At 72.4% G+C, this 56175-nt stretch carries 51 protein-coding genes and 1 pseudogene (1 of these 52 only partly in view); 18 read left to right on the top strand and 34 right to left on the bottom strand.

All coding sequences use genetic code 11. The features are described from left to right. On the bottom strand, positions 1 to 471 hold the beginning of the coding sequence (locus ACFYPH_RS06060; protein WP_387179490.1) for a pectinesterase family protein. It extends 510 nt beyond the left edge of the window; 471 of the gene's 981 nt are visible here — the first part of the coding sequence; its start codon is at positions 469 to 471; its stop codon lies beyond the left edge, outside the window. Positions 472 to 677: 206 nt separating this feature from the next. After that, on the bottom strand, positions 678 to 1925 hold the full coding sequence (locus tag ACFYPH_RS06055; protein WP_387179487.1) for an MFS transporter: 1248 nt from the start codon (positions 1923 to 1925) through the stop codon (positions 678 to 680). 123 nt (positions 1926 to 2048) lie between these two features. Between ACFYPH_RS06055 and ACFYPH_RS06050 the strand changes: the two genes are divergently transcribed. The 5 genes from ACFYPH_RS06050 to ACFYPH_RS06030 all read left to right on the top strand — a co-directional run bounded on the left by ACFYPH_RS06050 (position 2049) and on the right by ACFYPH_RS06030 (position 6228). Then, on the top strand, positions 2049 to 2294 hold the full coding sequence (locus tag ACFYPH_RS06050) for a LysR family transcriptional regulator (protein WP_355065117.1): 246 nt from the start codon (positions 2049 to 2051) through the stop codon (positions 2292 to 2294). A 191-nt stretch (positions 2295 to 2485) separates the two neighbouring features. Next, positions 2486 to 2872, top strand: a complete 387-nt coding sequence (locus tag ACFYPH_RS06045) for a YciI family protein (RefSeq protein WP_355065115.1) — start codon at positions 2486 to 2488, stop codon at positions 2870 to 2872. After that, complete coding sequence (locus tag ACFYPH_RS06040; protein WP_387179484.1) at positions 2872 to 4116, top strand: RNA polymerase sigma factor; 1245 nt, start codon at positions 2872 to 2874, stop codon at positions 4114 to 4116. Before ACFYPH_RS06045 ends, ACFYPH_RS06040 begins: the two co-directional genes overlap by 1 nt. A 192-nt stretch (positions 4117 to 4308) precedes the next feature. Continuing rightward, entirely contained in the window at positions 4309 to 5574 is a 1266-nt protein-coding gene (locus ACFYPH_RS06035; protein WP_387179481.1) for a cellulose binding domain-containing protein, read from the top strand. A gap of 120 nt (positions 5575 to 5694) precedes the next feature. Beyond that, on the top strand, positions 5695 to 6228 hold the full coding sequence (locus ACFYPH_RS06030) for a hypothetical protein (RefSeq protein ID WP_355065109.1): 534 nt from the start codon (positions 5695 to 5697) through the stop codon (positions 6226 to 6228). Positions 6229 to 6300: 72 nt separating this feature from the next. Here the strand turns inward: ACFYPH_RS06030 and ACFYPH_RS06025 are convergent, their stop codons facing one another. Continuing rightward, positions 6301 to 6783, bottom strand: a complete 483-nt coding sequence (locus tag ACFYPH_RS06025; protein WP_387179478.1) for a hypothetical protein — start codon at positions 6781 to 6783, stop codon at positions 6301 to 6303. Positions 6784 to 6903: 120 nt separating this feature from the next. On the opposite strand from ACFYPH_RS06025, the gene ACFYPH_RS06020 reads away from it, so the two are divergent. Continuing rightward, a complete protein-coding gene (locus ACFYPH_RS06020; protein WP_387179475.1) occupies positions 6904 to 7830 on the top strand; it encodes a maleylpyruvate isomerase N-terminal domain-containing protein in 927 nt (308 codons plus the stop codon). 24 nt (positions 7831 to 7854) lie between these two features. Here ACFYPH_RS06020 and ACFYPH_RS06015 read toward each other — a convergent pair whose 3' ends face one another. Next, a complete protein-coding gene (locus ACFYPH_RS06015) occupies positions 7855 to 8202 on the bottom strand; it encodes a hypothetical protein (protein ID WP_387179472.1) in 348 nt (115 codons plus the stop codon). 346 nt (positions 8203 to 8548) lie between these two features. On the opposite strand from ACFYPH_RS06015, the gene ACFYPH_RS06010 reads away from it, so the two are divergent. After that, complete coding sequence (locus ACFYPH_RS06010; RefSeq protein ID WP_387179467.1) at positions 8549 to 12013, top strand: ThuA domain-containing protein; 3465 nt, start codon at positions 8549 to 8551, stop codon at positions 12011 to 12013. A gap of 218 nt (positions 12014 to 12231) precedes the next feature. Next, the gene (locus ACFYPH_RS06005) at positions 12232 to 12732 is read left to right on the top strand and encodes a DUF6817 domain-containing protein (protein ID WP_355137520.1); all 501 of its coding nucleotides are present in this window, start codon (positions 12232 to 12234) and stop codon (positions 12730 to 12732) included. Positions 12733 to 12811: 79 nt separating this feature from the next. Here the strand turns inward: ACFYPH_RS06005 and ACFYPH_RS06000 are convergent, their stop codons facing one another. From ACFYPH_RS06000 to ACFYPH_RS05955, 10 genes are all read right to left on the bottom strand, one after another. Beyond that, on the bottom strand, positions 12812 to 13756 hold the full coding sequence (locus ACFYPH_RS06000) for an acyltransferase domain-containing protein (protein ID WP_387179463.1): 945 nt from the start codon (positions 13754 to 13756) through the stop codon (positions 12812 to 12814). 48 nt (positions 13757 to 13804) lie between these two features. Next, on the bottom strand, positions 13805 to 14995 hold the full coding sequence (locus ACFYPH_RS05995; RefSeq protein WP_387179460.1) for an amidohydrolase family protein: 1191 nt from the start codon (positions 14993 to 14995) through the stop codon (positions 13805 to 13807). Between the two features lie 220 nt (positions 14996 to 15215). Then, positions 15216 to 16373: a hypothetical protein gene (locus ACFYPH_RS05990; RefSeq protein WP_355065095.1), complete on the bottom strand. Its 1158-nt coding sequence runs from the start codon at positions 16371 to 16373 to the stop codon at positions 15216 to 15218. Beyond that, positions 16366 to 17169: a sugar phosphate isomerase/epimerase family protein gene (locus ACFYPH_RS05985; RefSeq protein WP_355065093.1), complete on the bottom strand. Its 804-nt coding sequence runs from the start codon at positions 17167 to 17169 to the stop codon at positions 16366 to 16368. Before ACFYPH_RS05985 ends, ACFYPH_RS05990 begins: the two co-directional genes overlap by 8 nt. After that, positions 17166 to 18320, bottom strand: coding sequence for a dihydrodipicolinate synthase family protein (locus ACFYPH_RS05980; protein WP_387179456.1), 1155 nt, complete (start codon positions 18318 to 18320; stop codon positions 17166 to 17168). Before ACFYPH_RS05980 ends, ACFYPH_RS05985 begins: the two co-directional genes overlap by 4 nt. Next, positions 18317 to 19468, bottom strand: coding sequence for a Gfo/Idh/MocA family protein (locus tag ACFYPH_RS05975; protein ID WP_387179453.1), 1152 nt, complete (start codon positions 19466 to 19468; stop codon positions 18317 to 18319). The genes ACFYPH_RS05980 and ACFYPH_RS05975 overlap by 4 nt, the downstream gene beginning before the upstream one ends. Positions 19469 to 19506: 38 nt before the next feature. Next, a complete protein-coding gene (locus ACFYPH_RS05970) occupies positions 19507 to 20262 on the bottom strand; it encodes an ABC transporter ATP-binding protein (protein WP_387180513.1) in 756 nt (251 codons plus the stop codon). 43 nt (positions 20263 to 20305) lie between these two features. After that, positions 20306 to 21310: an ABC transporter substrate-binding protein gene (locus ACFYPH_RS05965; RefSeq protein WP_355065085.1), complete on the bottom strand. Its 1005-nt coding sequence runs from the start codon at positions 21308 to 21310 to the stop codon at positions 20306 to 20308. Positions 21311 to 21333: 23 nt separating this feature from the next. Then, the gene (locus ACFYPH_RS05960; RefSeq protein ID WP_387179450.1) at positions 21334 to 22317 is read right to left on the bottom strand and encodes an ABC transporter permease; all 984 of its coding nucleotides are present in this window, start codon (positions 22315 to 22317) and stop codon (positions 21334 to 21336) included. Positions 22318 to 22572: 255 nt separating this feature from the next. Beyond that, positions 22573 to 23289, bottom strand: coding sequence for a cupin domain-containing protein (locus ACFYPH_RS05955; protein ID WP_387179448.1), 717 nt, complete (start codon positions 23287 to 23289; stop codon positions 22573 to 22575). 93 nt (positions 23290 to 23382) lie between these two features. Here ACFYPH_RS05955 and ACFYPH_RS05950 point away from each other — a divergent pair, with 93 nt between their 5' ends. After that, positions 23383 to 24456: a LacI family DNA-binding transcriptional regulator gene (locus ACFYPH_RS05950; RefSeq protein WP_355065080.1), complete on the top strand. Its 1074-nt coding sequence runs from the start codon at positions 23383 to 23385 to the stop codon at positions 24454 to 24456. A gap of 189 nt (positions 24457 to 24645) precedes the next feature. On the opposite strand, the gene ACFYPH_RS05945 is transcribed toward ACFYPH_RS05950, so the two are convergent. Then, positions 24646 to 25305, bottom strand: a complete 660-nt coding sequence (locus ACFYPH_RS05945) for a fasciclin domain-containing protein (RefSeq protein ID WP_355065078.1) — start codon at positions 25303 to 25305, stop codon at positions 24646 to 24648. A gap of 153 nt (positions 25306 to 25458) precedes the next feature. Between ACFYPH_RS05945 and ACFYPH_RS05940 the strand changes: the two genes are divergently transcribed. Next, positions 25459 to 25944, top strand: coding sequence for a GNAT family N-acetyltransferase (locus tag ACFYPH_RS05940; RefSeq protein WP_354856092.1), 486 nt, complete (start codon positions 25459 to 25461; stop codon positions 25942 to 25944). A 15-nt stretch (positions 25945 to 25959) separates the two neighbouring features. Here the strand turns inward: ACFYPH_RS05940 and ACFYPH_RS05935 are convergent, their stop codons facing one another. From ACFYPH_RS05935 to ACFYPH_RS05920, 4 genes are all read right to left on the bottom strand, one after another. After that, positions 25960 to 27234, bottom strand: a complete 1275-nt coding sequence (locus ACFYPH_RS05935) for an MFS transporter (RefSeq protein ID WP_387179444.1) — start codon at positions 27232 to 27234, stop codon at positions 25960 to 25962. A 184-nt stretch (positions 27235 to 27418) separates the two neighbouring features. Further along, the gene (locus ACFYPH_RS05930) at positions 27419 to 27751 is read right to left on the bottom strand and encodes a winged helix-turn-helix domain-containing protein (RefSeq protein ID WP_387179441.1); all 333 of its coding nucleotides are present in this window, start codon (positions 27749 to 27751) and stop codon (positions 27419 to 27421) included. After that, positions 27748 to 28482: a hypothetical protein gene (locus tag ACFYPH_RS05925; RefSeq protein ID WP_363938084.1), complete on the bottom strand. Its 735-nt coding sequence runs from the start codon at positions 28480 to 28482 to the stop codon at positions 27748 to 27750. The genes ACFYPH_RS05930 and ACFYPH_RS05925 overlap by 4 nt, the downstream gene beginning before the upstream one ends. A gap of 151 nt (positions 28483 to 28633) precedes the next feature. Continuing rightward, the gene (locus tag ACFYPH_RS05920; RefSeq protein WP_387179438.1) at positions 28634 to 30967 is read right to left on the bottom strand and encodes a beta-L-arabinofuranosidase domain-containing protein; all 2334 of its coding nucleotides are present in this window, start codon (positions 30965 to 30967) and stop codon (positions 28634 to 28636) included. Positions 30968 to 31288: 321 nt separating this feature from the next. Here ACFYPH_RS05920 and ACFYPH_RS05915 point away from each other — a divergent pair, with 321 nt between their 5' ends. Continuing rightward, the gene (locus ACFYPH_RS05915; protein WP_387179435.1) at positions 31289 to 32338 is read left to right on the top strand and encodes a S66 peptidase family protein; all 1050 of its coding nucleotides are present in this window, start codon (positions 31289 to 31291) and stop codon (positions 32336 to 32338) included. A 67-nt stretch (positions 32339 to 32405) separates the two neighbouring features. On the opposite strand, the gene ACFYPH_RS05910 is transcribed toward ACFYPH_RS05915, so the two are convergent. From ACFYPH_RS05910 to ACFYPH_RS05885, 6 genes are all read right to left on the bottom strand, one after another. Beyond that, complete coding sequence (locus ACFYPH_RS05910; protein ID WP_387180510.1) at positions 32406 to 34145, bottom strand: IucA/IucC family protein; 1740 nt, start codon at positions 34143 to 34145, stop codon at positions 32406 to 32408. A 101-nt stretch (positions 34146 to 34246) separates the two neighbouring features. Continuing rightward, positions 34247 to 34867: a GNAT family N-acetyltransferase gene (locus tag ACFYPH_RS05905; protein WP_387179432.1), complete on the bottom strand. Its 621-nt coding sequence runs from the start codon at positions 34865 to 34867 to the stop codon at positions 34247 to 34249. After that, positions 34864 to 36141, bottom strand: coding sequence for a lysine N(6)-hydroxylase/L-ornithine N(5)-oxygenase family protein (locus ACFYPH_RS05900; protein ID WP_387179429.1), 1278 nt, complete (start codon positions 36139 to 36141; stop codon positions 34864 to 34866). The genes ACFYPH_RS05905 and ACFYPH_RS05900 overlap by 4 nt, the downstream gene beginning before the upstream one ends. Positions 36142 to 36167: 26 nt before the next feature. Continuing rightward, entirely contained in the window at positions 36168 to 37745 is a 1578-nt protein-coding gene (locus tag ACFYPH_RS05895; RefSeq protein WP_387179427.1) for a pyridoxal phosphate-dependent decarboxylase family protein, read from the bottom strand. A 96-nt stretch (positions 37746 to 37841) separates the two neighbouring features. After that, positions 37842 to 38699 (bottom strand): siderophore-interacting protein, encoded by an 858-nt coding sequence (locus tag ACFYPH_RS05890; protein WP_387179424.1) that lies wholly within the window; start codon positions 38697 to 38699, stop codon positions 37842 to 37844. Between the two features lie 4 nt (positions 38700 to 38703). Then, the gene (locus ACFYPH_RS05885) at positions 38704 to 39738 is read right to left on the bottom strand and encodes an ABC transporter substrate-binding protein (protein ID WP_354856099.1); all 1035 of its coding nucleotides are present in this window, start codon (positions 39736 to 39738) and stop codon (positions 38704 to 38706) included. Positions 39739 to 39883: 145 nt separating this feature from the next. Here ACFYPH_RS05885 and ACFYPH_RS05880 point away from each other — a divergent pair, with 145 nt between their 5' ends. Genes ACFYPH_RS05880 through ACFYPH_RS05860 form a run of 5 tightly spaced genes read left to right on the top strand, consistent with a single transcriptional unit; the run spans position 39884 to position 45421 of the window. Continuing rightward, a complete protein-coding gene (locus tag ACFYPH_RS05880) occupies positions 39884 to 40918 on the top strand; it encodes an iron chelate uptake ABC transporter family permease subunit (protein ID WP_354856119.1) in 1035 nt (344 codons plus the stop codon). A 49-nt stretch (positions 40919 to 40967) separates the two neighbouring features. Beyond that, on the top strand, positions 40968 to 41996 hold the full coding sequence (locus ACFYPH_RS05875; RefSeq protein ID WP_387179421.1) for a FecCD family ABC transporter permease: 1029 nt from the start codon (positions 40968 to 40970) through the stop codon (positions 41994 to 41996). Between the two features lie 23 nt (positions 41997 to 42019). After that, positions 42020 to 42823 carry an ABC transporter ATP-binding protein gene (locus ACFYPH_RS05870; protein WP_387179418.1) on the top strand — a complete coding sequence of 268 codons (804 nt, stop codon included), beginning with the start codon at positions 42020 to 42022 and terminating at the stop codon, positions 42821 to 42823. After that, complete coding sequence (locus tag ACFYPH_RS05865; protein WP_387179415.1) at positions 42820 to 44874, top strand: penicillin acylase family protein; 2055 nt, start codon at positions 42820 to 42822, stop codon at positions 44872 to 44874. Before ACFYPH_RS05870 ends, ACFYPH_RS05865 begins: the two co-directional genes overlap by 4 nt. After that, positions 44864 to 45421: a GNAT family N-acetyltransferase gene (locus ACFYPH_RS05860; protein ID WP_387179412.1), complete on the top strand. Its 558-nt coding sequence runs from the start codon at positions 44864 to 44866 to the stop codon at positions 45419 to 45421. Before ACFYPH_RS05865 ends, ACFYPH_RS05860 begins: the two co-directional genes overlap by 11 nt. Before the next feature lie 52 nt (positions 45422 to 45473). On the opposite strand, the gene ACFYPH_RS05855 is transcribed toward ACFYPH_RS05860, so the two are convergent. From ACFYPH_RS05855 to ACFYPH_RS05840, 4 genes and pseudogenes are all read right to left on the bottom strand, one after another. Then, on the bottom strand, positions 45474 to 46082 hold the full coding sequence (locus ACFYPH_RS05855) for a bifunctional 4-hydroxy-2-oxoglutarate aldolase/2-dehydro-3-deoxy-phosphogluconate aldolase (RefSeq protein WP_387179409.1): 609 nt from the start codon (positions 46080 to 46082) through the stop codon (positions 45474 to 45476). Beyond that, positions 46079 to 46816: an IclR family transcriptional regulator gene (locus tag ACFYPH_RS05850; RefSeq protein WP_387179406.1), complete on the bottom strand. Its 738-nt coding sequence runs from the start codon at positions 46814 to 46816 to the stop codon at positions 46079 to 46081. Before ACFYPH_RS05850 ends, ACFYPH_RS05855 begins: the two co-directional genes overlap by 4 nt. A gap of 3 nt (positions 46817 to 46819) precedes the next feature. Next, positions 46820 to 47836: a sugar kinase gene (locus tag ACFYPH_RS05845; protein WP_387179403.1), complete on the bottom strand. Its 1017-nt coding sequence runs from the start codon at positions 47834 to 47836 to the stop codon at positions 46820 to 46822. A gap of 95 nt (positions 47837 to 47931) precedes the next feature. Next, positions 47932 to 48474 (bottom strand): annotated as a pseudogene (locus ACFYPH_RS05840) (S1 family peptidase); the annotation flags it as partial. Positions 48475 to 48527: 53 nt separating this feature from the next. On the opposite strand from ACFYPH_RS05840, the gene ACFYPH_RS05835 reads away from it, so the two are divergent. Next, positions 48528 to 49460 carry a low temperature requirement protein A gene (locus tag ACFYPH_RS05835; RefSeq protein ID WP_387179400.1) on the top strand — a complete coding sequence of 311 codons (933 nt, stop codon included), beginning with the start codon at positions 48528 to 48530 and terminating at the stop codon, positions 49458 to 49460. Between the two features lie 175 nt (positions 49461 to 49635). Here ACFYPH_RS05835 and ACFYPH_RS05830 read toward each other — a convergent pair whose 3' ends face one another. Further along, the gene (locus ACFYPH_RS05830; protein WP_387179397.1) at positions 49636 to 50208 is read right to left on the bottom strand and encodes a nucleosidase; all 573 of its coding nucleotides are present in this window, start codon (positions 50206 to 50208) and stop codon (positions 49636 to 49638) included. A 188-nt stretch (positions 50209 to 50396) separates the two neighbouring features. On the opposite strand from ACFYPH_RS05830, the gene ACFYPH_RS05825 reads away from it, so the two are divergent. After that, positions 50397 to 50828: a Rieske (2Fe-2S) protein gene (locus ACFYPH_RS05825; RefSeq protein WP_354856109.1), complete on the top strand. Its 432-nt coding sequence runs from the start codon at positions 50397 to 50399 to the stop codon at positions 50826 to 50828. An 18-nt stretch (positions 50829 to 50846) separates the two neighbouring features. Here the strand turns inward: ACFYPH_RS05825 and ACFYPH_RS05820 are convergent, their stop codons facing one another. The 4 genes from ACFYPH_RS05820 to ACFYPH_RS05805 all read right to left on the bottom strand — a co-directional run. Continuing rightward, complete coding sequence (locus ACFYPH_RS05820; protein ID WP_387179394.1) at positions 50847 to 53621, bottom strand: Hsp70 family protein; 2775 nt, start codon at positions 53619 to 53621, stop codon at positions 50847 to 50849. A 101-nt stretch (positions 53622 to 53722) separates the two neighbouring features. After that, complete coding sequence (locus tag ACFYPH_RS05815; RefSeq protein ID WP_387179391.1) at positions 53723 to 54964, bottom strand: DUF4147 domain-containing protein; 1242 nt, start codon at positions 54962 to 54964, stop codon at positions 53723 to 53725. 60 nt (positions 54965 to 55024) lie between these two features. Then, entirely contained in the window at positions 55025 to 55633 is a 609-nt protein-coding gene (locus ACFYPH_RS05810) for a dTMP kinase (protein WP_387179388.1), read from the bottom strand. Between the two features lie 13 nt (positions 55634 to 55646). After that, the coding region (locus ACFYPH_RS05805; protein ID WP_387179385.1) for an IS5 family transposase at positions 55647 to 56175 on the bottom strand (529 nt) is incomplete at its 5' end.

Here is a 56175-nt window from a genome sequence, read left to right as displayed (position 1 = left end):
TGCGTTGACCAGCAGGGTGTCCTGGTTGCCGAGGATGCGGACGTTGTCGAACTGCACCCGGTCGCCGGAGGTGTTGACGGCGACGGCCTGCTCGGCGTCGAGGGTGTTGGCGGCCTCGTTGAAGTCGTTCGACATGGTCAGATTGCTGATCGTGGTGTCGTTGGCGTTGACGAAGACCGAGGCACTGCCGGACGTGCCGTACGTGCCGCCACCGGGCTTGGTCTGGCCGGCCGCGTGCCCTTCGACGATCACCACCTGGGCGGCGGAGCTGCCGGCGCCGGCCAACGTGAGGTGGGGCTTGTTGGCGGGAATGGTGACCACGCCCCGGTAGGTGCCGGGTCTGATGGTGATGGTGACCGGAGCGCCGTTGTTCGCCGCGACACTGTCGATCGCCGCCTGCACGGTCGTGTAGTTGCCGCTGCCGTCGGCGGCCACGGTGATGGTCGCGGACGCGGACGCGGCAGAAGCCATCGAGACTGCGGCGGCGAGAGCGCACACCGTCACCACCGCCACCGAGCGCACGCGAAGAACCCTGCCGGACGTGGTCATAAGCGTTCTCCGATCCCACCGGGCCGCTGCCGAAGATGATGTCGACCGGCAGACGACGACGTTAAGTGAACGTTAACATCGATGACCGGGAATATAAAGGTGGCGGGCACGGGGGGTGAGCCACCCGTTCATCCGACCTGAACGTCTCTCCCGGATGCGGCGGGCTCGGTGGCCACCGACGGTGTCCGCCTGGGCAGCAGGAGCGGGGTGGCGAGCAGGAGAACGCCGGAGATGGTGATCGCCGCGAGAGGGCTGGTGAGGGTCGCGAGGACGCCCCAGATCACCACCAGGGCCGCCTGGACGAGTCTGCTGACGGCACTCCACGTGCTGAGGACGCGGGCGGTGTGGCCGAGCGGGGTGCGGTGCAGTCGTTCGGTCGCGTAGATCGGGTTGAAGACGCCCATGCAGGTGATCAGCAGGCCCTCGACGACGATCACGGTGACCAGTCCGGGGATGCCCGGCTGGACGAACGCGAGACCGAGTGGGAAGACCGAGCGCAGCCACCCGGACACGATCATGACGCGGTGCCGGCCGTGGCGGGCCACGAGGCGCGCGGACAGGCGGGCGCCCACCAGGCCGCCGAGCGCCGGGACGCCGAAGGCGAGGCCGTACTGCCAGGCCGGGAGGTGGTACTGGCCCAACAGGAGGACAGCCAGGAGCGGGGCGGTGGCCATGATGAGGCCGCCGACCAGGATGGAGTTGAGGAACAGCCCTCGCAGGGCACGGTCGTGCAGGATGAACCGCCAGCCGACCAGAAGATCGGCGCCGTGCAGCCGGCCGGCACGGTCCTGGGGCGACGCGACGTCGCCGCCGCGGATGCGCAGGACCGCGAGCGCCGACAGCAGGTAGCTGAGGGCGTCGGCCGCGACACTGACGACCGGGCCGAGCAGCCCGACGAGCGCGCCACCGAGGGGCGGGCCCACCGCCGTCGCCGCCCAGCTCGTGGCCTCGAACCGACCGTTCGCCACCAGCAGGTGATCGCCCTGGACGAGATACTTGAGGTACGCGCCGGACGCGGCGGCGAAGGCGATGCTCGCGGTCCCGGAGAGGACCGAGACGACCAGCAACTGGCCGTAGGACAGCAGACCGAAGGCGTACGCGAGCGGGACACTCGCCATGGCCACGAACCGGAGCAGGTCCATGGCGACCAGCACCGGACGCTTCGCCCGGTGCTCGACCCACGGCCCGAGCGAGAACGCCACGACCGCCGCGACGGCCGGTCCGGCCGCCGCCAGGATCGACACGGCGAACGCCGGCGAGTGCAGGACGCGAACCGCGATCAGCGGGAACGCGCCGAAGGCGATCCACGTGCCGTACGTGCTGACGGCGTACGCCGACCACAGCCAACCGAAACTGGACCCCAACCGCGCGCCCATCCGCCCCCCTCGTGACAACCGACGTTCGGGTCCGGGCAGCACACCAGCGCCGCCGACGTCGGCGCAAACAACCAACGTCCGGGCGTGTCACAACCAACGGTTGTACGGGTGGATGATGGTCCGGTGGATACCGAGGCAGTGCGATCGTTCGTCCGGGCGGCCGAGTTCGGGCAGTTGCAGCACGCGGCCGAGGAGCTGGGCGTGACGCAGCAGGCCGTGTCGAAGCGGATCGCGGCCCTTGAACGCGCCCTCGACGTCCGGCTGTTCACCCGTACTCCCCGAGGGGTCGAGCTGACGCTCGACGGCCAGGCATTCCTCCCGCACGCCCGGGGCATCGTGGCCGGGGTGGACCGCGCCCTCGGAAGCTGATGGCCGCGAGCCCGCAGCACCCCGCCGGCCGACCGCACTCGCCGCGGTCGCGCCCGAGCAGGATGAACGGATGTCGAGGGCGACCGGACTGCGACGAGGGTTTCTTTTGGGGGCCGCGTCGATCCACCGGCCGCTCGTTCGACGTGTGGGGTGAGGGCCGAGGGGCGGCCCCGCCGGACGAGGAGAACAAGTTGTCGAAGTACATGCTGATCATGCGAGGCACCGACGAGTCGAACGCCGCCATGATGGCCTCGATCGACGAGGCGATGGTCGCGACCCGCACGTTCATCGAGGAGATGGTCAAGGCCGGTGTCCTCCTCGCGGCCGAGGGGCTGGACGATCCGGCCCAGGGCGTCGTGGTCGACTTCGGCGGCGAGGCCCCGGTGGTCACGGACGGGCCGTACGGCGAGACCAAGGAACTGTTCGGTGGCTACTTCCTGCTCGATGTCGCCTCGAAGGAGGAGGCGGTGGAGTGGGCCAGGAGGTTCCCCGCGGTCCGCGGCTCCAAGATCGAGGTCCGGCGGGTGGCCGAGGCCGACGAGGTCCCGACGGACAGCGCGAGCAACGGCCACCTCTGATGGGTACGGCCGACGTCGAGGCCGTCTGGCGGATCGAGTCGGCGCGGATCGTCGCCGCGCTGACCCGGTTCACGGGCGATTTCGAGCTGGCCGAGGACGCCGCCCAGGAGGCGGTGGCCGAGGCGCTGGTGTCATGGCGGCGTGCCGCCCCGGTCAATCCGGCCGGTTGGCTGATGGCCACGGCCCGACGGCGGGCCATCGACGCGATCCGCCGCCGAAGCGCGCTCCAGCAGCGGTACGCCCTGCTGGCGGTCGACGCGGCGGCCTGCCTCGTTGACGAGGACATCGACCCCGACCGGATCGACGATGACGTGCTGGCGCTGATGTTCGTCAGCTGCCACCCGGTGCTCTCCCCCGAGGCCCGGGTGGCGCTGACCCTGCGCGTGGTCGGCGGCCTGTCCAGCGAGGAGATCGCCCGCGCGTTCCTCGTGTCCGTGCCGACCGTGCAGGCCCGCATCACCCGCGCCAAGAAGACGATCGCGGCGGCCCGGGTGCCGTTCGAGCTGCCGCCGGCCGCCGAGCGCCGGGAACGGCTCGGCGGCGTGCTCAGCGTCCTGTACGTGATCTTCACCGAGGGGTCGACGGCCACGTCGGGCGACCGGTTGCTGCGCCCCGACGTCGCGTACGAGGCGATCCGGCTGGCCCGTACGCTGGCCGCGCTGCAACCGGACGAGCCGGAGGTGCACGGCCTTCTCGCGTTGTGCGAGCTGACGGCCGCACGCTTTCCGGCCCGGACCGGCCCGGACGGCTCGCCGGTCCTGCTGGAGGACCAGGACCGGCGGCGGTGGGACGTCTCCGCGATCCGTCGCGGGCTGACCGCGCTGGCCAGGGCGTCGGCTCGCGGGCTCGGCCCCTACGGCCTGCAGGCCGCGATCGCCGCCACCCACGCGTCGGCGCCCTCCGTCGAGGCGACCGACTGGGAGCGGATCGTGGTGCTCTACGAAGCGCTCGGCCGGGTCGCCCCCTCACCGGTGGTCGACCTCAACCGGGCCGTCGCCGTGGCCATGGCCTCGGGCCCGGCGCACGCCCTGGCCATCGTGGACGAGCTGATCGCCGCGAACCGGCTCCCCGGATCGCACCTGGTCCCGACCGTACGCGGGGAGCTGCTGGCCCGGCTCGGACGGCGAGCGGAAGCGCGCGCCGAGCTGGAGCTGGCCGCCCGGCTGTGCGCCAACCAGCGTGAGCGCTCGGTGCTGCTGCGCAAGGCGTCGGAGTCAGCGAGCCCGGGACCGACCATAGATTGACACTTTTCGTTACGGCAGTGATAGTAACTGCATACCGCTCCCATCGGATCGCCTGTGGGGACCCCGCCGGGTGGTCGACGCGTTCGCCTCGACCTGGCCCGTGGCCTGCGCTGACCGCTGCGGTCGCAGCGTGAACGAACAGCCGCCACCGCCGCCGCCGGGAGCCCACCGTGACATCCGTTGGAGGGGTGCATGAGAAGGAGATCGAAGATCTACGCGGGGCTGGTGACCGTCATCGTCCCGGTTGCCTCGGTGATCATGATGCTCGGCGCGACACCGGCCGATGCCGCCGTCGGCGGTTCCGGGCCCTATCCCGCCGACTACGAGACGTCGGCCAGCCTGGCCAACCACACCATCTTCCGGCCCCAGACCCTCCCGTCCGAACGCCTCCCCATCTTCGTCTGGGGCAACGGCGGGTGCTCGGCCAACGGCCTCTCCCAGGGCAACTTCCTGCGCGAGATCGCCTCCCACGGTTTCCTCGCCATCGCCAACGGAGCCCCGAACGGATCCGGCTCCACCACCTCCCAGATGCTCACCCAGTCCATCGACTGGGCAGTGGCGGAGAACTCCCGGCAGGGCAGCAAATACTTCAACAAGCTCGACACCACCAAGGTCGCCGTCGCGGGCTTCTCCTGCGGAGGGCTGGAGGCGTACGCGGTCTCGGCCGACCCGCGCGTCACCACGACCGGGATCTTCAGCAGCGGCCTGCTGAACGACGCCGACGACTACCAGCTCAGGAGGCTGACCAAGCCGATCGCCTACTTCATCGGCGGGCCCAGCGACATCGCCTACCCCAACGCCATGGACGACTGGGGCAAGCTGCCGACCGGGCTGCCCGCCTTCATGGGCAATCTCAACGTCGGTCACGGCGGCACCTACGACCAGGCCAACGGCGGCGAGTTCGGCCGCGTCGCGGTGCTCTACCTCAAGTGGCGCCTGAAGGGTGACACCACCGCAGGCGCCAACTTCGCCGGCCCCGACTGCGGCCTGTGCCGCAACCAGTGGACCGTCCAGCAGAAGAACCTGACGCTCGACGGCGGCACGCCGCCCACCACGCCGCCACCCACGACACCTCCGCCCACGACGCCCCCGCCCAGCACACCCCCGCCCAGCACACCCCCGCCCAGCACACCTCCGCCGACCACGCCGCCGCCCACCGGCACCCCGGCCTGCACCGCCGTCTACTCAGTCCAGGACCAGTGGAACGGCGGATTCGTCGCCACCGTGACCGTCACCGCGGGGACGTCCGCGCTCACCGGCTGGCGGGTCACCCTCACCCTGCCGAGCGGAGCTTCGGTCAGCTCGGTGTGGAACGGCGTCGCCAGCGGTACCAGCGGCACCATCACCGTCGCCAACCAGAGCTACAACGGACGACTGGCGGCAGGTCAGACCACCAGTTTCGGGTTCCAGGGCACCGGTAACGGCAGCGGCACCACCGCCACCTGCACCGGAAGCTGACGCAGGCAGCTCTGCGGTTCGGCGCCGGGGGCGCCGGCCCGCAGAGCCGTTGTGCGCCCTTCCACTGCTGGCCGTGCGCACCCGGTCAGAGCGCCCCGGTCGGCATGCAAGACTGCCGCGGTGCCCTGGGAAGCTGCGATGCCGCCTCGCCCGCCCTCGAACCCCGTCGCGCTGATACCGGTCGACCGGTCGCACCGGGCGGTGCTCGGCAATCTGGGTCAGTTGTATCGCCATGACCTGTCAGAGGCGTACGGTCACGTCCCCAACGATGATGGCACGTTCAACGACCGGCCACTCGACCGGTTTCTCGCCGGCGTCGACCCCCAGCGCCGGGCATGGTTGATTACCGCGGCCGGCCGTACGGCAGGGTTCGTGATGACCACGCCGACCGAGGACGGCGGCAGGTCCGTCACCAGTTTCTTCGTCGTCCGCGCGCTGCGTCGCACAGGCGTCGGCCGTACCGCTGCCGTTCAGGTCATCGCACTGTGCCCCGGAAAGTGGAGTATCGGCTTCCAGCGTTACAACACCGGCGTCGAAGCGTTCTGGTCGCGGGTGGCAGAACAGGTCGTCGGGGACGCGTGGGAGGTCCACGACGGTCCGACTGCCGAAACGCGGCCCCCCGACACCTTTATCACCTTCACCACCTCCGGCTGACAGGATCGTCGCGGCCGGCGGGAGCTGCTCCCCGGCGGGTCATCGGCGGAGCGTGGCCGGTCGCGGCAACGGTCAGACCTGTCGCCACACCTGGAAGGTCTGCTGAACTCGCCACGTTCCGTCGGGCTGCTGTGCCTCGTTGCGCCAGCGGAACTCGTCGGCGCCGATGTCGGAGAAGGTCCACCGCAAATCACCGCCGTCGAGCACGATCTGCTCGCCGACGCGGGCCGCCCGGAAGGTGTGCGTCCGCTGCCGGCCCGGCCCCACCCAGGTCGAGCGCCAGATTCCCGGCCCTGCCGTAGGATCGGGGAATCGCACGCTGACGCCGTGTTCGACGCCGGGCAGGATCCAGACATCGGTGGTCGCCCGACCGCCCAACGCGTACCCGAAGTGCCACTCGCCCCGGCGGACGGACGAGGACCCGTCGGGGTCGTACTCGGTGCAGTCCAGTGCCCAGGAGCCCGTGAACTGTCCGAACAGGCTGAGGTCGACGCCATCGGCGGGGCCGTCCGCGATGAAGGCGGCACCGACGGCAAGGGATGAGTCGCGGAGCATGTCAGAACGATAGCCACACCACCGAAGCGGGTGAGGTAGCTCGTGACGGCGGCCCGGAACTGGCGAATGAGCGCACGTTCGGAGAAGTCCGGTGTGAGCGAATGCCCGATACTGCTGGACGTGAGTGAAACGGCAGGCCCGGACCGCTGGAATGTGGCGAACACGGCCCTGCGGGCGGCTGCCGACCGGTTCATCGAGATGGTGGCCGCCGCGCCCTCGCCCACGGTCCTGGTCACCGACGACTGGACCCTCGCCGACACCGTCGCGCACGTGGTGTCGATCGCGGTGCTGTACGTGTCCCGAGTGGACGGCACGGAGGTCGGCATCCGGGTGCCGGGCCTGGAGGACATGCTCGCCGTCACGAACGTCGACACGGTGACCGACGTCAACAGCCACGTGCTCGCCCACTTCACCGAGCGGGAGCCGGAAGTCCTGCTGCCGCAGTTGAACACCGCGATCGCCCGCCTCCTGGCCACGACCGCGGATCCGCGGTCGACGGTGAGTTGGCTGGGCAACGCGCGGGTGACGCTCGGCGGTCTGTTCGCCCATCTGACCAACGAGCTGCTCGTGCACGGCTGGGACATCGCGCGGGCGCTGCGCCGACCGTGGCCGATGCCGGACGAACACGCCGCCCTCTACTGGGACCTGTTCATGTTCGAGATGCTGCGCGACTCGTACGGGGTGCTGCTCAACACCGAGCTGCCGATGCCTCGCCACCACGTGTCGGTGCAGTTCCGATCGGCGTTCACGCCGACCACGACGCTGACGCTGGGCGACCGCAGGGTGTGGATCGCACCGCCCGACGCCCCGTTCGACGTGCGCGTGAGGTTCCAGCCCGCCCGGTTCAACCTGATGATGTTCGGCCGGATCAGCATCGCTCAGGCGATGCTGCGGCGCGACGTCGTCATCGGCGGGCCACGGCCGTGGCGGCTGCCCGCGTTCCTCCGGGTCGTGCACATGCCCAACGGTCGGCTCGCGCCGACGGGAACGGAGAGCGCCGATCGACGACGGAGCGACGGGCCGAACGGCAGCACTGGCGACCGGTGATCGTCGTACGCGGCCGGCCAGCTGTCAGCTGGCCCGGTAGGTGAGGTAGCGGCCCTCCGGCCAGCTGTGGAAGTTGTTGAGGTCGGTTGCCGGACCGCTGCAGTCGGGGGTCCGGTAGCCGGGCACCGAACCGAAGCCACCGCTCCAGGTGAGCATCCAGGCCGCGTCGGCCGGGACCTGGTGGCAGATGCCGTCGGGTGTGGCCAGCCTGCCGGCCACTTCGGTCGGGTAGCTCGAGTAGAAGACCAGGCCCTGGTCCGGGCTCTGGAACGGTTCGCCGGCCACCGCGGGCGACCCCGGCAGCGTCACGGCCAGCGCGGCGATCAGGACGGCGGCGAAACCCGCCGCGGTCCGGTGGGCGAATGTGCGCATGAGCGTCCTTCCCGGAACGGCGTTGAAAGAGCGGACCGAAAGCTGACTCGGTCCAGAGTCAGAGTGACACGCATCGATGCATCAGTCCATCCGGGACGCCTTTCGACACGGATCGCGGCAGACGCACGCGCTTGATAACGTCGGAGAGAAACCCTCCAGGTCCCGCCCGGCCAGCTCGACGTCGGCCAGGGAAGGTCGCGCGCCGCCGCGCGGGCGCGGTGTCCCGCTGCCGCGTCAGGAAACCGCTTACCCGAGGCTATTGACGGTCGTCACTGGCTGTCAGTACCGTGATGCGGGCAGCAAGAAAGCGCTTTCCGACCCTCACCGTCCGACAGGGAGCGCCCCCATGCCCAAACACCTGCGCGCGATCTGCCTCGCCCTGCTCACCGTCGCCACCGTGCTGAGCACCACCACCGCCCTGCCCGCCGAGGCCGCCCCGCGCTTCCGGGTGCTGGTCTTCTCGAAGATCACCAACTTCTACCACGACTCGATCCCGGCCGGCGTCGCCGCGATCCAGCAGCTCGGCGCCACTCACAACTTCGAGGTCGTCGCCACCACCGACGCGGGCGCCTTCACCGACGCCAACCTCGCCACCTTCGACGCCCTGGTCTTCAACAACACCAACTCCACCCCCGCCTCGGGTGACCTGCTCAACGCCAGCCAGCGCGCGGCGTTGCAGACGTTCATCCGCAACGGCGGCGGCTGGGCCGGCCTGCACGCCGCCTCGGCCAGCGAACGCGACTGGCCGTGGTACGAGGGCCTGGTCGGCACCATCTTCGACTACCACCCCGACTTCTCGGCCACCGGCGGCACGTACCCGGGCCGGGTCAAGGTCCTCGACCGCGCCCACCCCTCCACCCGCAACCTGCCGGAGCTGTGGGAGCAGAGCGAGGAGTGGTACAACTGGCGGACCAACCCGACCGGCAACGTGCACACCCTCGCGCAGATCAAGGTGCGCGACGGGATCAGCGGTCTGGACGAGGGCGTCGACCACGCGTACTCCTGGTGTCAGCACTACGACGGCGGCCGGTCGTGGTTCACCGCCGGCGGGCACGCCAGCTCCCGGTTCAGCGAGCCGGCGTTCCTGGAGCATCTGCGCTACGGCATCGAGTGGGCCGCCGGCGCGGTCGCCGGCGACTGCTCCGCCACCAGGACCGGAAACTTCGAGCGGGTGGGCCTGGTCACCGAGAACCTGGCCGACCCCTTCGAGCTGGCCGTCGCCCCGGACCGGAAGGTCTACTACATCCAGCGCACCGGCGCGCTGAAGGTGGTCGACTCGAACACGCTCCAGGTCACCACGCTGCTGGACTTCGCCTACACCTCGGCGATGACCGACCAGTCCGACGGGCTGCTCGGGATGACCCTGGACCGCAACTTCGCCAGCAACGGCTGGGTCTACCTGCTCTGGTCCGACAAGACCCTCAAACAGCTCAACCTGTCCCGGTTCACGGTGGCGAACAACAGCGTCGCGCTGTCCTCGGAGAAGCGGCTGCTGACCGTTCCGACGTACCGCGGCGTGGGCCGGGCCAACTCGCACATGGGCGGCTCGCTGGCCATGGACGCGGCCGGTCGCCTGTACGCAGCGATCGGCGACAACACCGACCCGTTCGCCTCCAGCGGTTACACCCCCATCGACGAGCAGGCCGGCCGGGCCGCCTGGGACGCGCAGGGCACCGCCGGCAACACCAACGACCTGCGCGGCAAGATCCTGCGGATCACCCCGCAGGCCGACGGTACGTATACCGTGCCGAGCGGCAACCTCTTCCCGGCCGGCACGGCGAAGACCCGGCCGGAGATCTACGCGATGGGCATGCGCAACCCGTTCCGGATCACCATCGAGCCGCAGACGAACGCGGTGCTGGTCGGTGACTACGGCCCGGACGCCCGCGCGGCCGACCCCAACCGCGGTCCGGAGGGGACGGTCGAGTTCAACCGCATCACCGCCGCCGGCAACTACGGCTGGCCGTACTGCGTCGGCAACAACATCCCGTTCAACGACTACAACTTCGCCACCAGCACCTCCGGGGCGAAGTTCACCTGCGCGGCGCTGACGAACAACTCCCCCAACAACACCGGCCTGACCACCCTGCCGGCGGCGAAGTCGGCGCTGGTCTGGTACGCGTACTCCGCCTCCAGCCAGTTCCCGGAGGTGGGCACCGGGGGCGGCGGCCCGATGAGCGGGCCGGTCTACGACTACGACCCGGCCAACACCCGCACCACGAAGTTCCCGGAGTACTTCGACGGCAAGTGGATCACGTACGAGTTCACCCGCAAGTGGTTCAAGACGCTCTCGATCCACCGGACCGCGCAGACCTTCACCAACTCGCGCTTCGGTCCCACCGCCGTCGGCGACCTCCAGTCGATCAACGGAATCTTCGACAACATGAGCTGGATCCAGCCCTTCGAGGCGGAGTTCGGCCCGGACGGCTCGCTCTACGTCATCGACTTCGGCGAGGGCACCGGCAGCGGTCGTGGCGGCAGCAACGCCGGCGCCGGCATCTACCGGATCGACTACGTGGCCAACGGCCGACCACCGACCGCGAAGATCGCCGCCACCCCGGACAGCGGACGCGCGCCGCTCGCGGTCAGCTTCTCCTCGGCCGGTACGGCGGCCGGTGACGGCTCGGCGCTCAGCTACGCCTGGGACTTCTCCAACGACGGCACCACCGACTCCACCGCCGCCAACCCGAGCTTCACCTACTCGACGGCCGGGAAGTTCACCGCCCGGCTGACCGTGCGCAACAGCGGCAACGGGTTGACCGCCAGCGCCGTCACCGACGTGGTGGTCGGCAACACCCGACCCACGGTGACCATCACCGTGCCCGACGGCGGGTTCTTCGACTTCGGCGACAAGATCCCCTACACGGTGATTGTCACCGACCCGGAGGACACCACCATCGACTGCGCCAAGGTGACCGTCCAGACCCAACTCGGCCACGACACGCACGCCCACCCGCTGGACGTCTACACCGGCTGCTCGGGACTGCTCGCGACCGAGGCGGACGCCGGTGACGGCCACGGGCCGGGGCAGAACCTCTACACCGTCGTCACCGCGCAGTACACCGACGGCGGCGCGGCCGGCGGCGTACCGGCGCTGACCGGCTCGACCCGGGCGCAGCTGCAACCCAAGAGCAAGGAGGCCGAGCACTTCAGCGCCCAGTCCGGCCTCACCGTGAACGACCGGACCACCGCCCGCGCCGGCAAGCGGCTCGGCGACGTCGACCACAACGACTGGGCGGCGTACGGGCCGGTGGACCTGCGCAACATCGGCTCGGTGACGCTCGGGGTGACCAACGGCGGGCTCGGCGGCGTCATCGAGCTGCGCACCGGCTCCCCCACCGGCACCCTGATCGGCTCGGCCACCATCGGCTCGACCGGCGGGTGGGACAACCTGGTCTCGCCCACCGTCACGCTGACCAACAAACCCACCGGCACCACAGTCCTGTACGCCAGGTTCGTCAACGCCGCACAGGTCGGCGGCACACCGGACCTGCTCTCGCTCGACTGGCTGCGGTTCAACGGGGCCGGCGTCAAGCAGGAACCGGGCGGGACGCTGTCGCTCGCGGCCAACCCGGCCAGCGGCACCGCGCCGCTGACCACCACGCTGACCGCCACCGCGACGGCACCGTCGGGGCAGAGCATCACCGACTACGCGTGGGACTTCGGCGACAACAGCGCCGTCACGCACGGCGCGACCCTGCGGTCGACGAGTCACAGCTACACGCGCAAGGGGACCTTCACCGCCCGGGTGACGGTCACCTACACCAGCGGGGAGACCCGCTCGCTCAACCTCACCGTCACTGCCACCTGATCGGGAGTCGGGGGTGGACGGGCCAAACCCCCGTCCGCCCCGCCGAGACGGGCCCGCGGAGCCGCTGACGGCGCAGATCTTGGACAGTTTCCGTTCGGCCCGAACGGAAACTGTCCAAGATCTCCCCTCGGACCTCGGCGACATCCACCTGAGCGTGTGACATATTGCCCACGTCCGGGGGCAGCGAGTTCCGGCAGCCGATACCTACAGTCGGGGCCATGAGCACCGACACCGCCGTGCGGGGCTGGCTGCGCGACCGGGGCGCTGAGCAGATCGCGCATCCCGGGGGCAATCTGTACGCCCACCTGTGTCGCGTCAGCGACCGACTCGCCGCGCTCGGCTGCGACGGCGACGTGCAGGCCGCGGGCCTCACCCACGCCGTCTACGGCACCGACGGGTTCGACCTCACCCTGCTCGATCGGGCCGATCGTGCGGTCCTGCGGGATCTGATCGGCGCCGACGCCGAGGAGCTTGTCTATCTGTACGGCGCCTGCGACCGGGAACGCAGTTGGCGGGAGCTGGCCACGACCGGCCAGGTGTTCGACCGCTTCGTGGGTCAGGTGAGAACGACGAGTGGGGCTCAACGTCGGTCGCTCATCGACCTGAGCATCGTCAACGAACTGGACGTCATCGAGCGACCCGCCATGGGAGCGCTCCCCCACCTAAGCCGTCGACGGTTAATCGAGGATTTGCACGGTGTTACGGATCGCCGGAGATAGAAGATCACGTCGCGGCCACTGTGCCTAGATCGTCTTTCCAGGCGCTGGCAGAGCGGGGTCCGCGCTCCCAGGTGGATGGTCAGATCGGGAAGCGGCCCTGGCGCCATTGCCAGTGGCGGCCGGCCGCCAGGTGGTCGACGATCGCGCGCTGGAGGGCGGTGCGGCGCGGCAGTTGATCGAGCGGCGTGCTCAGGGTGCGGAACGTGAACCGCAGCACCTCGACGTCGGCGTCCAGCCCCTCCGGCTCCTCGTAGGGCTCCAGCTCGAACCGTCGCTGGAACCGGACGATGTTGGAGTCCTCGGGCAGGTACTCCCGCAGCTGCGGGTCGAGCAGCCACGAGCCGCAGGAGAACTCCGTGTAGCGCTCGTCGGGGAAGTGGCGCGGGAAGAACGCGCGGGCCTCGTCGAGCGACGCCGTGATCGCCTCCGGCGTCAACGGTCCCGACTCCGGGATGTGCAGGCCGAGGGTCGTGCCGCCCCGGTGGTGCTGCAGCCGGCCCAGCTCGTAGACGCCGCCGCGCACATGCAGCGTCAGCCAGCTCTGCATCACCGGCCAACCCTCACCCCGCATCCGCCGATCGACGGCGAGATTGCGGCCCAGGTCCGCGAGGGTCAGCCAGGAAACGGCATCGGGCACGCCGTGGTCGCGGTGGTAACCCCGGACGACGTCGACCAGGGCGAGGTACGCGTACACGTAGAGGTGCCGCCACGCGTTGCCCCGTTCGCGCGGCAGCTCCGGACCGGGCGGCAGCCAGACGTGGCCACCGAGATCGGCACGGACCAGTGCGATCGAGCGGTCGAGCAGCCAGCACAGCTCCGGAGTCCACAGTGCGGAGTCGGGGTCCGGCCAGCCCGCCATGATCTCCGCGGCGTCGTCCGGCCGCACCGCGAGCCGGTCAAGGAGCGCGGGCGCGTCGGCCCTGGCTGGCAGCGGAGCCGACGGCTGGTCCCCGGCGAGCCGGTGCACACGCTCGACGTCCTCGACGGGCACCCCGAGCCGGGCGGCGATGTCCTCCAGATCCATGCCGACGAACCTACCGCCGGTCGGCGCCTTCCCACAGCCCGCGACTGCTCAGTCTCCAGGCACCGCCCCAGCGAGGTACACGGCGAGCGGGCGGCGCAGTACGGTGATGTCGCTGGTCGGGTCGCCGTCCACGACCAGCAGGTCGGCGTCATAGCCGGGGCGGACGCGGCCCTTACTCCGCCCCAGGCCACACACCTCGGCGCCGACCGAGGTCGCCGCGGCGAGGGCTGCTGTGGCGGGGATGCCACACGCGACGTACTCGACGAGCGTCTCCGGCAGGATCCCGTGCGGCTTCGCGGGGCCGAGGCCCGCGTCCGAGCCGGCCACCAGGCGAACCCCGGCCCGGTGCAGGGTGGCGGCGGCGGCGCGCAGCGCGGCCTGGCTGAGCCCGGCCCGCGCCGCCATCTCCACCACCTCCGGCGGGGTGATCACGGCTGGGTCGGTGCCGAGCGTGGCACAGACCGCCACCCCGGACATGGCCAGGCGATCCGCGAGGTCGTCGGGGACGTGGGCGCCGGCCGCGGTCACGCACGTGCAGTGCTCGATGCCGTCGACACCGACGCGCAGGGCCTGCTCGACAGCGCTGAGCGCGTGCGCGTGCGCCGTCACCGGCAGGCGGAGATCATGCGCCCGGGTCACCGCGGCGGTCAGCTCCTGGTCGCTGAACTGCGGCCGGGTGGTGTCGGTGCCGGGGGTGAACACCCCGCCGCTGGCCATGACCTTCACCAGGTTGGCGCCGGCCGCCGCCTGCTCACGCACGGCCGCGCGGATCCCGTCGACGCCACTCGCCTCGCCCCCCATCCACCAGCAGTGCCCGCCGACGCTGGTGATCGGCGCGCCCGACCCGACCACCGTTGGTAGGTCGTCGCGCACCCCCCGGTCCCGCCACCGCAGCACGGCACCGCGGCGGTCGCCCAGGTCCCGGACGGTCGTGACGCCGGCCGCCAGGTGCGCACCCAGTGACGCCTCGACGACCGCGTCGAGGTCCGTCTCAGGACGTTCGGCGAGCCGGCCGAGCGCGTCCGGCCCGGCATCGGCGCACAGGTGCACGTGCGCGTCGATCAAGCCCGGAAGCAGGGTGCCGTCCGGATGCTCGCGCACCGGCCAGTCCTCCGGCGCCTGCGCCCAACCCCGGTGCACGTCGGTGATACGACAGTCGTCCAGCAGGACCAGCACTCCGCCGTCCACGAGCCGCTCGCCGTCGAACATCCGCGCCGCCCGGACAGCATGCTTCGTCATCGGTCCTCCCCCGTCGAGCTAAACAGTTACCACCGGCTCTGCGCTGACGGCGCCCCGCGAACAAGGGGCCCTGGTCAGCCCGAACCTGCTCGCCGGTTTCCCGGCGCCTCCCGTGGGCACGGCTGGCGTCAGGCTCGGACCGGTCGAGGTGGGGCTCATGGCGTCCACGATCCGCGCCGTCGAACCCTGCCACCTCCCCCCAGGAGGCGAGCCCTGTCCCTCACCAGAGGGAACGGCGCCAGCTCATGGTGAGCGCCCCGGCGAGGGCCAGCCCGAGCAGCGGCGCGACGCCCACCCCGGCGAGCGTGCACCCGACCGCGAGCAGTGCCGGCGGCACCCAACACCACGCGGGCACGGTCCGTGGGGCACGGCCGCGCCGCCGTGCCGCCGCCTCCACGGCCATCGGCACGACAAGCACCGGCAGCGCGGCGGCCAGCAGGGTCAACCACGGCAGGACGAGGCGGTCGAAGCGGGCAACCGCCAGCATCCCGCCGAGCACCGCGACGGCGAGCATCGCCACGCGGGCCGGCACCCGGGGCGCCAGGCCGCGCACCGCCAGAGCACCGGAGTACGTCGTGGTCAGCGCCGCCGCGAAGACCGCCACCGCGACGAACAGATTCGCGTACGCCGCCAGTCCCGAACCGGCGGCGAGCAGCGCGACCACGTCCGCCGAGCCGGTTCGCAGCCACAGGCCGGCGCCCGCGAGCACCCCGAGCAGCGCGGGCCCGATCAGCAGGCCCACGCACCAGGCCAGGTCCCGCCGTCGGGCGAGGTCGACGCTGAAGTCCGGGGCGCGCAGCGCGAACACCGCGGCGTACCCGATCAGCGCGGCGGCGTCGGCGAGCCCGCCGGCGGCGACACGGACCGGAGCACCCGGTGGCGGCAGCACGGTCAGGCACCAGCCGACCAGCACCACCGCGCTGAGGGTGGTGACGACCGCGACCCGGTTGCCGAGCCGGGCCGGCGCCCAGGAGACGGCGAGGACCGCCACCTCCAGCAGCGCCGGCCCGGCCCAGCCCGGCAGGTGCGTCAGAGCGGCGAGGGAGGCGCCGCCGAGCCCGACGTTGAAACCGTTCCAGCCGATCATGGACACAGTCAGCACGGCCGCCAGCAGCAGCCGCGAGGTGTCGCCCAGGTAGGCGGGCAGCACCGCGGTAAGCGTTCCGCCGTCGCCGAGCGGCCGGCGCAGGCCGATCCGGCCCTGCCCCCACAGCAGCGCCGCCATCAGCACCCCGCCGACCAGCAGGCCGGTCACCGGCACCGGGCCACCGTGCCGGGCGGCCATCGCCGCACCGAGCACGAGGGTGGCCGGCGCGGTGCCGATGCCCAGCCAGGCGCCGACCGCCGCCGGCCACCGCCGTTCGGGAGCCTCAGACAACGTGGCGCAGGTAGCCGGTGATCGCCGCGTCCAGCACCTCCGCGCCCGGACGCGCCCACACCTCGGCGGAGAAGACCTCCACCTCGATCGGGCCGACGTAACCGGCCGCGTCCACGGCCTCGCGCAGCCGACGCAGCTCGATGCAGCCGTCACCGGGCAGCGCCCGACCCAGCAACACGCCCTCCGGCAGCGGAGTCACCCAGTCGCAGACCTGGAAGGCGGCGATCCGGGCCCCCGCGCGGGCGATCTGCGCGTACACCGTGTCGTCCCACCAGACGTGGTACGCGTCCACGACCACGCCGACCACCGCCGGGTCGAACCGCTCGGCGATGGCCAGCGCCTGGCCGAGGGTCGCGATCACGCACCGGTCGGCGCTGAACATCGGGTGCAGCGGCTCGATCGCCAGCCGTACCCCGGCAGCCGCCGCGTGCGGTGCCAGCTCGCCGATCGCGTCGGCGACCCGGGCCCGAGTGCCGTCGATGTCCCGACTGCCGGGCGGCAACCCGCCGGAGACCAGCACCAGCTCGGGCGCGCCCAGGACGGCCGCCTCCTCGATGGCCCGCAGGTTCTCCGCACGCCAGTCGTCGCCGGAGAAGAAGCCGCCCCGGCACAGCGAGGTGACGGCGAGACCCGCGTCCCGGACCAGCTTCGCCGAGCGGGCCAGCCCGTACTGCGTCACCGGCTCCCGCCACAGCCCGATGCCCGGCACGTTGGCCGCCACACAGCCGGCGACCACCTCGGGCAACGGCCAGTGCTGGGCGGTCGCCTGGTTGAACGAGAACCGCTCCAAACTCATTGCTCCACACCCGCCACGGTGAAGAACGACCGCGCGCGGGCGGCGGCCAGGTCGGCGTCGGGCAGCAGCCCGGCCGCGTCGGCCAGGGTGAGCAGGGTCGCCAGGTGCGCCGGGGACCGCCCGGACTGCGCGCCGCCGACCATGGTGAAGTGGTCCTGGTGACCGGCCAGCCAGGCCAGGAACACGATCCCCGTCTTGTAGTGCCAGGTCGGCGCCGCGAACAGGTGCCGGGCCAACGGCACGGTCGGCGCGAAGATCTCGTCGTACGCCGCCAGGTCGCCCCGGTCGAGGGCCGCCAGCGCGGCGGCGGCGGCCGGCGCGATCGCCGCGAACACCCCGAGCAGCGCGTCGGAGTGGCCCACCTCGTCACCCCGGATCAGCTCCGGGTAGTGGAAGTCGTCGCCGGTGTAGAGGCGTACCGCGGCCGGTAGCCGGCGGCGCAGCGCGACCTCCCGGCCGGCGTCGAGCAGCGACACCTTGACACCGTCCACCGTGGACTGGTGCGCCTTGATCAGCTCGATGACCGTGTCGGCGGCCAGATCCAGATCGACAGATCCCCAGTAACCGGTCAGCGCCGGGTCGAACATCGGCCCGAGCCAGTGCAGCACCACCGGTTCCCCGGCGGCGGTCAGCAGCTCGTCGTACACCCGCAGGTAATCCTCGGGGCCGCGGGCGGCGGCGGCCAGGTGCCGGCTGCACATCAGCACCGGCCGGGCGCCGGCCGCGCGGACGTCGTCGAGCTGTTCGCGGTACGCGGCGGAGACCGCCGCCAGGGTCGCCGGGCCGGCCGGCAGCTGGTCGGTGCCGACACCCGCGACGATCCGGCCGCCCACGGCGCGGGCCTCGGCGGCGCTGCGCCGGATCAGCTCCCGGGTGGCCGGATAGTCCAGGCCCATCCCCCGCTGGGCGGTGTCCATCGCCTCGGCGACGCCCAGCCCGTACGACCAGAGGTGCCGCCGGAACGCGAGGGTGGTATCCCAGTCCACCGCCGCCGCGGCCCCCGGCACGTTCTCCGCGCCCGGGTCGGCGACCACGTGCGCGGCGGCGTACGCGATCCGGCCGGTCGCCGGGGCGGCCGGGCGGGCGAAGCCGCTCCCCCCGGCCAGCCGGTGTCGCCGCCCGCCCGGCAGCACCACGTCGGCGGCGCTCATGCGCGCAGCTCCGGAACCCGGACGCGGACGCCCTCGCAGGCCGCGCGCAGCCCCAGCTCGGCGAGCTGAACGCCGCGCGCGCCGGCCAGGAAGTCCCACTGGAACGGCTCGCCGGCCACGACGTGCCGCAGGAACGCCTCCCACTGCACCCGGAAGCCGTTGTCGAACTCCTCGTTGTCGGGCACCTCGGCCCACTGGGCGCGGAAGTCCTCGGTGACCGGCAGGTCCGGGTTCCACACCGGTTTCGGGGTGACCGCCCGGTGCTGCACCCGGCAGTTGCGCAGTCCGGCGACGGCGCTGCCCTCGGTGCCGTCGACCTGGAACTCCACCAGCTCGTCGCGGTACACCCGCACGCCCCAGGACGAGTTGATCTGCGCGATGATCCCGCCGTCGAGTTCGAAGATGGCGTACGCGGCGTCGTCGGCGGTGGCCGCGTAGGTGCGGCCGTCCTCGTCGACCCGCTCGGGCACGTGGGTGGCGGTCACGCAGGAGACCGCGTTGACCCGGCCGAACAGCTCCTCCAGCACGTAGTGCCAGTGCGGGAACATATCGGACGTGATCCCGCCGCCGTCCTCGGCCCGGTAGTTCCAGGACGGGCGTTGGGCCGGCTGCCAGTCGCCCTCGAAGACCCAGTAGCCGAACTCGCCCCGCACCGAGAGGATCCGGCCGAAGAAGCCGCCGTCGATGAGCCGCTTGAGCTTGCGCAGACCGGGCAGGAACAGCTTGTCCTGCACGACGCCGGTGCGGACGCCGGCCGCCTCGGCGGCCCGGGCCAGGTCGAGCGCGCTGGCAGTGTCCTCGGCCAGGGGCTTCTCGGTGTAGATGTGCTTGCCGGCCTCGATCGCCTGGCGGATCGCCTTCTCGCGCTGCTGGGTGACCTGGGCGTCGAAGTAGATCTCGACGTCGTCACGGGCCAGCGCCGAGGTCAGGTCGGTGGTCCAGCCGGTGAGGCCGTGCCGTTCGGCGAGCTCGCGCAGCTTCGTCTCGTTACGCCCGACCAGGACCGGTTCCGGCCAGATGGTCGTGCCGTCGGCCATTGGCACGCCGCCGGACTCGCGGATGGCAAGCAGGGACCGGACGAGGTGCTGGCGGTAGCCCATCCGTCCGGTCACGCCGTTGACGATGATGCCGATGGACCTGCGGGTCATGGTGTTCCTTCCGTCGTGCTGGTCATGCCGATCCGCGTTCAGTGGTTGGCGGCCGCGCTGCCGAGCAACCCGCGCAGTTCGGTGGCGAGCCGGTCGAAGCGGGGGTCCGACATCACCTGCGCGTAGTCGCGGTGCGCCGGCAGCTCGACCGGGAAGGTGCGGATGATCCGGCCCGGCCGGGCACTCATCACCACGACCCGGGTGCCGAGGAAGACCGCCTCGGCGATGGAGTGGGTGACCAGCACCACAGTGGTGCCGGTCTCCCGCCAGATGCGGTGCAGCTCGGCGTTCATCTGCTCCCGGGTCAGCGCGTCCAGGGCGCCGAAGGGCTCGTCCATGAGCAGCACCGGCGGGGCGTGCAGCAGCGCGCGGCACAGCGCCACCCGCTGCTGCATGCCGCCGGACAGCTCGTGCGGCAACGCCTTCTCGAAGCCGGTCAGGCCGGTCATCTCGATCAGCTCGTCGGCGCGGCGGGCCGCCCGTGCCCGGTCCATGCCCCGCATCTCGGCCTGGAGCAGGATGTTGGCCCGCGCGCCGCGCCACTCGAGCAGCGCGGCCTTCTGGAAGACGAAGCCGATCTCCTTCTGCGGGCCGCGTACCGGGCGCTCCAGCAGCGACACCTCGCCGCTGGTGGGCTTGACCAGCCCGGCGACGATCTTCAGGAGGGTGGACTTGCCGCAGCCGGACGGGCCGACGATGGTGACGAACTCCCCCGGCTCGATGTCGAGGGACACGTCGTCGAGGGCGGTGGTCTGCGACCGCCGGGTGGTGAACCGGACGGTCACCCCGGACATCCCGATGGCGGTGCCGGTCGCTGCCGGCGCGGCGCTCACCGGGTCACCCCTGCGCCGCGTACGAGGAGTCCCAGTACGCGTTGGGCGCCCCCGGGTCCTTCAGCTCGGCGTAGCGCGACATCAGGTCGATGGTCTCGGACCACTGGGCCTCGGTGTTGACCCCGGGCGGGCCCTCCGCGCCGAGCAGCGGCAGGTTGAGGGTGAGCTGTTTGGTGAGCACCTCGGGGGCGGGCTCGTTCTCGGCGAGCGCGACCATGGCGCTCACCGCGCCGGCGGGGTCGCGGGCGGCGTCGGACCAGGACTTCTGGGTGGCCCGGACGAACTTGCGGGCCAACTCCGGGTCCTTCTGCAGGGTCTGCGTGTTGGCGATCAGGCCGGTGCCGAGCAGGTTCATCCCGTAGTCGGCGAAGAGCAGCACGTCGACCTTCTTGCCGGTCTTGCTCTCGATGGTCGGGGCCTGGTCGTGGAAGAAGCCCATGATGGCGTCGACCTTGCCCTCGGCGAGCGCGGCGATCTTGCCGGCGGCGTCCACGTTGACGACCTTGACGTCGTTCTTGTTGACGCCGTTCTTCTCCAGCCAGGCCGGGAAGGTCGCGTAGAGGGCGTCGCCGGGGGTGCCGCCGACGGTCTTGCCCTTGAGGTCGGCCGGGGTCTTGATGTTCTCCTCGGTGAAGAACTCGACCGAGGACGGGCCCTTCTCCAGGTACGCGCCGAGGCTGCGCACCGGCATTCCGCTGGCCACGGACTTGAGCAGCACCGGGCTGTCGGCCCAGCCGAAGTCGGTCTGCTTCTGGGCGACCTGCTTGACCGTGTTGCCGGAGCCGTTGCCGGGCAGGATCTTCAGGTCGATGCCCTCGGCGGAGTAGTAGCCCTTCTGCAGGCCGTAGTAGAAGGGAGCGTGCTCGCCGTACGGCACCCAGTTGAGGGTGAGGGTGACCTGTTTGCTGCCGTCGGCGCCGGTCTTGCCCGTGGAGTCGTCCGCACCGCAGCCGGTGGCGGAAAGGAGCAGGGCGGCGGTGGCCAGGATGGTGGTGGCGGTGCGTTTCATCGGTGCCTCCGTGATGGGGTCGGTCAGGAGGTGGTGAGGGACACGCCGGCGCGACGGCTGGCGTGCCACGGGATGAGCAGTGCCTCGGCGATCTCGACCAGGACGAACAGGACGATGCCGATGGCGGACATCAGGATCAGGTCGGCGAACAGCAGTGGGGCGTCGAGGTTGCCGTTGGCCAGCAAGAGGACGTAGCCGAGCCCTTCGCTGGCGCCGACGAACTCGCCGACCACGGCACCGACCACGGCGAGGGTGACGGCCACCTTGAGGCCGGCCATCAGGTGCGGCAACGCGTTCGGAAAGCGGATCTTGCGGAAGGTGCGCCACGGCCCGGCGCCCATGGTGGCGGAGAGGTCGAGCAGCTCCGGGTCGGTGGACCGCAGGCCGGCCACCCCGGAGATGACCACCGGGAAGAACGCGATGAGCACGGCCAGGATGATCTTCGGGGTGAGGCCGAGACCGAACCAGACCACCAGCAGCGGCGCGATGGCGATCTTCGGGATGACCTGTGCGAACAGGACGATCGGGTAGAGCGCCTTGTCCAGGGTGCGCGAGTAGGCGATGGCGACAGCGGTGGCCAGCCCCAGCGCGGCGGCCAGCACGAAGCCGAGCACCGTCTCGTAGAGCGTGACCATGGTGTGCCGGGCCAGCTCGGACCACTGGCCGGTCATCGTGGTCCAGACCTGGCCGGGAGTGGGCACCAGGTAGTTCGGCACGTACTCCCGGGCGGCGACGAACCACCAGGCGGCGAAGAAGGCGACCAGCACCAGCGCCGGTCGCCACAGCGAGTCGGCGAGGGCCGCCGCGCGCCGACCGAGCGTCGGGCGTGGTGAACGGCCACCGCCAGGCGGCGGTTGCACCACCGTGGACGACGTCGGGCCGCCGACGAACGCCGGCGCACCGACGCTTCCGGGCCCGGAAGCGGGCTCGGAGGCGGCTGCCCGCGCACCGCTCGCGTGGTCGGCGGCGGCCGGCCGGCCCGCCGTGTCCAAAGAGTTCTCGGTCACGCGGAACCTCCTCGGGGGCCCGGCACGGCACTCGTGGAGCGGGCCGGTCGGCGGATCAGGCAAACGCTTTCCTGGAGCGTAGGCGGCCCCCTCACGCCGGGCAAGGCCTTTCCTCGATCTATTCGTCGATCGGCCCGGCGCCGCACGCGCCGGGCCACTTCGAGATCACCTCGACCTCCCGAAGACGGCTGTCGGGACACCCCGACGTCAGTGTTCGAGGAGATCAGGACAGTCCAACCTGGACCGACGGCGCCGTCAGCCGCCAGCCGGGTAGGTGTCGAGGAGGCCGCACATTCCGAGCCGGCCCCGCTCGACCGGCTCGGTCACCGCGTACACCCCGGCGTCGCCCAGGTGCCCGGCGTCCCCCCGCTCGAGGGCGTCGAGCTGCACGGCGGTGTCGGCGGCGGCACGGCCGGCGCCGGACTCCCACCGCTGCCGCCAGCGCGTCAGCAACGGCCGGCGCAGCGCGATCGCGGCGGCGTGGAACGCGGCCAGCGCCGCCGGCCCGCCGGACCGCAGCGCCGAGAAGCCGGTCACCGCCAGATCCCGCCGCCGGTACGCGGCGCGCACGTCCGCGCCCGGCGCTCCCCCGTCGGGCAGCGCCGCCGCCGCGGCGTACGCCGCCGGATCGGCCAGCACCTCGGGTGGGAAGGTCAGCACCGCGTCGCCGGCCTCGGGCAGTCCGCTGTTCTGCATGAGCACCACGATGCTCAGCCCGCCCCCGTTCACCAGGCGGTGCACGGTGCCCGGCTCGAACCAGACCACCACCCCCGGCCGCAGCGGCGTCTCCCGGAAGCCGGCCGTGGTCAGGGTCTGCACCGCGCCCTCGCCGTCGGTCACCACGTACCCCTCGGTGCAGCACAGGTGCACGTGCGGGGTGCCACCGACCACGCCGTCCGGCGCGACCGTGTCGTAGACGCGCAGCCGGGAGACGCCGATCCCGCCGGGAAGCGCCGCGAAGCGATCGGACATGGCCGGGCCTCCCTGCGGGAAAGGGCTTTCTCTGCGGTACGGTGACGCTAGCCGGCGCGGCGAAACGCCGTCAACAGACCGAGGGGGCGGGCCATGGCGACCCTGTCCGACGTGGCGCGGCGCGCGGGCGTCTCACCCGCCACCGCCTCCCGCGTCATCAACGGCAGCAGCAAACCGGTCACCGACGAGCTGCGCGAACGGGTGCTGGCCGCCGTCGCCGAGTTGCAGTACGTGCCCAACGCGCACGCCCAACTGCTGGCCCGCTCGCACCGCAGCGCGGTCGGCGTGATCGTGCACGACGTCTCCGACCCGTACTTCGCCGAGATCACCCGAGGGCTGCAACGGGTCGCCACGGACCAGGGCCGGCTGCTGATGATCTGCAACAGCTACCGCGACCCGGATCGCGAGCTGGAGTACGTGGAGCTGCTGCGCGGCCACCAGGTGGCGGCGCTGATCCTGGCTGGCTCCGGCTACCACGACGAGGCGTTCACCCGGCAGCTCAACGAGAAGCTCGCCGCGTACGAGGCGACCGGCGGGCGGGTCGCGGTCATCGGCCGCCACGAGCACTCCGGCGACGCCGTCATGCCGGACAACCGGGCCGGCGGTCACCTCGCCGGTCGCGAACTGTGCGAGCTGGGGCACCGGGCGATCGGCGTGGTCGCGGGCCCCCGCATCCTCACCACCACCACCGATCGGCTGGCCGGGCTCAAAGAGGCCCTCGCCGAGCAGGGCCGCGAGCTGCCCGAGCGCCGCATCCGGTACGCCGAGTTCGACCGCGACGGCGGCGCCGAGGCCACCGCCCGGCTGCTCGACGCCGATCCCGGGCTGACCGCGATCGTGGCCCTCAACGACTCGATGGCCATCGGCGCCCTCGCCACCCTGCGGGCCCGCTCGCTGGCGGTGCCGCAGCAGGTCTCCGTGGTCGGCTTCGACGACATGCCGATCGCCCGGGACGTGACACCCGCGCTGACCACCGTGCGGCTGCCGCTTGTCGACATGGGAGTCCGGGCGATGTCCCTGGTGCTCGGCGCGGAGGCGCCGGCGCCCCGGGTCGAGGTGCTCCCCGCCGAGCTGATCCGCCGCGACACGTCCGGGCCGGCGCCGGCCCATCGGCGCGAGACGGCAGGGTCGGCGCCCCGCGCCCGGCGGGCCGACGCCGCCTCCTGACCGGAGTCGGCCCCGCGGCGTCCTGTCACGACTGTCGACCGGGCGTACCTGGTCTGCGGATCGAGGACGAACCGGAGCGACACGCCCGCCCGACGGCGCCGCGGGACGAGAAGATCAGGCCGGGGCTGTCCCCACGGCGCGGGCCGCGCGGGTGGCGGCCGACGCGGGGTCGGCCGCCACCCGGGTGGGTCAGGGCAGGTCGATCGGGCGCAGCACCCGGTCCACGGTGTGCGCGATCTGCCGGTTGCCCTTGTTGACGTCGAACGCGACCACGCGGGCGTCACGGTCGTTGGTGTCGGCGTCGACCAGCCGCAGCTGGCGGAAGATGTGCCAGTAGGTGCGGACGTCGACCTCGACGGTCGGGCCGAGGGCGGTGGTCAGCTCCGCGCCGTCGGCCTTGAGGGCCGCCCGGCGGTCGATGGTCGCGCTCGGCACGACGTGGTAGAGCAGCACCGTCTCCACGGTGTCGATGCCCAGCCCGGCGACCGCCGCGAACGCGGCGCTCTCACCGGGCAGCTTCCGGGCGTGGGTCAGCTCGCGCACCAGCTGCTGGAACGCGGCGTCGTTGGGCAGGAACGCGGTCAGTGCGACGGTGCCGTCCGTGAGCACCTTCACCGGCGAGTCCGGCTTGGCCTCGAGCACCGCCAGCACGGCCGCGGTCAGTACGTCGAAGTCCCGCGAGTTGCGGTCGAAGCCGCTCGTGTCCTTCGTGAGCACCTGGGCGAGCGACTTCGTGCCGAGCGGCTTGGCCTTACCGGTCGCCTGGGCCGGCACGGCCACGGCGGTGGTGGCCAGCGCGGTGGCCACGGCGCCCACCGCCATCCGGGCGGCGAATCGTGCGATCTTCATCAACGGGCCTTTCGTCGAAGCGACGGATCCGTGACGTCTCGTCACGACACATGCTTCGCGGCCTGCACACCGCCCGGATGCAGCCACCGCCGGGAAAGTTCGACAGTCGAAATCCGCTGTCCCCACCCGGAGCGCCGCGCGTAGCCTGCGCCGGTGCTGATCCGCGAGTTCGACGACCAGGACTGGTCGCAGGTGTGGCCGATCATCGAGGAGGTGGTCCGGGCACAGGAGACCTTCCCCTACGACCCGGACATGACGGCGGACACGGCGTACCGCATCTGGGTGGAGGCCCCGCCCGGGCGGACCGTCGTCGCGGTCGACGGCGAGCGGGTCCTCGGCACCGCGAAGATGGGCACCAACCGGCCCGGGCCGGGCGCCCACGTGTCCACCGCCAGTTTCCTGGTCGCCGCCGACGCGCGCGGCCGGGGCGTGGGCACCGCGCTGTGCCGCGACGCCCTGACCTGGGCACGGCGACGGGGGTACGCCGGCATGCAGTTCAACGCCGTGGTGGAGACCAACCGATCGGCGGTCGAGCTGTACCGCAGGGAGGGCTTCGACGTGGTCGGCACGGTGCCGGGCGCGTTCCGCCACCCCACCCTCGGCCGGGTCGGCCTGCACGTCATGTACCAGGAGTTCTGACCGCCCCGCCGGTGGTCAGCCGGCCTGACCCACCGGGACGGCCGGAGGCGACAGACGGGGCTGCGCGCCAGCTGTGCGGATCGGGGTGAACAGCCCGCCGACCGCGACCAGCAGGCAGCCCGCTCCGGCCACGAACGCGACAGCCGCGACGCCGTACCGGCCGGCGGTCCAGGTCAGGATGGCGGCGCCGGCCGGTCCGAGGGCGTAGTGCGTGCTCCAGAACGCCGAGGTGACCCGGCCGAGCAGATGGTCGGGGGTGATCTCCTGGCGCAGCGACATCGAGCAGATCCCGCTGACGCTGAGACAGCACAGGTAGACGGCGGTCAGCGCGGTGACCGCCGGCACGCTCGTCGCCATGCCGGCGCCCGCCACCGCGAACCCGCAGACGGCGTGCGCCCCGATCCAGGTGACGCCGAAGCCGCGCCGACGACGCAGCGGGGCCACCAGCAGCGCCCCGGCGACCGTGCCCAGCGCCGCCAGGCCGAGCACCGTGCCGACCGTGCGCTCGGTGCCGCCGAGGTCGTGCGTCACGTGGTAGATCAGCACATCGGTGAAACCGTAGGTCAGGAAGATGAACACCAACAGCAGGACGGTCAGCGCGCGGAGCACCGGCTGTCGCCACAGGAACCGCGCCCCGGCCAGGAACTCGGCCAGCGGGCGCTCCCGGGGCACCGGCGCGACGTCGGCGGCCTGAGCCCGGCGCAGCCGGACCAGCCGCAGGCCGGCGGCCGAGAGCGCGAAGCTCGCCGCGTTGACGGCGATGGCGACCGCCGGGCCGAAGCGGGCCGACACCACACCGGCGAGCAGCGGCCCGAGAACCGCGGCCGCCGCGAACGTCGCCTGGAGCCGGCCGTTGGCCTCGGTGAGCCGGTCGGAGTCGACGAGGTTGCGCACCGCGGTCACCGCCGCGACCTGGAACAGCATGCCGGCCGCCTCGCAGATCGGCAGCACGACGAAGAGCAGCCAGACCTGCGGGCCCGCGAGCCAGGCCAGCGGCACCACGGCGTAGAGGACCAGACGGGCCAGGTCCGCGACGATCATCAGCGTACGGCGGTCGTACCGGTCGACCAGCACCCCGCCGAAGATCCCCGCGACCACGGACGCCGCGCCCGCGACGGCGGTGAGCAGGCCCATCTGCGCCACCGACCCGGTCGCCTGCAACACCAGCAGCGGCACCGCCAGGTAGGCGAACGCGTCACCGGCCGCGGAGAGCGACTGCGCGATCCAGTACGTGCCGAAGGAGCGGTCCCGCCACAGCGGAGCCCGCTGAGGGCTGGCAGCTCGGCTCATCCCGCCGAGGGTAGTGGCCCTCGTAGCGCCATGCTGACCGTCACACCGGCGCCGCCCACCACGTCTGGTCGAAGTGAGACGGCCCCGGGAAGGACTCCCGGGGCCGTCTTGAGGCACGCTGAGCGCGTCCAGCTGGTGGTCGTTGGGCTTGAAGACGCTGTGTCGACGTGATTCAGCCCGCCGGTCACCGGTCGGCGGCCGGCGCCGTCTCCGCCTGCTCGACCTGCTGGATGAGTTGCTTGAGGTGGGCGATCTCTACGCGCAGGGCTGCCCGACCGGCAGCGGTGAGAGTCACCCAGGTGCGTGGGCGCTTGCCCTCGTAGCCCTTCTCGATCTGGATCAGCTCGGCCTTCTCCAAGACGGTCAGGTGCTGCCCAAGGTTGCCTGCGGTCAGCTGCAGGGTGGTGCGCAGGAAGGCGAACTCGACCTGGCGAGCCTGGTGCGCGATCGCCAGGATGCCCAGTCGGACGCGCTGGTGGACCACGTCGTCGAGGCCATTGGTGGGATGGTCGGTCATCGCCCCGGAACCTCGGTGCTCGGCCGGAACAGGGCGAAAGCGGCACTGCCGAGCAGCAGTAGCGCCGCCGGGACGAGCAACTGAGGCAGGAAGAACCACCGGGAGGTCGCGTGGATGACCTGGCCGCCCTGCACCATCACGATCGCCAGGAAGGCGAGGCTGTACGCCAGCAGCGCCCAGTTGCGTTCGACCCACGCGAGCACCAGCAGCGCCAGCGCGATGACCGCGATGGGACTGGCCAGCCCGTTGACAAGCCATGCCGCCGGCCCGACCTCGATCGCGGCCGGGTCGGTGGAGAAGGGGTCGGCGGGGACGGGGATGAGCGGGTGGAACGTCAGCCAGATCGACACGGCCGTCATCAGCACGGCCAACGCGACGCCGACGACGACGTAGGGGCGGATCGGGGTGCCCACGCCACGCCGCCGGGACTGCCTGACGTAGAAGCCCGCGATCGCCGCGTAGGCGAGCACCAGCGCGACCGTCCAGTATCCGAGCTCGGTCGGGTTGGGCGCCATGCAGACCCTGTCCTGTGGGCGGGATCGGCAGGTGTCGAACAGGTCGAGGTAGGGGGCGTACCGGTAGACGGGTATCGCGACCAGGGTGACCACCGCGAGGACCAGCAGCGGAAACCAGGTGCCGCGCTGGGCGACATGGACCTGGCGTGTCAGGTCGCGCACGGCCGCCAACAGCTCGCGAGGGCCGTCGGCCTGCGGAGCGGATTCGTGTGTCATGAAGTTAGCTTTGCATTACAGACCTATCCGCGCAAGAGAGTACGGCAAGATCTCGCGACCGTGCCGAGACAGCACCAAGGGCGTGTGTCGAAGCCCTCGGTTCAGGATTTCGACACACGCCCCGGCCAGGCCGAGCCATCGACGTGACGGTCTAGGCGTTGGCCACCAGCCGCCAGCGGTTGTCCGCGCTGCCGTTGTCGGAGTCCTGTACGGCCTGCGCGCCACGCGCGGTGGACCCGTTGAGGATGCCGAGCAGCTTGCCGCTGTTGACGTTGCGGATCTTGTAGGTGCCGTCGCCGTTGTCCACCAGGGTCCACCGGTGATCCGCGGTCCCGTTGTCGGCCCACTGCAGGACGCGGGCGTTGTCGGCGGTGGACATGTTCTCCACGCCGAGAACCTTCCCGCTGTTGACGTTGCGGAACCGGACGGCGTTGCCGTCGGTCACCACCACCCAGTTGTGGTCGGCGGTGCCGCTGTCGTCCCACTGCAGAGCCAGCCCACCGTCGGCGGTGGACATGTTCTGGATGCCGAGCACCATCCCGCTGCCGACGTTGACCAGCCGGTGGCTGCCCCCACCGCTGCTGCCGCTGGTGTTCCAGTAGACGGTGTAGTTGAAGCCGTGGGCGTCCTGGAACGGCCCGAGGTTGACGGTGGACCCGTTCGCGGTGGCGGTGAACGCCAGCGAGCTGGTGCTGGTCCGGGCGATGGACGAGACGTTGAGTGCCGGCGGCGCGCTCAGCGTGGTGTTGCCGTAGTTGCCGCAGAGCACGCTCGGGCCGTAGGTGACGGCGGCGACGCTGGGGTTGTCGTTGGTCGGCTGCACGACGACACGCATCGGCAGACGCACGGTGATGGTGTCTCCAGCGGCCCAGGTACGCGTGACTGTGGCGTAGCTGCCGGGCGTCGTGGCGACGGACTGCGCCACGCCGTTGACGCTGATCGTCGCGCCGCTGGTCCACGCCGGAATGCGGACGCGGACGCTCCACGAGCCGCTCATGGTGCCGCCGAGGGTGAGCGTGGTGGTGTCGCTCACCGGGTACGTGGTGCTCTGCGTGACCGTGATGCCCCGCTGCGACCAGGTCAGCTCCGAGGGCACGAACAGGTTCACGGTAAGCGTCGTGCCGCTGTAGAAGTAGATGGAGTCCATCAACGTCGTGTTGATCTCCACGCCGGTGCCCTGGCAGCACCAGAACGAGTTGTAGTCGGTGCTCCAGGTGCCGCCGCCCCACGCCGGGCCCACGCCCCGCCGGCCACCCGGCTTGAGCGGGGTGAAGTAGGTGATGTGCCCGTGGCTGTCGGCCGGGTTCTGCGCGCCGATCAGGTGGTTGATCGTGGCGCGCTCGTAGTAGTCGAAGTAGTCGGTGCGGTTCGGGTCGAGCAGCCACAGCTCCCGCGTCAGCTTGAGCATGTTGTAGGTGTTGCACTGCTCGCAGGTGTCGTTGCTGAGGTACCCGGCGATCGCGTTGGGCGCCCGGAAGTGCTCGGCCTGGCTGTTGCCGCCAATGACGTAGGAGTGCGCGCCGACGGTGATGTTCCACGCGTTGCTGGCGATGTCCCGGTAGCGGGTCGTCCCGGTGGCCTTGAACTCGCGGGCGGCGCCCACCCACTTGGGCACCTGCGTGTTGGCGTGCAGTCCGTTGAGCTGGTCCTGGTTGGAGGCCAGGGGGTTGAACACGGCGGCATGGTCGAACCGCTGGGCGGTGGTGAGCCACCGGGTGTCACCGGTCTGCTGGTAGATGTCGGTCAGCACCTCGTTCATGCCACCGAACTCGGTGCCGAGCATCGACTGCATCTGGCTGGAGCTGAGCCGGGACGTGCGGGTGTCGACCCAGCCGGCGAGGGCCAGCAGCACCGTACGGGCCTGGGTGTTGCCGGTGTAGCGCCAGACGTCGAGCAGACCGGCGAGCGTCTTGTGGATGCAGTAGTAGGGCACGTTGCCGTTGGACAGCGTCCGTGCCTCGAGCGCGGTGAAGTCGGACTCCGGGAAACCGGAGAGGTATCCCGACCCGAACCCGGCCGCGCCGTTGTTCGCCTGGCACTTGGCCATCTCGGCGACCATGTAGTTCGCCTTGTCCCGGCAGGTGGTGTCGCCCAGCACCGCGTACGCCTGGGCCCACGCGGTCAGGAAGTGCCCCTGCATGTGGGTCCGGAACGGGAAGTTCGGCGCGTCCCAGCCGCCGTTGGTGGCGGCGCCGTTGGTGGAGAGCCGGTGGTTGGCGCGGAAGTTGTAGAGCATCCGGTCGACGTCGACGACGCGCAGGTAGTTCAGGGTGCGGGTCTGGTTGTCCAGCCAGCGGCCGGCGGTCAGTCGCACCTGACCGAACTCGAAGGGGTAGGCGCCGACGCCGATGTCCGACCGCGCTGGCGGGACCACGGCAGCGGCGGCGGGGCCCGCGCCGAGCGTCGTGGCTCCGGTCGCGGAGAGCACGGCGGTGGCGCCGGCCGCCTGCAGCACGCGGCGTCGGCTGAGGGGCAGGGACGACATGGGACCTCCAGATGAGCGCTACCGGCGACGGGGCGACAACCGGGCGGGACGGGCTCGGTGGGATGCAGGGGTCCGAACGTTAGCGTTCACATCCGTGTCCGGCATGTTACGGCCCACCGACCCACGAATTCAAGATGGTAACTGTATTCGTACGCCGTACACCTGTGCGCGAGCTTGGAGAACCGGCGCGGTGAAGGGGATGCGGTATGGCGTGCCACCTCGTGTTATCGATAACACGAAGGAATACTGCAAGATCGGTCCCGGGTCGGCGCACCCCAAAACGGGATGCGCGCCGACGGGCGCCGCTGGTGGAATCTCGGGATGAAGCATGATCTTGTGCGTCCCCCGAAGGCACGACCGGGTGACCACATCGCGGTCCTGTCGCCGTCCTTCGCCGCGGCCGGCGCCTATCCCGAGATCCACGAGCAGGCCATGCGGCGGCTCGCCGACCTGACCGGCCTCGTCCCGGTCGAGTACCCGAGCACCCGCACGGTCGGCGCGAGCGCGCAGGCGCGCGCGGCGGACATCAACGCCGCCTTCGCCGATCCCCGGGTACGCGCCATCCTCGCCGTCGTCGGAGGCGAGGACCAGATCACGGTCATCCCCCACCTGGACGCCGACCTCGCCCGCGCCGACCCGAAGCCCTTCCTGGGCACCAGCGACAACACCAACCTGCACCAGTGGCTCTGGGGACTCGGCATCGCGAGCTTCTACGGCGGGTCCTCCCAGGTGCACCTCGGCCCCGGGCCCGCCGTGGACGACATCCACGCCCGGTCGCTGCGGGCCGCGCTCCGCACCGGCGAGCGGTTGGAGATCACCGATCCGGGCGAGTCCGAGGACATCGGGGTCGACTGGGCCGACCCACGGGCGTTGCAGTCGTTCGGAGAACGCGAACCGACGGTGCCGTGGACCTGGTACGGGCCGCGCCGCACGGTCACCGGCCCCAGCTGGGGTGGGTGTCTGGAAGTCCTCCAGTGGACCCTCACGGCGGGACGCTTCCCGTTTCCTCCGGAGGTTCTGCGCGGCGGCGTGCTGATCATCGAGACGTCGGAGAAGCTCCTTCCCGCCCGCGAGGTCGGTTGGATCGTGCGGTCGCTGTGTGAACGCGGTCTTCTCGACGCCGTCGACGCGGTCCTGGTCGCCCGTCCGCCGGTCTCCGACCACACCCGCCGACCCGCCGCCGAGGAGAGGGCGCGCCTACGCGAGCAGCAGCGCGACACGGTCGTCGACGTGGTGAACCGCTACAACCCGGAGGCGGTCGTCTGCGTCGGCGTCCCGTTCGGCCACACCAAGCCGCAGTGGATCCTCCCCCACGGCGGCCCGATCACCGTCGACGGTGTGGAACGTCGGATCTTCGCCGACTATCGCTGAGGTATGCCGCACGTCCGCGTCCCGGCCTGCGGACGGACTCTCGGAGCCTGCCGGGACGCGGACGGCGTCAGCGGGCCGGAGCGTGGGCGGCCAGCGGATTGGTGAGGGTGCCGACGAACTGCAGGGCGGCCGACGGGTCGGCCAGGTCGATCATCTGCTGGTTGTCGCGCAACTGGAGGCGGTTGAGGCAGGACAGCGCGAACTCGGGGGCGAACAGGTCGTAGTGGCGGACCCGCTCGGCCAGGTGCGGCACCCGCTCGAAGTAGTCGGCGGCGCAGGCCGCGACCGTGCCCCAGAAGGCGTCCTCGGTGAGCACGTCGGCCTCGACGAGCACCGCGTTGAGGTGGCGCAGGAAGCAGTCGACCACGTCGGTGAAGATGGTCAGCAGCTTGGTGTCGTCGGGCACCTCGACCCGGATCCGCTGCACCTCCGCCGGCAACTCGGCGTCGGCGCTCAGCACCGCGATCTCCTCGGCGATGTCCTTGAAGATCACCCGCTGGACGGTGTCGTGCTCGTCGAGGACCAGGATGACGTTCTCGCCGTGCGGCATGAAGGCCAGGTCGTGGGCGTAGAAGCTGTGCAGCAGCGGGGTCAGGTAGGCGTCCAGATAGCGGCGCAGCCACACCTCGGGCGCCAGGCCGGACCGGTCGATCAGGGCCGCCGCCAGTGAGCCGCCGTCGTCGTCGACGTGCAGCAGCGCGGCCATCGTGGACAGTCGCTGCCCCGGGGCCAGGCCGGGCACCGGGCTCTCCCGCCACAGCGCGGCCAGCATCTTGCGGTACGGGGAGGTGCGCTCGGTGGCCGCCTCGTACTGCCGGTGCCGGTAGCCGACCGCGGCCCGCTCCCGGATGACGGTCAGCCCGGTGCCGGTCAACACCTCGTCGCCGGCGATCAGGTCGGCCAGCCAGTCGTTGATGGCCGGGGTCGCGGCCATGTACGCGGCCGACAGCCCCCGCATGAAGCCCATGTTCAGCACCGACAGAGCGGTCTTGACGTAGTGCCGGCCCGGCTCGGTGACGTTGAAGAAGGTCCGGATGGACTGCTGCGCGAGGTACGAGTCCGGCCCGGGACCCAGGTGCACCAGCCGACGCTGGGCCAGCTCCCCCGCGAACGTCACGGCCAGCTTGTTCCACCACTGCCACGGGTGCGCCGGGATGAGGTGGTAGTCGGCGAGGTCCAGGCCGAGGTCGGCCATCGTGGCGGCGAAACGGGCCCGGGTCTCGGCGTCCAGCTCGCCGGAGATGAGCGTGTCGTAGTCCAGGTCGGTGGCGCTGCTGAACGTCGAGTGGTCCCGGTGCGCGGCCAGCCACTCCAGGCGTACGGGCGTGGCGGCCTCGGGGGCGTAGCGGTGGTACTCGTCGACGCCGAAGCCGAGCCGGCCGTTGTTGGCCACGAAGCAGGGGTGGCCCTCGGTCATCGACGTCTCGATGGTCTGGAAGTCCGCCCCGGCCAGCTCGGCGGCGCTCGGCAGGGACTGGGCCAGCTTGTACGCGGTACCGGCGAGGGTGGAGGTGATCTCCTCCAGGTAGACCGGGAGCACCCGCGCGGACAGCCCGAGGGTGCCGCGCAGCTCGACGATCAGGTCCACGGCGTCCGGCGGCAGCGCGACGCCGTCCCGGTGCCGGGTGATGCTGTCGGCGTCGACCTGCCAGTGGGCCAGGGCGAGCACCCGGGCGACGAACCGGTACGTGACGGCGCCGTCGTCGCTGCGGACCTCGTACCACTGCCGGTCGTCGGGGCCGGGCACGGGCGCCGGGGTGAGCAGCCGTTCGTGGGTGAACTCGGCGAGCGCCTTGCAGACCAGCATCCGGTTGGCCCGCGCCCAGCGCTGCGGGGTGAGGTGCGCGACCGGGTCGCCGGGGGCGGCCTGGCCGGCGACGGTCGGCGGGGTGGGGACGGCGGTGGTGGTCACGCCGGGGCTCCTTCGGGTCGGGTGGCGGCAGCGGACTCGGCGGCGGCGGTGTGTCCGGCGTGCTCGGCGGCGGCCTCGAACTGGGCGCGGGTGCAGACGCTGAGCAGCGCGTCCTTCTCCGGCTTGGCGATCGGGCCGACGACCTCGAAGCCGACTGCGGCGTTCAGCGCGTGCACGGCGGTGTTGCGCACGTCCGGCTCGACCACCACCCGCCGGGTCGCCGGGTCGGCGAAGAGCCACGCCATGACGGTACGGATCACCGCGCGGGTGAAGCCGTGCACGGGGTTGCCTGCGGGCGCGCAGAGGAAGTGCATGCCCACGTCACCGGGCTGGTGGTCGTAGAGGCCGACCAGTTCGACGTTGGCCGGGTCGTAACGCTCGGCCAGGAACGCCGGACTCCCCCGCCACAGGCCGAGGTACGCGTCGTGGTGCGGGTGCGCGGCGATGCGCCGGTACTCCTCGATCACCTGGGCCTCGTCGGCGTCCTGCATCAGCCAGAACGCCGCCTTAGGGTGGGTCACCCAGCCGTGCAGCAGCGGGGCGTCGGCCTCCGGATCGAGGGTACGCAGGGCGAACGCGCCGAGCCGGTCGTCGACGCGGGTGAAGACCACGCTCACGAGATCACCCCGAACTCCTGGAAGGTGATGCTCTTCTCGATCGGGTAGTGCTCCCGGCCGAGCAGCTCACGGATGATCCAGGAGTTGCGGTACGCGCCCATGCCCAGATCCGGCGAGGTGATGCTGTGCGTGTGGGTGCCCGCGTTCTGCAGGAAGATGCCCCGCCCGCTGTGGTCGATGCTGTAGTTGCGGGCCACGTCGAAGCGGCCGTGCGCGTCCCAGCGGATCCGTTCGCGCACCGGGGCCAGGAACTCCGGCACCCGGTAGTGGTAGCCAGTGGCCAGCACGAGTCCCTCGGTGCGCAGGGTGAAGTCCCGCTCCTGCTCCACGTGCCGCAACCCGAGCGTGTACTCCCCGTCGCGGTGCGCGGCGTCGACCAGCTCGGTGTTGGTCAGCAGCCGGGTGCGCGCCGGCCCGTCGACGCTGTGCGCGTAGAGCAGGTCGAAGATGTCGTTGATCAGGTCGGCGTTGATTCCCTTGAACAGTCCCTTCTGCTCGGCCTCCAGCCGGTAGCGGGTCGCCTCGGGCAGCGCGTGGAAGTAGTCCACGTAGTCCGGTGAGGTCATCTCCAGCGTCAGCTTGGTGTATTCGAGCGGGAAGAACCGGGGCGAGCGGGTGACCCAGTTCAGCTGGTAGCCGTACCGGTCGAGGTCGCCGAGCAGATCGTGGTAGATCTCGGCGGCGCTCTGCCCGCTGCCCACCACCGTGATGCTGCGCTTGGTGCGCAGCGCGTCCCGGTGCTCCAGGTAGCGCGAGTTGTGCACGGCGTCCCCGCTCAGCCCGGCGACGGCTGCCGGCAGGTGCGGCGGAGTGCCGGTGCCGAGCACCAGGTGCCGGGCCCGGTAGGTGACGCTCTCGGACCCGCCGGTGGTGGCCCGGACCACGTACCGCTCGTCGGCGCTGTCGTACTCCACTGTGGTCACCGTCTGGCCGAAGCGCAGGTTCGGCAGCTTCGCCGCCGCCCACCGGCAGTACGCGTCGTACTCGCTGCGCAGCGGGTAGAAGCTCTCCCGGATGTAGAACGGGTAGAGCCGGCCGATCTTCTTGAGGTAGTTGAGGAACGAGTACGGCGAGGTCGGGTCGGCGAGGCTCACCAGGTCGGCGATGAACGGGGTCTGCAACCGGGCCGACTCCAGCAGCATGCCGGGGTGCCAGGCGAGGCTCGGCCGGGCCTCCAGGAACACCCCGTCCAGCTCGTCGATCGGCGCGGTGAGGCAGGCCAGACCCAGGTTGTACGGGCCGAGCCCGATGGCGACGAAGTCGTGGGTGGACATCTTCTTCTCCAGGCGCGGATTCGGGGTCAGCCGACGGGGCAGGTCAGGTCGGCGGCGGTGTTGTCGCGCACGTACCGGCCGGCGTGGCCGGCGATCAGTTCGAGCACGTGGCCGACGTCGTCGCCGGTCGTGGCGGGGTTGAGCAGCGTGAACTTGAGGAAGTGCCGGCCGTCCACCCGGGTGCCGGCGACCACGGCGAGGCCGGAGGCGGCCAGCGCCTCCCGGGCGTACAGGTTGGCGGCGTCGGCCAGCTCGCGACCCGGGCCGGTGGGCAGGTAGCGGAAGACCACGGTGCTCAACTGCGAGCGGGTCACCACCTCGAAACGCGGGTCCTCACTGACGAGCTGCCAGGCCTCGGCCGCCCGGTCGACCACCTCGTCGAAGAGCGCGCCGAGCGCGTCCGGGCCCATCACCCGCAGGGTCAGCCAGAGCTTCAGCGCGTCGAACCGGCGGGTGGTCTGCAGGCTCTTGTCGACCTGGTTGGGGATCTGCTGCTGCACCATCCGCGCCGGGTTGAGGTAGTCGGCGTGGTACGTGGCGTGCCGCAGTGCCCGCCGGTCGCGGACCAGCAGGGCGCTGGAGCTGACCGGCTGGAAGAACGACTTGTGGTAGTCGACGGTCACCGAGTCGGCCCGCTCGATGCCGTCGAGCAGGTGCCGGCGCGTCGGCGAGACGAGCAGCCCGCAGCCGTACGCGGCGTCGACGTGCAGCCAGACGCCCGCCGCCGCGCAGATCCCGGCCAGCTCCGCGAGCGGGTCGATGGAGCCGAAGTCCGTGGTGCCGGCGGTGCCGACGACCGCCATCACGACCAGTCCGGCCTGCCGGCACCGGGTGATCTCGTCGCGGACGGCGGCGGGCCGGATCCGCCGCTGTGCGTCGGTGGGCACCGCGATCACCGCGTCCGGGGCGAGGCCGAGGAGCTTGGCGGACTTCTGCACGCTGAAGTGCCCGGCGGCGGACGTGAGCACGCGCAGCCGGGGCAGCAGCTCCATGCGGGCCGCCGGGGTGGTCGCCGCGGCACACGCCTCCTCCCGGGCCAGCAGCAGCGCCTGGAGGTTGGACTGGCTGCCCCCGCTGGTGAACACGCCGTCGGCGTCCGGGCCGAGGCCGAGCCGGGCGGCGGTCCAGTCGATCAGTCGACGCTCGATGAGCGTGGCGCCGGCGCTCTGGTCCCAGGTGTCCAGAGAGGAGTTCACCGCGCTCAGCACCGCCTCGCCGAGCAGCGCCGGGATGACCACCGGGCAGTTGAGGTGCGCCAGGTAGCGGGGGTGGTGGAACCAGACGGCGTCGCGCAGGTAGACGTCCTCCAGCTCGTCCAGGGCCGCGCCGGCGTCGCCCAGGGGCCGGTCCAGGTCGACGGTGTTCACGAGGGGGGCCAGCTCGGCCGGAGCGACGCCGGTGGCGGGCCGGTCCACCGTGGCGACCCGGCGGGCGACCCGGTCGACACCGTCGGCGATCGCCCGCCGGTACTGCTCGACCGAGCCGCCGTGCAGCAGCTGCGCCCGCGCCGCGGGCAACGCGCTTGTCGACACCGGTGGTGGAGCGGCCTGCGCGCCGGTCGGCACGGGCGGGTCGGTCTCGACGGGGTACGTCGGCACGGTCACGGGAGGTCCTCCACGTTCTCGACGATGGGCAGCCGGAACCCTCCCCCGGCGCGTCCGCGCGCCGGGGGCCGTGCTGCGGGCGTGGTGGGTCGCTACTCAGGCGGTGGCGCCGGCCAGCGCCGCGGCGCGCAGGTCCTCCTCGGAGAGCCCACGCCGCCAGTAGCCGGCGAAGGTCACCCGTCGACGGTCGAAGCCGCGCTCGCCGACCAGGTGCCGGCGCAGCGCCCGCACCACGCCGGACTCGCCGGCGATCCAGGCGTACGGGTTACCGGCGGGCAGCCGGGCGGCGCGGAGCGCGCTGACCAGCAGGTCACTGCCGGGTGTGGTGCTGCCGCGCACGATCCAGCGGATCTCCGCGGCGGCCTCGGTGGGCAGCTCGGTGATGTCCGCGGCGTCCGGGACCTCGATCCAGGCGCGGACCCGGGTGCCGGCGGGCAGCCAGGCCAGGATTCCGGCGGTGGCCGGCAGCGCGGTCTCGTCGGCGGCCAGCACCACGAGGTCGGTGTCGTCCGGCGGGCGGAAGCAGACGCTGCGGTTGTCGTACACCGCCGGGCCGAGCAGCAGCACCCGGTCGCCGAGCCCCGCCAGGCTGGCCCACCGCGAGGCGGGACCGGTGCCCCCGTGGCCGACGAAGTCGATGTCCACCTCGCCGGCCGCCTGGCGGTGCGCCCGGATGGTGTACGAGCGCATGACCGCGCGGACGTCCGGCGCAAGGGCCCGCCAGGCGCCGAACCAGTCCTCGCCCCGCTCGACCGGGACGACCGGGGCGTCCTGCCCGGGGTGCGGCAGGAACAGCGAGACGCTCTGGTCCCGGCCGCCGCCGGCGAAGTCGGTCAGCTCCGCGCCGCCGAAGGTGACCCGGATCAGCGAGGCGCCGACCCGCCGGGCCCGCAGGACGTGCGCGGCGAAGAAGCGGTACTGCAGGGCGACGGGTTCGCGGGTGCTGGTGCTCATGGCGTCAGCTGACCTTCTTCGCGTTCCGGATGGCGGTGGCGAGGTTCTCCAGCAGCGGCGCGGCGCCGGCGTACGAGAAGCGGGGCACCGCGTCCCACGGGGTCACCTGGTTGGCCCGCACGGCGGGCAGCTGCTGCCAGGTCGGCTTGGCGGTGAGGTCCTTGGGCTGCAGGGCGGTGCTGCGGTTGTCCAGCAGGATCAGGTCGGCGGGGAACTTGCCGGCGTTCTCCCAGCTGAGCGCCTCGAAGTAGTCGCCGGCCTCGAGCTTGGTGGGCACCACGATGTCGACGCCCAGCTCGGCGAAGTACATGAGGTCGGTGCTGACCTTGGGGTTGGAGACGTAGAACAGGTCGGGGCTGCCGGAGCAGGCCATCACCTTGATGCCCGGGTTGGCCTTGACGGCCTGGCGGACGGCGTCGGCGGCGGCGTCGAAGCGGGTCTTCGCGTCGGTGACCTTCTTGGCCGAGAGGTCCGCGCCCAGCGACTGGGCCAGCGCGGCGTACCGCTCGATGGGCTTGGTCATCGGCACCCGGGCGGTGGTGATCGCCACGCTGGGCGCGAGCGGCAGGATCTTGTCCTTGCTCTCGTCCGGCACGTACCAGAGGGCGTCCGGGTCGTACATGTGGGTGACGAGCAGTTCGGGGCGCAGGGCCGCGTACTTCTCCAGGCTGAACTCGCCCCACACGTTGCCGAGGATCTCGACGCCCTCGACGTTCAGGTCGCCCGCCTGCGGGTCGGCCGTGCCGTCGGCGCGCTTGGTCTCCCCGAACACGCCGACGAGCTGCTTGTCGAGACCGAAATCGACCAGTGCTGCCGCCACTCCGGTGAAGGCCACCACGCGCGCCGGGCGGGCCGCCGCCTCGATCTTCTTGTTGCGGTCGTCGGTGAACGACCAGGGGCCACCGGCATTTCCGCTGCCAGCGGGCTTGGCGGCATCGTCCTTGCCGCATCCGGCGAGCAGCGCGGCCAGCGTGGCGGCGCCGCCAGCGGCCAGCAGGCCACGACGAGAGAGGCGACGGGCGGACAGTGCATCGGGCATGGTGTCGTCTTTCGATCAGGGGAAGGTCGGGGTCGACCGGGACAGCGGAGTTAGGTTAGCCTAACCTCGGTCGTTGTCAACAGCGGTTCGCCGTGTCGCCACACCCCCGGAGCCCACACTGGACGCCACACCCACCGTCACCACGCTGGCACCCTCCGTGCCGGCCGGGTCGACGGCCCCTCCCCCGCAGCGACACCGGGCGGCCCGCGCCGTCGGCCTGCTCGGCGCGGTGACGCTGCTCGGCGTGATCCTGGTGCTCAGCATCGCGGTCGGCGCGAAGTCGTTGCCGCTCGCCGACGTCTGGTCCGGGCTGCTGCACCGCGACGCCGCCGAGTACGCGGTGGTGCACCGGATGCGCCTGCCCCGCACCCTGCTCGGGCTGCTCGCCGGCACGGCGCTCGGAGTGGCCGGCGCCGTGATGCAGGCCCTCACCCGCAACCCCCTCGCCGACCCCGGGCTGCTCGGCATCAACGCGGGCGCGTCCGCCGCCGTGGCCACCGCCGCCGCCTTCCTGGGTGTCACCGCCATCGGCGGGTACGTCTGGTTCGCGCTGCTCGGCGCCGCGCTGGTCACCGCGCTGGTCTACGCCGTGGGCGGCGGACGCGGCGCCACCCCGGCCCGCCTCGCGCTGGCCGGCGCGGCGCTCAACGCCACCCTGTACTCGTTCGTGAGCGCGGTCATGCTGCTGGACACCGCCTCGCTGGACCGGCTGCGGTTCTGGACGGTCGGCTCGCTGGCCAGCGCGGACTCCGCGACAGTGACCCGGGTGGCGCCGTTCATCCTGGTGGGCCTGCTGGTCGCGCTCGGCGCCGCCCGTCCGCTGAACGCTCTCGCGCTCGGCGACGACGCGGCCCGGGCCCTGGGCGCCCGACCGGCCCTGATCCGCGCCGCCGTGATCGTCGCGGTCACCCTGCTCTGCGGCGCGGCGACCGCGGCCTGCGGTCCGATCGTCTTCGTCGGCCTGCTGGTGCCCCACCTGGTACGCGCGCTGACCGGGCCCGACCTGCGCTGGCTGCTGCCGTACTGCGCGGTGCTCGCGCCGGTGCTGCTGCTCGGCGCCGACGTGCTGGGCCGGGTGCTCGGCCGGCCCGGTGAACTCCAGGTCGGCATGGTCACCGCCGTGCTGGGCGGCCCCCTCTTCCTCTGGCTGGTCACCCGGGGGCGGGTGGCGCACCCGTGAACGAACGAACCAGCAGGTGCGCCAGCGCGGAGCGAAGCGGAGCGGTGACGTGACGGTTCTGCGTACCCCCGGTGGGTTGTCGGTGCGGTTCCGCCCCCGCGCCCTGGCCGTCGGCCTCGGCGCGGCGGTGCTCGCCGCCGGCCTCGGTCTGGTCGCGATGGGCAGCGGCGACTACCCGATGGGCCCGGCCGACGTGCTGCGCACCCTGACCGGCGGCGGCAGCGTGGCGGAGCAGTTCATCGTGACCGAGCTGCGACTGCCCCGACTGGTCACCGCCCTGCTGGTCGGCGCCGCGCTGGCGCTGGGCGGCACGGTGTTCCAGTCGCTGGTCCGCAACCCGCTGGGCAGCCCGGACATCCTCGGCTTCACCCAGGGCGCGTCGACCGGCGCGCTGGTGGTGGTCGTCCTGGGCGGCGGCAGCCTGGCCCTGGCCGGCGCCGCGGTCGTCGGCGGGCTCGCCACCGGCCTGCTGATCTACGCGCTCGCCTGGCGGCGTGGCGTGCACGGCTACCGGCTCGTCCTGGTCGGCATCGGCGTCGCCGCGATCCTCACCGGCGTCAACGGCTACCTGCTGACCCGGGCGCCGCTGATGGACGCCGCCCGCGCGGTGCTCTGGCTCACCGGCAGCCTGGACGGGCGGGGCTGGGCCAACGCCGGGCCGCTGCTCGCCGTCACCGCCGTGCTGGCGCCGCTGCTGCTCGTCGTCTGCGCCCCGGCGCTGCGGATGATGGAGCTGGGCGACGACACGGCCAACGCGCTCGGCGTGCCGGTCCGCCGGCTGCGCCTGGTGCTGCTCGCCGCGGCCGTGCTGCTGGTCTCGTTCGCGGCGGCCGCCGCCGGCCCGGTGTCGTTCGTGGCGCTCGTCGCGCCGCACGTGGCCAAGCGGCTGACCCGGGCGCCCGGCCCGAACCTGCTGCCGTCGATGGCCCTCGGCTCGGCCCTGCTGGTCGGCGCCGACCTGCTGGCCCAGCGCGCGTTCACCGGGCACCAGCTTCCGGTCGGCGTGGTGACCGGAGTGCTCGGCGGCGGCTACCTGGTCTGGCTGTTGGCCGTCGAACGCCGGGCGGGCCGGCTGTGAACACCCCTTCCGAAGGAGCCCTCATGACGTCCCGCCTCGGCGGCACCGCGCTGACCCTCGCCTACGACCGGCGCATCATCTCCGAGGACCTGACCGTGGCGGTGCCCGACCGGTCGTTCACGGTGATCATCGGGCCGAACGCGTGCGGCAAGTCGACCCTGCTGCGCGCGCTGTCGCGGATGCTGCGCCCGAGCGCCGGCGCGGTGCTGCTGGACGGTCGGGACATCCACGACCTGCCCGCCCGCACGGTGGCCCGCACCCTCGGCCTGCTGCCGCAGTCGTCGATCGCGCCGGACGGGATCGGCGTCGCCGAACTGGTCGCCCGGGGTCGCTACCCCCACCAGGGTCTGCTGCGGCAGTGGTCCCGCGAGGACGAGCGGATCGTCGACGAGTCGATGGCCGCCACCGGGGTCGCCGACCTCGCCGACCGGCCGGTGGACGAGCTGTCCGGCGGCCAGCGCCAGCGCGTCTGGATCGCCATGGCGCTGGCCCAGCAGACGCCGTTGCTGCTGCTCGACGAGCCGACCACGTACCTCGACATCGCCCACCAGATCGACATCCTGGACCTGTGCGCCCGGCTGCACGAGGAGCAGGGCCGCACGCTGGTCGCGGTGCTGCACGACCTCAACCACGCCGCCCGGTACGCCACCCATCTCATCGCGATGCGCGACGGGAAGGTGGTGGCCGCCGGCGACCCCCGCGAGGTGGTCACCGCCGATCTGGTCGCCGACGTGTTCGGGCTGCCCTGCCGGGTCATCGACGACCCGGAGACGGGCACCCCGCTGGTCGTCCCCGCCGCCCGCCGGCGCGCGACCGAGCCGGCATGAGCGCGCGGCGCTTCCGCGACCCGTGGGGCGTGCCGCACGTACGCGCCGACGACCCGCTGGCCCTCGCGGCGGCGCAGGGTCGGGTGACCGCGTACGACCGGGCGTGGCAGATCGAGGTGGAACGGCACCGGTCGGCGGGCACCAGCGCGGCGTTTCTCGGCGTCGACGCGCTCGCCTGGGACCGCTTCGCCCGCCAGGTACGGCTGGACGACACCGCCCGTCGTTGCCACGCCAACCTGGACGAGGCGACCGCCGAGTGGGTGGGCGCGTACGTGGACGGGGTGAACGCCGGCCTCGCCGCCGGGGCGGCCCGGTCACCGGAGTTCGCCGCCGTCGGGCTGACGCCGGGCCGGTGGGAGCCGTGGACGCCGCTCGCGGTGTGGCTGGGGCACCACATCCTGTTCGCGGGGTTCCCGGGCAAGCTCTGGCGCGAGCACGTCGCACAGTGCCTCGGCCCGGCGGCGGTCGAGGTGTTCGCCACCGACGGGCCGGCCGTCGCCGGCAGCAACGGGTGGCTGCTCGCCGGTTCCCGCACCGCCACCGGCGCCGCGCTGCTCGCCGGCGACCCGCACCGGTTTCTGGAGGACCCGGGCGTCTACCAGCAGATCCGGCTGGCCTGCCCGGAGTACGACGTGGTCGGCCTGGCCGTGCCCGGTGTGCCGGGCATCGCGCACTTCGGCCACACCGGGACGGTGGCGTGGGCGATCACCAACGCGATGGCCGACTACCAGGACGTCTACGCCGAGCGGCTGCGCCGGCACGGCACCGGGGTGCGGGCGCTCGGCCCGGACGGCTGGCGCGAGGCGCACGTCCACGTCGAGACGATCGAGGTGGCCGGCGCGGACCCGGTCCGGGTGGAGGTGGTGGAGACCGAGCGGGGGCCGGTGATCGCCGGCGGGCCGGACGACGAGACGGCGGTGAGCCTGCGCTACCCGCCCCGGGTCCGCGGCGAGCTGGGCTTCGCGGCGCTACCGGAGCTGCTGCGCGCCCGTGGCGTGTCCGATGTGGACGAGGCTCTGCGGCACTGGGTGGAGCCGGTCAACGTGGTGCAGGCGGCGGACACCGCCGGCGGGCTGCTGCACCGGGTCGCCGGGGTGGTGCCGCTGCGGCATCCGGACAACGGCCGCCGGGTGGTCCCGGCCTCAGACGCCGCGTACGCCTGGCGCGGCTGGCACGCGTCGATGCCCCGCGCCGAGGTGACCGGCCGGGCGGTGATGGCCAACGAGCGGGGGCTGGCGGCGCCGCTCGGCGTCGAGTTCGCCCCACCGCACCGGGCGCGGCGGATCACCGAGCTGCTCGACGCCGGCCGGGACTGGACGGCCGAGCAGATGGCCGCCGTGCACACCGACACGCGCCTCGGCTCGGCCGGGCCGCTGCTGGCGGTGCTCGACGGGCTGACCGGGCTCGGCCCCGCCGCCGCCGCGCTGCGCGACCGGCTGCTGCGCTGGGACCGCCGGATGAGCGCCGACAGCACCGACGCGGCGGACTTCGCCGTCCTGCGGGCCGCTGTCGTCCGCCGGATCGCCGCCCATCCGGCCCTGGCCGCGCTGGCCGAGCCGCCCGCGTACCCCGAGGTGTTCGCGCCCTGGTTGGCGCTGACGCCGCGGGTCGGCTACGCGCTGGAGCACCTGCTCGGCGGCAGGTCGCTGCCCGGCGTCGCCGCGGCGGCGGTGGTACGCGCGGCGGCGGAGGAGGTCGCCGGTGCGGCGGCCGGCCCGGTGCGCTGGGGTGACCTGCACCGGTTGGCGGCCTGGCGGGCGCTGCCTGACCCGGACGCCGCGCCCGGTCCCCGGCTCGACGGCGACCACGACTGTGTGCTGGCCACCTCCAGCGTGCCCGGGGTCACTCACGGGTGCTTCCGGGGGCCGGCCGCGCGGTTCGTCTGGGACCTGGCCCGCCGCCAGGACAGCCGGTGGGTGGTCCCGCTGGGCGCCAGCGGCGTGCCCGGCGACCCGCACCACGACGACCAGCAGCCCGCGTGGCTGGCCGGCGAGCTGCTGCCGGTGACCACGGACTGGCACCACCTCACCGAGGAGCCCGATGAGCACTGACGGTCAGCACTACCGGCGCGACGTCACCGGGTTCGGGGTGGTCACCATCCGCCCGGTGCGCCCGGACGAGGACGCCGACCTGCTGCACGGCTGGGTCACGACCGAGCGGGCCCGGTTCTGGGGGATGCGCGAGGCCAGCCGCGAGCGGGTGCACGAGATCTACGCGTACCTGGATTCGCTGACCACGCACCACGCGTACCTGGCACACCGCGATGGCGTACCGGCGGCGCTGGTGCAGACGTACGAGCCGGGGGCCGATCCGGTCGGCGAGTGCTACGAGGTGCGCCCCGGCGACATCGGCGTCCACCTGCTCATCGGGCCCCCGGTGAGCGCCGAGCGGGGTTTCACCGGCGCGCTGTTCGGCGCGATCCTGGAGTTCGTCTTCGCCGACCCGGGGCGGCTGCGGGTCGTGATGGAGCCGGACGTCCGCAACGACCGGATGCTGCGGCGGCTGCGGCGCAGCGGGTTCCGGGCCGGTCCGTTGATCGAGCTGCCGGAGAAGCAGGCGCGGCTGCACTTCCTCGACCGGCCCGAGGGCACCGGCTGAGCCGGTCGAGCCCGCGACGCGCCGGCCGCCGGAACCCCTCCCCGGGGGCGCGTCAGCGTGGGTGGTTTGTCAGCTTGGCCAGTTGGTCCAGCTGGGTGGGGTCGGAGAGGGCTGAGCCGACGGCTGCCACCCGTACGCCCGCGTCGAGGAACGCGGCGGCGTTGCCCGCGTCCAGGCCGCCCGTGGCGACGAAGCGCAGCTGCGGCAGGGGGCCGGCCATGGCCCGGAACCAGGCCGGCCCGAGGGAGATCGCGGGGAACGCCTTGAGCCAGGTCAGGCCGTGCCGCAGCGCCTGCTGCGCCTCGGTGGGAGTGGCCACGCCGGGCAGGTGCGGCAGGCCGCGCGCGGCGGCGGCGTCGGCGATCGCGAGGTCCAGACCGGGCGCGACGGTGAAGGCGGCGCCCGCGTCGGCCGCCGCCGCGACCTGATCGGCATCGAGCACGGTGCCGGCGCCGACGATCCGGTCCCGCGCCGCGCCCGCCTCGACTGCGGCGCGCAGGGCGGGCACCGCGTCGGGGGTGGCCACCGGCACCTCCACCACGACGATGCCGAGGTCCCAGGCGCGCTCGGCGAGCCGGACGGTCTCGGCGACCGGCAGGCCGCGCAGGATCGCCATCACCCGGGCGCCGCCGAAGATGTGCTCGAAGTCCGCTGTGGTCATGGTCCACTCCATCCGAGGTCACGGGAGATCTGCTGGGTGGTGGCCAGCAGACGGGGTAGCAGGAAGCGCAGGTCGGCGAGGGTGGCCACCACCGTCGGAGCGGTCACCGACACCGCCGCGCTGACCGACCCGTCGGCGTGGCGCACCGGCGCGGCCACACAGGTGATCAGCGGCTCGAACTCGCCGTCGTCGGCCGCCCAGCCCCGCTCGGCGACGGCCGCCAGCTCCGCGCGCAGCGCGGCCGGGTCGCAGATGGTGGCCGGGGTGTACGCCCGCAGCGCGGCGCCCTCGACCAGCCGGGTCAGCTGCGGGCGGTACGCGAGGACCACCTTGCCGACCCCGCTGGCGTGCAGCGGCGCGGTGCGGCCGATCCGGGAGTACATCCGCACCTGACCACGGGCCTCGATCTTGTCCACGTAGACGAGGTCGTCGTCGACCAACTGTGCCAGGTGGATGGTGTGCCCGCAGTCGCGGCCGAGCGCCGCCAGGTGTGGACGGGCCACCGCGCGCACGTCCAGGGAGTCCAGTGCCTGCTGGGCGAGGTCGATCAGTCGCAGGCCCACCGTCCAGCCGCCGTCGGTGCGGCGGGCGAAGCCACCCGACTCGAGGGTCTGCAACAGTCGCAGCGCGGTGGACTTGTGCACGCCCAGGTCGGCGGCCACACCACCGAGCTGCGCGGGCTCGCGTGCCAGCAGTTCCAGCACGCGCATCGCCCGGTCGACGCCCTCGGACACCCCTCAGCCCTCCGCTCGTACGACGGTCAGGTCGGGTGGTGACCAGGGGCCGTCGAGCAGCCGCTGAAACCAGGACCACGGTGGCAGCGGCGCGTTGTCGCCGGGGCTGCCCAGCGCCTGCGCGGCGACGAGGTGGCCGAGGCGCAGGCGCCGCGTCGGGTCGAGGTCGCGCAGCAGCCCGGCCAGGTAGCCGGCGGCGAACGCGTCACCGGCGCCGACCGGCTCCACCACCGACACGCGGGGCGCCGGGACGACGACCGGTGCGGCGTCGCGGCACAGGGCGGTGGCGCACACCGCGCCGTCCTTGACGACCACTGTCCGCGGGCCGGGCAGCAGCCGGCGTACCGCCGCCGCGTCGGCGGTGCCCCAGAGGGCGTACGCCTCGTCCTGCCCGACGAAGACCAGGTCGCTGCGGTCGGCGAGGTCACGCAGCACCGGCGCGGCCCGCTCGGCGGGCCAGAGCCGCGCCCGGTGGTTGACGTCGAAGCTGACCAGCGCGCCCGGCAGCGGCCGGTCGGTCACCGCGTGCTCGACCAGCGCCCGGCAGGAGGCGGAGAGCGCCGGGGTGATCCCGGACAGGTGCAGCACCCGCGCGCCGGCCAGCCGTGGGTCGGCCAACGCTCCGGGGTCCATCCGGGACGCGGCCGAGCCCGCCCGGTAGTAGTGCACGGCGGTGGCCGTCGGGCCCGGATCCTTGAGGTAGAGGCCGGTCGGGGCGGCCGGGTCCACACCCACCAGGTCGACGCGGACGCCGGCGTCGGCGACGTGCCGGACGACTGCCCGGCCGAAGGGGTCGTCGCCGACCCGGCTCACCCAGGTCGCCCGGTGGTCGAGGCGGGCCAGGTAACCGGCCACGTTGGACTCCGCGCCGCCGACCGAGACGGCGACCTGCTCGGCGTGCTCCAGCGGCTCGCCCGGCGGTGGGCACAGCACGACCATGGTCTCCCCCACCGTGACCACCTCGGCCGGCGGGGAGCCGGCCGGGGCGGCCGTGTGGTCGGGTCGGGGCTTGCTCGACATGGCGGCACACGTCCTCGGGGAGGGGGTCCGGGGCGTCGCCGAGCCTAGGCGCGTTGTGCCAGACGAGCAACCTGTTGCGCTCAGCGCAACGGAGGTCAGGGCAGGGTCAGTCCGTACGCGGCCAGCACCTCGGCGATCGGCTGGTAGTAGGTCGTGCCGCCGGAGGTGCAGTTGCCGCTGCCTCCGGAGAGGATGCCGATGATGGTGCCGGTGGACGCCACGTACAGCGGTCCGCCGCTGTCCCCCGGCTCGGCACAGATGTTGGTGCGAATCAGGCCGTAGATCACGCCGGTGGCGTAGTTGACGGTCTGGTTGAGACCGGTGACGGTGCCGCAGCGGACGCCGGTCGTGACGCCGCTGCGGCAGACCGCCTGCCCGACGTACGCGTTGCCGGGGCCGTTGATGGTGAGCAGCCCGGGGTAGGTGTAGACGGCGCTCGGGTGCGCGATCCGGCCGGTGTAGCGGATCAGCCCGTAGTCGTCGCCGGGATAGCTGGTGGCGGTGCGGGTGCCGAGGGCGGTGGTCTGCGCGCTGTCGGCGTACCAGGTGGCGGCGGCGGCGGTGCAGTGGCCGGCCGTGATCACGTAGTAGGTGCTGCCGCTGCGCGCGTTCGCGCCGAGCGAGCAGCGCGTACCGCCGGCCCGCGCCGACGCCGCCGATAATCCTCGGGAGAAACGGCGGGAGGCCGGGCATGACCACCGGAGGCACCGGGGCGCTGGTACGCCGGCTGGACGGGTCGACCCGGGCCACCCTGCTGGAGCTGCTCTTCGACGTGGTCTTCGTGGCCGCGCTCGCGCAGACCTCGAAGCTCCTCGCCGACCAGGAATCCTGGGCCCGCAGCGCGGCGGTGTTGCTGATGCTGACGGCGATCTGGTGGACCTGGTCGGTCACCACCACCACGACCGAGTTCTACGACCCGCAGCAGCGCCCCATCCAGGCCATCCTGATGGCCGCCATGGTCGGGTCGGTGGGGATGGCGGCGTCACTGCCGATGGTCACCAGAGGGCAGGCCACGGCCTTCGCGCTCGCCTACGTCGGCACCCACGTGGTGCGTGGCATCGTCCTGGTCAGCACGTTGTACCGGCAGCAGCACCACGCGGCCATGGCGCGAGCCACCCGGTTCCTGTTCTGGTTCCTGGTCTCCGGCGTCCTCTGGATCATCGGCGCGCTGGCCGACACCGCGCGGTGGTGGATCTGGATCATCGCGATCGTGATCGACCTGCTCTCCGCGGCGGCGCGTTACCCCACACCCCGGCTCGGGCGGGTGCCGCTCGACCAGTACGACCGGACCACGGCGCACCTGGGCGAGCGGTACCAGCAGTTCGTCATCCTGGCCCTCGGCGACATCATCCTGGTGCCCACCCTGGAAGTCAGTCGCAGCGAATTCGACCGCCTCCGAGTCACCGCCCTGCTCTGCGCGTTCGCCATCATGCTGCTGCTCTGGCAGATCTACGTCTACCGAGCCGGCGAGTTGCTCGAGACCGCGGCCGCGTCGGTGCCCGGCAGGTCCACCCGGATCGCCCGTACAGCCATCTGGTGCTGCTGGTCGGCGTGGCCGTCACGGCGGCCTCCTTCGACCTGGTCGTGGAGCGACCGACCGGACCGACCCCGGTGCGGTGGCTGATGCTGATCATCGGCGGGCCGCTGGTGTTCGTGCTCGGCCGGGGGCTGGCCACCGGTGCTGGTCACCGCGGTCGTGGCCCTCACGCTGGCCGGGCACGTCCTGGTCCCCCACCACGGCAACCAGGAAACCACCCGAGGGCTCCAACCACGAGGGCCCGCCGGATGACAGTCGACGGTCAGGCGAGGTGCCGACCGGCCCAGTCGGCGAGGTCCCGGGCGCAGGCGTCCACCGACTCCCGCCACGTCCGGGCAGCGCCGTCGCCCGCCTCGTCGCTGACCTGCTTGATCAACCGGCAGGGCACACCGGCCTGGGCGGCGGCCCACGCCACCGCGTACCCCTCCATGTCGACCAGGTCGGCGCGCTGGGCCAACCGGTCCCGCGCGTCGTCGTCGGCCACGAACGTGTCGCCGGTGGCCAGCACCGCCCCCTCGGCGGCCAAGGCCAGCGGCGCCCCGTAGGTCTCGCCGGTGAGCGTGCGCAGCAGGGCCGTGTCCAGGTCGTGTTGGAGCACGGTGGCGACCTCGTGGATGCCCGCCCACCCGGGGCGCAGCGCCCCGGCCGTGCCGAGGTTGAGCAGCAGGCTGGGGCGCGGCCCGGCGGCCAGCACCGCCGCGACCGCGCTGGCGGCGTTGACCTTGCCCATGCCGGTGAGCAGCACCGGCAGGCCGGGCGGCAGGTAGCGGGCCTCCTCCCCGACGGCGAGCACCACCAGCGGACGATCGGCGCGGACCGTACCCCGAAGAATCACCGCAGCATCCTAAGGGCCGCCGTCGACCGGCCCGCTGTGCACCCAGTCACCATCCAGGTTCGTCTCACCGCACGTCCAGGCACGTGCGGCAGGCTGGTCCCGCGAGCATCGGGCCCCCCGGGCACACAGCCGCCGATCACCGGCGACGCCGCCGGGGGTCCGGGCCGTCGACGAAAGAGGTGACGAGGGTGTACGACGGACAGGAGTTCCTCCGCGACAAGCGGTGGTGCCTGAGCAGGCGGACGCTGCTGACCGGAGCCGGCGCCCTCGGCGCGGCGGGGCTGCTGAGCGCCTGCGGTGGCGGCGACAGCTCCGCCGACCAGGCGGCCGCCACCCCCGGCACCGTGCTGGCCCGCACCGGCGACGTGCCGGTCGGCGGCGGCACGGTGGTCGACGGGGTCCTGGTCGTCCAGGCCGAGGCCGGCACCTTCACCGCGTACGACGCGACCTGCCCCCACCAGGGCGTACGGGTCGGCGCACCGCGCGACGGAGTGATCACCTGCCCGGCGCACAACTCCACGTTCGCGATCGGCGACGGCGCCCGCCTGGGCGGGCCCGCCAGCCGGGGGCTCACCGAGATCCCCGTGCGGGTCGACGGCACCGACATCGTCCGCGCCTGACCGCTGCCCGGCCGGCGGTCAGGCGTCGGTGAACCGGTACACCACGAAATCCTTGTCCGCGCCGCACGCGATCACCCGGGTGTTCCACGAGCAGGACGCGCTGCGGACGTCGACGAGCTGGCCCAACTCGTCGACGGCGCCCGACTCGGCCCACACGCCGGCCACGCTGCGGTTGTCCGCCACCGTGCTGGTCGGCTCGGCGAAGACGAGCAGGTTGCCGGCGTCCAGTCGGGCCGCCACGCCGGGGCGATCGGCCAGCACCACCTTGCCGGTGGCGTCGAAGAGGGTGACGGTCGCCTTCGGGTACTCCCGTTGGATGAGCACCTGCTCGCCGACCGGCACCAGACCGGTCGCGCCCGGCGCCGACCAGGAGATCGCCGACTTCCCCTCGGTCGCCGCCACCACCTCGGTGCGCTCGGCGTCGCTGTTGCGCACCTGCACCAGGCAGGCCCGCCGCTCGCCGCAGGCCACCAGCGCCTTCGGTCGGTACTCCGCGTTCTCGGCCCGGTAGAGGACCACCGGCGCCGCGTCGGAACCCAGGTCGTACGCCAGCACCTGGTACCCGCCGTCGGTGGGGGCCACGTAGAGGCGGTCCTCGTGCGCCACCACCAGGTCGTCGAGGTCGGCGACGTTGCCCCACTCGCGCAGCACCGACCCGGAGGACATGTCGAGCAGCCGCGCCGAGCGGTCCGCCCCGACCTGCACGAGTCGTCGCCCCTTGCCCGTCCACGGGTCGCGGGCGCCGCCGTCGAGGTACGCCGGCCCACCCGCCGCCTCGTCGGTGCCCACCGGCCGGACGACGGTACGCGCGCCGCCGTACTGGTCACGCGGGTTGGGCTTGCTCCACTTGTCGGTGCCGTCGCCCAGCCGCAGGCCGACCAGCCGCCCGGCGGCCCGGTCCACCAGCACGGCGGTGTCGTCGGAGAAGTAGACGTCGTCGTCGCCGCGGACCGCCCGGTGCCAGCGCTGGGCGCCGGAGCGGCCGTCCAGGACGGCCAGTTCACGCGGTGTGCTCTCGCCCGGCGCGTCGGCGAGGACCGCGACCGCCCCCGGTACGGCGACCAGGCCGGCCCAGTCGTCGGCGGTGACGCCGGTCTGCCGTCGCCACAGCTCGTCGCCGGTGCCGGTGTCGACGGCGACCACCTCCAGCCGGTCGTCCGGCAGCGGGTACCCGAGGTAGGCCCGGTCGCCGAGCACCGCGGTCCACATGCCGCTGGGCCGTTCGGCGCCGGCCGGCAGCCTCGACAGCTCGCCCAGCGATCCGAACTCCAGGTCCGGGTAGCGGTCCCGCAGCAGGTAGAGCGTCGCCGCGGTGGCCACCCCGGCCAGGGCGAGCACCGCGCCGAGCACCACCCAACGGGCCCGCCGCCAGGTCGTACCGCCGGGCGGGGTGGGCGTCGGCGTGGCGCCCGCCGCGCCGACCAGCGTGCCCGCGACGCCCGCCGGCTCCGGCACGGTCGGCGCGAGCGCTGGCGGCCATCCCGGGCCGCCCGGTCGGGCCGCCGCCGGCCCGGGTTGCGACGGTACGGTCGGCGCGGTCGACGCCGCAGCCGGCGTGGACGGGCCTGCGAGAGCCGGCGCCGGCGGGCCCGCCGGAGGCGGTACGGGCAGCGCGGTCGGGGCGGCCTGCGGTCCCGCGTACGCCGGCAGCGCTCGGCGCAGCGGAAGGTCCGTCAGCGCGCCCTCGGCCACCGGCAGCTCCGGCTGGTCCAGCACCGTCGGCGCCACTCCCAGCTCGGCGTGCAGCATCCGGGCGACCAGCGGGATCCGCGACGAGCCGCCCACCAGGAACAGCCCGGCGAGCTGGTCGGGGCGGAGCCCGGCCGTGGCGATGACCTCCCGGGCCCGCTGCACGGCCCGGTGCAGCAGCGGCGCGGCCACCCGCTCGACGTCCTCCCGCGTCAACCGCACAGCCTCGGCCACCCCCGGCACCGCGACCGGGGCCACGGCCGAGCGCGACAGCGTCTCCTTCGCGCCGCGCACCTCGTCCCACAGCCGGACCTGGTCGCGACGCTGCGCCGGATCCGACGGGCGGACCAGCCGGGCCCACCGCCGGGCGTGCCGCTCGCCGAGCAGCTCGCCCACCCGCTGCACCAGCGCCGCGTCCAGATCGAGACCACCCAGGTCGGGCAGGCCACCGTCGGCGACCACGCGGAAGCCGGAGTCACCCCACGGGTCGGCGCCCTCGTTGCGCAGCACCGCGACGTCGAGCGTTCCACCGCCGAAGTCGAACACCGCGATCGCACCGCCGACCGGCACCGGCCGGTGCAGCACCTGCGTGTAGTAGCGGGCGGCAGCCACCGGCTCGCGCAGCAGCCGGGTGCCCGGCGGCGTCGGCCCGGCGAGGGTGTGCTCGGCCGCCTGCGGCCAGCCCGCCCGCAGCAGCGCGTCGGCGAGCACCTGCCGGCGCGTGTCGTCCCAGGCCGCGGGGCAGGTGAGCACGGCCGGCGGCAGGAAGCCGACGGCGTCCACCGCGGCCCGACCGACCGCCGTCAGCACCGCGGCGAGCAGCTCCGCCGGAGCGTACGCGCGGTCACCGAGCTGCACGGTCGGCTCGTCCACCCGGCGCTTCGGGTTCGCCTCGAACCGGGCCGGGTCGGCCTGCGCCAACCGCCGGGCGTCCATCCCGACGTGCAGGGTGCCGTCCGGGTCGGCGTACACGGCGGACGGGCTGACCGGCTGACCGTCCATCAGCAGCGGACGGGTCCGCCCGTCCGGCCACCGCAGCACGGCGACCGTGTTGGACGTACCGAGGTCGACACCGAGGGCGTAACCCTCGTGCTGGCCTGCCATCTGCCGATACCTCCGCCGCGACGAGGGAAACCCAGCCCCGCATCGTACGCAGCCCGCGCCGCCGGACCGATCAGTCGGTGCGGGTTCGGTGGGCAGTGCGCCTACCAGCGGAACAGGGCGTAGATGTCACAGACGTTGGTGCCGGTCAGCGCCGCCTCGATGATCTGCCCCATCCTCGCCAGCGGCTCGTAGGTGTTGTTGTCGGCCAGGACCCGTTCCCACGAGTAGCCGAGGTCGCTCAGCAGGCCGAAGCTCCCGCCGGTGACCCACGCGCCCATCGCCTCGGCGACGAAGTCCTGGCCGTCCGTCGCCAGAGCGACGAAGCAGGTCGAGCGGGAGCCCGAGATGTGCCGTGCCACCCGCCAGGCCAGTTCCTGACATCTGCCGCCCCGCCCGCCTCCACGGACGTTGACGGTGGCTTCGCCGCCGCCCAGCACGACCCGGGGTGGTGGCCCGCCGTCGCGGGTCGCCAGATCCAGACGGCGGGCGAAGAGCGCCGCCACATCCTGCGTACTGCCCTGCAGGGCGCTACCGATGATGTCGGTTCGAAACCCGCGACGCGCCGCCTCCTCGGCGCAGAGCCGCACCGCGAGCCCCGGATCGCCGACCATGGTGTTCCGGCATTCCGCGTGACCGGCGAACCTGCTTCTGCGCAACTCCATCGCGGCGACGAAGTTCGCCGTCAACCTGCTCGGGATCTCGGCCTTCTGCATGATCTCGACGACCGCGTCGGCATCCGTGACGGACGGGTACGTCATGCCCGAGCCGACGCCGGCCGGCCCCACCTGAACGTTGTCGCACAGTATGTACGAGCAGCAGCGGGCACCCAGTGAGTACGACAGGAGCCCGCCGTTGTGAATGGCGGACACCGACCGCCTGACCATGTTGACGGTGGTCACGTCCACCCCGGAGAGCACGAGGATCCGGGTGACCTCGGTGAGGTCTTCGAGAGTGACCGGTGGCAGCGGCAGGACCGCCAGCGCCGACGCTCCTCCCGAGATGCCGAACACGATCACGTCGCGCTGGTCGTAGGCGCCTGACGTCAGGAACGAGCGGAGTTGGATGCCGGCGGTGAGGCTGTTGCTGCGCGGGAAGGGATGGTCTCCCACCAGTTGGGTCACGCCGGGGATCGGCGTGCCCACGGACTTCGACACGCAGATTCCGCCTCGAAATCGGGTGCCGCTGGCCGCGACGATGGCCGACGCCATCTCGTGCGCGGCCTTCCCGACGGTGACGGACCGGACCGAGCGCACCCCGGGATGGAGGAACGGCTCACGATCTATCGCCGTCGCGGTCAGCTTCGTCGCGTGCAGACCGGGCAGGCAGGCGGCCGCGACCGACACGCACGTCTGGACTTCTGGCAACGAACGCACAACAGGCCCCCGCGTCATCGTCTGAGGTCCCTAGAGCACGACTCGCACGATGCGGCGGGCGAGCGTGCGGGGATCCTCGCGGTCACTGGAAAAGACCTCTGTTCTGCCCGGACTCTCCTTCAGCCCGTCGAGATATCCGGCCCGCAGCGCCGTCCAGTAGGACTCCAGCCCGATGTCCTTGCGGCTGAACGGGCTGAGTGCGCTCCGCTCGAGCGTGGTCGACAACGAGACATCGAGGAAGACCGTCACGTCCGGGTCGATTCCCCTGCTGGCAAAGGCGGTGACCCCTGCCACGACCTCCGGCGGCAGGCCCCGCACGTGAACGAAGAAGGCGGAGACGGACAGCGACCAACGGTCCGCGATGACGATGGCGTCCGGCGCGTCGGCGGAGACCCTGCTCAGGAGGTGGGCCTTCCTGCTGAGGTGCCCGGCATACAGCATGAGTTCGGTGTTGGCGTCCAGCTCGTCCGCGAGCTTGGCCGGGTTGGTGATCGACTTCAGCCGCGTCGAGATCGGATCTCTGACCACGAGATCCTTCAGTTCGACGCAGGGCACTCCGTCGGAACGCAGGAGCGCGGCGACGGCCCCGCAGGTCGTGGACTTCCCGGCATTGGTCATTCCCTCGATCGCGACAAGCACCGACTGCACCCTCCTAGGCCGTGTTTCGTAGGGCACGAAGCCATTGGTTGATAGCGGCGATGGTGAGGGTGGCTTCGTAGCGTACGGCGAGTTTGTCGTATCTGGTGGCCATGGCGCGGTGTTGTTTGAGCTGGTTGATGCCGCATTCCACGGCGTGGCGCAGGCGGTAGACGTCGGGGTCGAAGGCGGGCGGACGTCCGCCTTGGGAGCCTTTGGCTTTGCGGTGCGCGTCCTGGTCGGCCTTGCTCGGGATGCACGCGCGGATGCCCCGGGATCGCAGGTGGGCGCGGTTGGCCTTGGACGTGTACGCCTTGTCGGCCAGCACGATGTCGGGGCGGGTGCGTGGCCGGCCGCCACCGGCTCGGGGGATGCGGACCTTGGCCAACACGGGGATGAACTGTGGGCTGTCGCCGCGCTGTCCGGCGGTCACCACCAGGGCCATCAGTTTGCGGCCCTGCTCGCAGGCCAGATGGGTCTTGGTGGTCCAGCCGCCCCTCGACCGGCCGAGCCCGTGATCTGCCGGCTCGGCCTGCACACCACCA

The organism is Micromonospora sp. NPDC005252 (assembly GCF_042872475.1).
Lineage (GTDB): Bacteria > Actinomycetota > Actinomycetes > Mycobacteriales > Micromonosporaceae > Micromonospora.
This window is presented reverse-complemented; position numbering and strand designations above follow the sequence as displayed.

What these genes read in the sequence shown, in the direction of transcription:
- ACFYPH_RS06055 (WP_387179487.1), bottom strand. Translation starts at nt 1,925, where the DNA reads ATGGGCGCGCGGTTGGGGTCCAGTTTCGGTTGGCTGTGGTCGGCGTAC.
- ACFYPH_RS06040 (WP_387179484.1), top strand. Translation starts at nt 2,872, where the DNA reads ATGGGTACGGCCGACGTCGAGGCCGTCTGGCGGATCGAGTCGGCGCGG.
- ACFYPH_RS06035 (WP_387179481.1), top strand. Translation starts at nt 4,309, where the DNA reads ATGAGAAGGAGATCGAAGATCTACGCGGGGCTGGTGACCGTCATCGTC.
- ACFYPH_RS06025 (WP_387179478.1), bottom strand. Translation starts at nt 6,783, where the DNA reads ATGCTCCGCGACTCATCCCTTGCCGTCGGTGCCGCCTTCATCGCGGAC.
- ACFYPH_RS06015 (WP_387179472.1), bottom strand. Translation starts at nt 8,202, where the DNA reads ATGCGCACATTCGCCCACCGGACCGCGGCGGGTTTCGCCGCCGTCCTG.
- ACFYPH_RS06010 (WP_387179467.1), top strand. Translation starts at nt 8,549, where the DNA reads ATGCCCAAACACCTGCGCGCGATCTGCCTCGCCCTGCTCACCGTCGCC.
- ACFYPH_RS06005 (WP_355137520.1), top strand. Translation starts at nt 12,232, where the DNA reads ATGAGCACCGACACCGCCGTGCGGGGCTGGCTGCGCGACCGGGGCGCT.
- ACFYPH_RS06000 (WP_387179463.1), bottom strand. Translation starts at nt 13,756, where the DNA reads ATGGATCTGGAGGACATCGCCGCCCGGCTCGGGGTGCCCGTCGAGGAC.
- ACFYPH_RS05995 (WP_387179460.1), bottom strand. Translation starts at nt 14,995, where the DNA reads ATGACGAAGCATGCTGTCCGGGCGGCGCGGATGTTCGACGGCGAGCGG.
- ACFYPH_RS05985 (WP_355065093.1), bottom strand. Translation starts at nt 17,169, where the DNA reads ATGAGTTTGGAGCGGTTCTCGTTCAACCAGGCGACCGCCCAGCACTGG.
- ACFYPH_RS05980 (WP_387179456.1), bottom strand. Translation starts at nt 18,320, where the DNA reads ATGAGCGCCGCCGACGTGGTGCTGCCGGGCGGGCGGCGACACCGGCTG.
- ACFYPH_RS05975 (WP_387179453.1), bottom strand. Translation starts at nt 19,468, where the DNA reads ATGACCCGCAGGTCCATCGGCATCATCGTCAACGGCGTGACCGGACGG.
- ACFYPH_RS05970 (WP_387180513.1), bottom strand. Translation starts at nt 20,262, where the DNA reads ATGTCCGGGGTGACCGTCCGGTTCACCACCCGGCGGTCGCAGACCACC.
- ACFYPH_RS05965 (WP_355065085.1), bottom strand. Translation starts at nt 21,310, where the DNA reads ATGAAACGCACCGCCACCACCATCCTGGCCACCGCCGCCCTGCTCCTT.
- ACFYPH_RS05955 (WP_387179448.1), bottom strand. Translation starts at nt 23,289, where the DNA reads ATGTCCGATCGCTTCGCGGCGCTTCCCGGCGGGATCGGCGTCTCCCGG.
- ACFYPH_RS05950 (WP_355065080.1), top strand. Translation starts at nt 23,383, where the DNA reads ATGGCGACCCTGTCCGACGTGGCGCGGCGCGCGGGCGTCTCACCCGCC.
- ACFYPH_RS05945 (WP_355065078.1), bottom strand. Translation starts at nt 25,305, where the DNA reads ATGAAGATCGCACGATTCGCCGCCCGGATGGCGGTGGGCGCCGTGGCC.
- ACFYPH_RS05935 (WP_387179444.1), bottom strand. Translation starts at nt 27,234, where the DNA reads ATGAGCCGAGCTGCCAGCCCTCAGCGGGCTCCGCTGTGGCGGGACCGC.
- ACFYPH_RS05930 (WP_387179441.1), bottom strand. Translation starts at nt 27,751, where the DNA reads ATGACCGACCATCCCACCAATGGCCTCGACGACGTGGTCCACCAGCGC.
- ACFYPH_RS05925 (WP_363938084.1), bottom strand. Translation starts at nt 28,482, where the DNA reads ATGACACACGAATCCGCTCCGCAGGCCGACGGCCCTCGCGAGCTGTTG.
- ACFYPH_RS05920 (WP_387179438.1), bottom strand. Translation starts at nt 30,967, where the DNA reads ATGTCGTCCCTGCCCCTCAGCCGACGCCGCGTGCTGCAGGCGGCCGGC.
- ACFYPH_RS05915 (WP_387179435.1), top strand. Translation starts at nt 31,289, where the DNA reads ATGAAGCATGATCTTGTGCGTCCCCCGAAGGCACGACCGGGTGACCAC.
- ACFYPH_RS05910 (WP_387180510.1), bottom strand. Translation starts at nt 34,145, where the DNA reads ATGCTGGTCTGCAAGGCGCTCGCCGAGTTCACCCACGAACGGCTGCTC.
- ACFYPH_RS05900 (WP_387179429.1), bottom strand. Translation starts at nt 36,141, where the DNA reads ATGTCCACCCACGACTTCGTCGCCATCGGGCTCGGCCCGTACAACCTG.
- ACFYPH_RS05890 (WP_387179424.1), bottom strand. Translation starts at nt 38,699, where the DNA reads ATGAGCACCAGCACCCGCGAACCCGTCGCCCTGCAGTACCGCTTCTTC.
- ACFYPH_RS05885 (WP_354856099.1), bottom strand. Translation starts at nt 39,738, where the DNA reads ATGCCCGATGCACTGTCCGCCCGTCGCCTCTCTCGTCGTGGCCTGCTG.
- ACFYPH_RS05870 (WP_387179418.1), top strand. Translation starts at nt 42,020, where the DNA reads ATGACGTCCCGCCTCGGCGGCACCGCGCTGACCCTCGCCTACGACCGG.
- ACFYPH_RS05865 (WP_387179415.1), top strand. Translation starts at nt 42,820, where the DNA reads ATGAGCGCGCGGCGCTTCCGCGACCCGTGGGGCGTGCCGCACGTACGC.
- ACFYPH_RS05860 (WP_387179412.1), top strand. Translation starts at nt 44,864, where the DNA reads ATGAGCACTGACGGTCAGCACTACCGGCGCGACGTCACCGGGTTCGGG.
- ACFYPH_RS05855 (WP_387179409.1), bottom strand. Translation starts at nt 46,082, where the DNA reads ATGACCACAGCGGACTTCGAGCACATCTTCGGCGGCGCCCGGGTGATG.
- ACFYPH_RS05845 (WP_387179403.1), bottom strand. Translation starts at nt 47,836, where the DNA reads ATGTCGAGCAAGCCCCGACCCGACCACACGGCCGCCCCGGCCGGCTCC.
- ACFYPH_RS05835 (WP_387179400.1), top strand. Translation starts at nt 48,528, where the DNA reads ATGACCACCGGAGGCACCGGGGCGCTGGTACGCCGGCTGGACGGGTCG.
- ACFYPH_RS05820 (WP_387179394.1), bottom strand. Translation starts at nt 53,621, where the DNA reads ATGGCAGGCCAGCACGAGGGTTACGCCCTCGGTGTCGACCTCGGTACG.